A 57671-nucleotide genomic window follows, 5' to 3' on the forward strand; every position below is an offset into this window, starting at 1 on the left:
TCTTATATATATTATCAAGCTCTTCATCTGAAACATTATCTAAATCATCTATTTTAATTTTTATAAATTCAATAGTTTCATCTTTAAAATTTCTTTTTACTCCTTTTTTCATATCTCTATTAACGGTATAAGCAGCAATTGTGCTTGTGGTTACTCCTATAAAACCTATACCAAAAACCATTAGTATAACTGCAACTACTCTTCCCATCTTAGTAGTTAGCAATATATCTCCATAGCCTACTGTAGTGAAGGTAACAAAACTCCACCATATTGCATCTCCAAAAGACATTTCTTCTAACAAAGCTATTATTACAGCTCCAAGTACTATTATTATTGTTGTAATAATTAATAAATAATTAAATTTATTTACTTTTACAGCTTCTCTAATTTTATTTTTAAATTTTATAACAAATATAAATAAAATTATTAATTTTATTATTATAAACTCTGTATTAATATCAATTAATCTTCCTAAATTTAAATTAAAGATAAGTTCTCTAATTAAGATAATAGGAAAAATAGATAATATATCTATGAAATTGCTAAAAATAAACCTTAACTTCTTTTTAGAAGTAAATAATCTTATTAAATAGTCTATAAAAAAAATAATAGTAATAATTAAGTTAATATAATAAAAGCTTTCTACTACTATAATAGGAAGTCTATACATTAAGTCTAAAATTATCATCATTATTCCCATTAAAGCTAATAATCCAATAAATAATTCATATAGAGTTTTATTTTTCATTAAAAAGCTCCTTACTAAGTTATCTACTTATATTTTATAAAGTAACTTTATAAAAAATGCTAAATTATACTCTTCTATGAGATATTTTCCAACCAAAAAAGAAACTCCTTTAAGAGTTTCTAAATTAAATATAATATTATCATTAAGCTTGTCTATTTTATTATTGAAAATTTATATATTGTTTCTTTAATGTATTCTTCACCCTTTTTCAATAATGAATAATTAGCAAAAATATTATTTTCTCCTATTGGTGGGCTTTGAGTTTCTATTGCTAAAGCATCCCTTCTATTTGCTTTTTTATTACATTCTAAAATTTCATCATCAGGATAATTTAGCGAATAAAGTACTACGCTATTTTGATCAGTATAAACATCCATTTGTCTGCCTGACTCCTTATGATAAAGTCTTATTTTAATATCATTTCCTCCATTTAATAACCAACAATGATCATATCCATTTCCAATCTTTAATTGATAATCCTCTTCCTCAATATCTCTTCCTATAGTCTTAGGACTATTAAAATCAAATGGAGTTTTATCTATTTTTATTGTTTTTCCTGTTGGAACCTCTTTTTCATTAAGCTCTACTAAAAAATCACTGTCAATATATAAATAGTGATTTAAAATATTTGCTTTGCAATTTCCACTTAAATTAAAATAACTATGATTTGTTAAATTAACTAATGTATCTTCATCAGATATAGCATAATAAGAAATCTTAAACTCATTTTCTTCATTTATGGTATATCTTACTTTAACTTCTAGATTTCCTGGATACCCTTCTTCACCACATGGACTTAAGTAGGAAAATTCAATATAAGCTTCCTCTTCATTAGCATTAGTTATAACATTTAAAAATTTTTTACTAAATCCATTTTCTCCTCCATGTCCTTGATTATAACCATAATTTTTATTAAGATTTAAGACTTTATCCTTTACCATGACTTTTCCATTTGCAATTCTTCCTGATGTCCTTCCTATAAAAGCTCCATAATAGCTTGGGTTTTCTTTATAGCAATTAATATCTTTGTATTTCATAACAACATTTTCTATAACTCCATTTTTATCAGGAACTAATATATCAGTTATTATTGCACCATAATTTAGAGCATTTATGCCAAAACCTTTGCTATTCCTTAAACTATAGCTGTCAACATCTTTACCATTATATTTTCCTACACAAACTCTTAAAATCTCCATATTTTCACTCCCCAAATTATTAATCTATTAATAATATATAAAACGTTAACATTATATTCATAATATATACTTTTAATTTAAAATAGTCAATTTATTGCTATATTTTGTTAAAGTTTAAATAATTATTTATATAATATACAAAATGGAGCTGTGAAAACAACTCCATTTATTTATGTTTCTAAAATAAAATTATATATCCTTAGTTGATACTAACTTAGCATTTACTATAGTTCTCTCGTCTCCTGTAGCATTTGTACAAGTTGATAATGTAATAATATTTCTATTACCATCATCAACATAATCTAAGTTATAGTATGATTTCTTTCTTACAGTATTTATATATTCATTAAACTCTTCATCAGTATTAAAATTTGTTTTATAAGGATCGAAGGAACCATCATTTACATAAACCGAAAAAATTTCATATTCTAAAATTTTATTTTCTAAATATAGATATATTTTATTATTTTTATTTAAATATTCAGAAGTTAGCAATTTTGATAGTGTTCCAAACATGCTTTTATCCTTCATATTATGTCCATGTATTATTATGTTATCATCCTCTTCAGATACATTTCTAGAATCTACGAATAAGCATCCTCCCTTATTATCCTCTCCTTTAAAGTTCTTATATAAATAATCCTCATTATTTTTAGACTTAACTACTGGATAGTTTACATTAGTTTCAGGGATACTTATCCAAAATAAATAGTCTTCATTTATTTCCTTTAAAGCTAAATATTCTTCATTTTTTATTTGAATTTCTTTATCTTCTTTTACAACTATTTCACCTATATCATTATATACATCTTTATTTTGCTTATATTCATAAAATATTTTATAAAGATTATAAACTGAAAAAATAAATATACTTAAAAAAATTAAAATAAGTATCTTCCTTAAATATTTCATCATCATTAGCACCTCCAAAATTTTCATATCTATTTGTAATAGAAAACATACTAAACTAAAATTAGTAATAGTGTGTTTTTATTCTTGAACTTATTAACTATGAAGAAAATTTAATAACCCACTTTACTTACTTAAAGTTTTTTTTATTTTTCTTAAAGAAATTATTAAACCTAAAGAAAGAGAAATAGATAAAAGGCTAATATATAAAAACATCTTATTATTATCCCCTGTTTTTATTTCACTTATACTTGAAACTTCTTCTTTGATAGTATTAGTATTAGTATTAGTATTTGTATTTGTAAAGTTATATCCATCACTTTCAGATTTAAATCCTTCAATTTTATCTTCTGTTAATGAATATATATATTCATGACCATCAGAAGCATACTTTACCATAGAAGCTAAATCTATCTTATAAGTTGTTGTTCCACTTGGTACAATAATACTATGAATTTCCTTACCATCCCTAAGTACTCTTAAAGTAATATCAGGAACTTTATTAATGTCCTTTACATTAACCCAGGTCTTTTTACCACTTATAACAACTTTTTCTCCACCATCATAAGTGTTTATAATAGTATAATTATTTGATTCATTAGCTTCCCCACTAGAGGTATATCCATTAATACTATCTTCTTTTATTGTATATACATATTCTTTTCCATCAGTAGAGTATTTAGGAAGGTTTTTAAATACATATTTATCTTTTCCATCTTCTTTTATTCCATTATCTATTATACCATATTCATCCACCATTTCTACCCCGTTTTGATAAAGATGTAATTTAATTGATGGTACTTCTGAACCCTTAGGAATATTTCTCCATACCTTATTGAATATTATATCTGCCACTGCATTTATATCAAAGGTATTTTCTATAATAAATCCATCATTTCCAGATGTTATTACTTTAGAATAACCTACAACATTATCTCCTAAAACTTCTTCAACAGTATATACATACTCTTCTCCAGTTGGAGCATACTTAGCTAAGCCTTCAAAAATATGAGAATATTCATTCTCCTTATCTAAAACTATGCTGTCAACTTCTGTTCCGCTTTGTTTTAATATAATTTTAACTTCTGGAACCTTATCAGTATTAGGATCTACATTTCTCCAGTTCTTAGTAACCTTAACTGACCTCTCTCCTGGATTATAGGTATTTGTAATATTGTACTCTAAATCATATAAAGTTTCATATCCATTAACAGCATCTTCAAGTACTCTATATTTATATTTATTTCCTTGCTCTGAATATTTAGGTAGATTATTAAAGCTATATTCAGTATTTCCAACTGTTAATTCTAATACCTTTCCTTCTACTGGAATCCAAATTATTCCATCTGTTGAGCTTTCTAAGAAAACTCTAATAGCTGGAACCTTTCTTAAATCTTCTTCACTAACACTTCTCCAAGTCTTTTTACCACTAATATCTATACTTTCAGGTGTAAATGTATTTGTAATTGTATAATTATTAGCATCATTTCCTTCACCGCTTAATGTATATCCCATAACAGCATCTTCTATTACTGTATATACATATTCTTTTCCTTCAGTAGCATACTTAGGAAGATCTTTAAATACATAGGATTCTATTCTATCTGCCTTTGTTCCACCCTTTAAGGTAACAGCTTTCTCTGTAAGCTCTACACCATTTTGATAAAGATGTAATTTTATTTCTGGCACCTTTGAATTATCAGTAACATTTTCCCATACCTTATTAAATGGTATATCTATAGTAGCATCTCTATCAAAGATGTTTTCCACTATAAATCCCTCTTCTCCAGATATGATTTCTTTTGTATAACCTACAACCCCTTCTGACAGAATTTCTTCAACATCATACTTATATTTTACACCCGTTGGAGCATACTTATCTAGACTTTCAAATATATGAGTGTATTCATTTTCTTTGTTTAAAACTATTCTATCGACTTCAGTTCCATCTTGTTTTAGTATAATATTAACTTCTGGAACCTTATCATTATTAGGATCTACATTTGTCCACTTCTTAGTAACTCTAATTGCAATCTCACCTGGATTATAGGTATTTGTAATATTATATTCATCATCATATGAAATTTCATAACCATTAACCTCTGACTCAACAACACGGTATTTATATTCCTTGCTATTTGATGAATACTTCGGTAAATTATTAAATTCATACTTAGTATTACCAGCTGTTAATTCCATTGATTTACCTTGTACAGCTGTCCAAGCTTCTCCATCTAGTGAACTTTCTAATGAAATTGTAATTGTTGGAACAATACTTAAATTTTCTACACCACTCCAAGTTTTTTCACCAGTTACATTAACTGTTCCAGGAATAAACTTATTTGTAATTGTATATTCATTTAAAGCATTTCCTTCTCCACTAGATTCATATCCACTAATAATATCTTCTTTTATTGTATATACATATTCTTTACCATCTGTAGAATACTTAGGAAGTCCCTTATATTCATACTTTTCTTCTCTAACTTCTTTTAGTCCACCCTTTAAGGTAACAACTTTATCTGTTAGCTCTACACCATTTTGATAAAGATGTAACTTTATTTCTGGTACTTCTGAAGCTTCAGAAACATTTTCCCATACTTTATTAAAAGTTATATCTATAGCAGCATCTTTCTTAAAGATATTTTCTACTATAATGCTCTCATTACCAGATATGATTTCCTTTGTATATCCTTCAACACCATCTGCAAGGATTTCTTCAACCTCATAATTATATTCTACTCCAGTTGGAGCATACTTATCTAAATTTTCAAAGGTATAAGAATATCCATTTTCCTTATCTAAGACTATATTATTAACTTCAGTTCCATTTTGTTTTAATATGATTTTAACTTCTGGAACCTTATTAGTATTAGGATCTACATTTGTCCACTTCTTAGTAACTTTAACTGCAGTTTCTCCTGGAGTATAGGTATTTAAAATATTGTAACTTCCATTATTAGAAGAAGTATATCCAACTAAAGGAGTTTCAACTACACGATATTTATATTCTCTACTATCAGAAGCATACTTTGGTAAGTTTTCAAACTCATATTTAGTATTACCAGCTGTTAATTCTATTACCTTACCTTCAACTGCTGTCCAATTTTCACCATTATCAAGTGAACTTTCTAATTTAATTGTAATTGTTGGTACAATACTTAAATATTTATCTTCTACACCCTTCCAAGTTTTTTCACCCATAACAGTTATAGTTTCATTAGTAAATGTATTTGTAATTGTGTACTCATTAGATAAATTTCCTTCACCACTAGATGTATATCCACTAATAGTATCTTCAACTACTGTATAGCTATATTCCTTACCATCTGTAGAATACCTAGGAAGATCATTAAATTCATAAGCTTCTTGTTCATTTTGCTTTTCTCCACCAACTAATGTAATAGATTGAATTTCTACTCCATTTTGATAAAGACGTAATGTAACTGATGGTACATTTGATCCCTTTGGAACACCTACCCAGTTCTTAACTCCAGAAACTTTAATCTTTGTAATGTCAAAAGTATTAGTTATAGTTATACTACCATCTTCATTATCTACGTATTCGGTATGATAGCCCACAGTTCCTTCATTCATATTCTCTTTAACAGTATATTCATATTTAACACCAGTTTTTGCATACTCAGGCAAATCAGTAAATGTATATCTATAGCCATTTGCTTTGCTTAAAACTTCTGTTCTAAATACTTTATCATTTTGATATAATACTGCTGTAACTTCTGGTAATATGTCATTTTCTACATTTACATTATTCCATACCTTATTTACAGTAAACTCAGTTTCTCCTGGAGTATAGGTGTTAATTATATCAAAATTCTCATTATATTTTGGTTCATAGCCATCTACTTTTGACTCTCTTACACGATATTTATATTCCTTAGAATTAGTATCTGTCTTAGGAAGATTTTCAAAATTATATTCAGTTTCACCACTTTTTAAAGTAATACTTTGAACATCTTCTATTTTACTTTCATCATCCCAGTTATCTGCTGTTGTTCTTTGTAATGTAATTAATATATCTGGAACTTCTTCTTCAATACCATTTCCTGATTCATCAACCCAAGTTTTAACACCATCAATTTCCATGGTTTCTGGATTATATGAATTTGTAATTATAAACTTATCTCCGTTTTTATCTTCTTCAATGGCTGTCTCATATCCTGATATCTTATCTTCCTTTACTGAATAAGTTATTACTCCATTTTCATCAATATAAGGAAGATTAATAAAGGTTCCTTTCCAATCATTAGATTTATTTAAAACTAATGACTTATCAGTTTCAACACTATTTTTATAAAGCCTTACAGTTACACCCTCTGGTAAATCTGGTTTACCTTCTGGTAATCCACTCCATTTCTTTTCAACATTAATATTTCTAGATGCTGGATAATTAATTATTGTATCACCTAAAGTAGCATCTTTAGTAGTGTTTCCATAGGATACTACTACATTCCAAGGACCTGCCCCTATATATCCACTTGGTGATGTTTCAGTTAAAGTATATATACCTGCTGGAATATTACTTAATATTATTTTCCCATTTTCATCAGAGGCTATATTTCTAGTTACAGGTTTATTGGAGCCTGTTGCAATTCCATCAAGAGTAAATAAAACTTCTGACATTGGTTGCTTTTTCTCATTAACCTTAGTGAATTCAAGATTTCCAAATAATCCTCTTACTTTTGGGATTTTAAAATTAGCATGCTTTAATTCTAAACTTTCATCTTCACCTTGTTTTGAGAATAAATAATAGTCTAATATTGTTTCCCCATTGGTAGCTACAGATTTATAATAATTAACACCTTTACTTATATCTGTTGTGTCTAAAGCAACTTTATATTTTAATGTATAAGTGTATTTCTTATTTCCTGCATCTGTAGTACTTTCAACTGGAGAGCTATTTTTCAAATCCCATGTTAAGGTATTATTAGTAGAATCATAGGATTTTGCATTTTCGCTATCAAATCCAGTAATGCCCTTATAAATAATATTTTCTCCCATTGGATCAGTAACCTTCCAAGCCTGTGCACTTAAAGCAATTAATTTATTAATCTTTTCAAATTGCTCAGTTAATTCAGATGCATTATTAGCTAAAAAATTACGTGTTGCAAAAGTTGACATCCAGGTACTTGGATTTAAGCGTATATATTGATTATTACCATAATAAAACTTTGCAGATGTAGTTGAAAATGCAATAGTATATAAATTTGTGCCACTATCTTTAATAGTTTTTGAAATATTAATATCATTAGCAGCTAATCCATTTACAACACCACCTACTGGTCTCCAGTCACTTCTATATGACTCATCTCCTCCACCTCTTGTTCCTATTAACGTTTCAATACTACTTTTATTAGCTCCGCTACCCATATGAAATGTAGGAGACCCATCTGTTAATAAAATAATATTAATATTACGTATTAATTCTCCATTATTACCCACAAGGATGCTTTTACTTTTTCCATCATTCACAATATTGTTTGCCATTATTAATGCACCTTCAATATTTGTTCCTCCATTAGGGTTACTAATTTTATCTATTTTACTTATTGCGTTATTTAAATCATTTAAGGTATTAGCAACGTTAATCCAATTATTTTCTCCATCACTATAAGTCTCATTTTTAACATTACTTGCAAAGGATACTATAGATACTAATCTTTTCGCACTACTACCAACTTCTACCTCAGCAAACTTTGTTAAAAAACTTTTTGCTGCATCTTTCATAGCTTTAAAACGTGTGGTATTTCCTGACTTTTCACTCATACTCCCTGAGTTATCAAGAACTAATACTGTTGCTGCATCTGGATTTATACTAATGTTTTTTATATCCTCTTCTGTAGTTACTTGTAGTGTTATTTCAAACTCATTTTCAACCTCTGTTTCATTAATTATTTTTGAAGTACTTACTTTATCTGTTGCTACTTCATTTTTCTCTCCTTGGTAAATTATTTGTGTATTACTATTATTAGTCGGTGTAGTTTCAGCTTTTACCTCTGATCCATTCCTAGAAAAAGTAATACAACTAGCAAGTAAAGTGACTGCCAGAATACTGCTTAAAAATCTTCTTACCATTTATCCCTTCCTTTATTATTGATTAATATAGATTATTCTATTAATAGCAAAATTTATTTAGAACAATTTAAAATTATTTTCTTTGTGACATTTTAACTATCTTTACACTATTAAAGTTCCTAAATTCTACAATCAAGTTATAAAATTAACACAATAGAAATTTTTGGGTTAAATGATAAAAATCATATTAAGTAATTAAAATACTATAAGCTATTTTATAGATAACAAAAAAAGCCATTAATAATTTCATTATTAACAGCTTTTTTATGCTACACTATACTTCTTTTATTGATATTAGTTTGGCATTTACAATTGTTCTTTCTTCACCTGTAGCATTTGTACATGTAGATAAAGTTAGGATTTCCCTTGTACCATTATCTACATAATCTAAATTATAAAAGGATTTTCTTCTTACATTATTTATATATTCATTAAATTCTTCATCAGCATTGAAATTAGTTTTATAAGGATTAATTTCTTCATTATTTGTATAAACTGAGAAGATTTCGTATTCTAATATTTTATTTTCTAAATATATATATATTTTTTTATTCTCATTTAAGTAATCAGCCTTTAATAAATTAGAGAGTGTACCAAACATACTCTTATCCTTCATATTGTGTCCATGTATTACAACATTGTCATCCTCTACTGACTGATTTCTAGAGTCCATAAAAATGCAGCCTCCATTATTTGCTTCTCCATTAAAGTTCTTATATAGATATTCTTCGTTATTCTTTGCCTTAACTACTGGATAGTCTATATTAGTTCCAGGTATATATATCCAAAGTAAGAAATCTTCATTTCTTGCTTTTAAATCAGTATATTCCTTACTTCCAAGAATAATATTATTACTATTTTCTACACTAACATCTTTATTAGATTTTTCATCTTCTTTTAAAACTATTTTTCTAACATCTTTATATACATCTTTATTTTTCTTATATTCATGAAAAATTATATAGAGATTATATATTGAAAAAGATAATATACAAAATAAAACTAATATAAATATTCTTCTAACAAATTTCCTCATTATTAGTACCTCCAGTAAAGCTATATTTAATTATTATAAAGAGACACACTGTTCCTTTATCAGTAGCAGTGTGTCCTATTATACTACTTATTTATTGTAAGAAGAATATAACTAATCATTTTATTTTTCTAGCATTTTTTCTTTTTCTTGCAGTAATCATTGAAATTAATGAAAGAGAAAGAATAGCTAAACCAGCATATAAAATTATCATATTGTTATCTCCAGTATTAATATCACTTATACCACCAACAGCTTCTTTAACAGTATTAGTATTGGTAAAGTTATATCCATCTCTTACAGATTCAAATCCATCAATCTTATCCTCTGTTAATTCATATTTATATTCATGTCCATCTTCAGCGTATTTTACCATTTCCTTTGCTGATATTTCATAAGTTGTAGTTCCACTTGGAACAACTATATTATGAATTTCCTTACCATCTCTTAGTACTCTTATTGTTATATCTGGCACTTTATCACCATTTTTCACATTAACCCAAGTTTTCTTACCACTAATGATTACTTTTTCGCCACCATCATAAGTATTTGTGATTGTATATTCATTAAATGCATTAGCTTCACCACTAGATGTATATCCATTAGTAGCATCTTCTTTTATTGTATATACATATACTTTACCATCTGTAGAGTATTTAGGAAGATCTTTAAATGTATAAGTTTCTTTTCCATCTTCTTTTACTCCTGAATCTAATATAACAGCTTTATCTGTAACTTCTACTCCATTTTGATAAAGATGTAATGTAACTTCTGGAACTTCTGAATCTTCAGGAATATTTGCCCAAACCTTAGTAAATGTTATATCTGTTACTGCATTTATATCGAAAGTATTTTCAATTATAAAACCATTTTCTCCTGATTTTATTTCTTTACTATAGCCTTCAACTTCATCTGCTAATACTTCTTCTATAGTATAGACATATTCTTTTCCTGTTGGAGCATACTTATCTAGGTTTTCAAATTTATAAGAATATCCATTTTCTTTGTCTAAAACAATATTATTAACTTCTTTTCCATCTTGTTTTAATATAATTTTAACTTCTGGAAGAATATCCTTACTTGGATCCACATTTGTCCACTTCTTAGTAACTGTAATTACTATTTTTCCTGGATCATAGGTATTTGTAATATTGTATTCTTCATCATATGAGGTTACATAACCATTAACAGCAGCTTCAACTACACGATATTGATATTCTCTACTATCTGTTGAATACTTAGGTAAATCTTCAAATACATATTTAGTAGTTTTTGCTTCTAATTCTAATGTTCTTCCTGGAACTGGTATCCAAGCTTCTCCATCTAATGAAGATTCTAATGTAAGAGTAATAGTTGGTACTATGTCTTCATTAGGTACATCTTTCCAAATCTTTCTTCCAGAAACATCGATTCTACCTTCATCAAATGCATTAGTAATAGTTGCATTATTATTAGCATCTACAGTTGCTTCACCACTTGAAATATAGCCATCAGGAACTTCTTCAACTACTTTATAAGTATACTCTTTACCAGCTGTTGAGTACTTAGGAAGATCTTCAAATACATAAGAATCTTTTCCATCAGCTTTTACTCCAGCAGTTAATGTTGCAGTTTTAAATTCTTTATCATCTTGATAAAGATATAATTTAATTTCTGGTACTTCTGAATCTGCATTAATACCTTCCCAAACCTTAGTAAAGTTTACATCTATTGTTGTCTTATCAAAGATATTTTCAACTATATAACTCTTTTCTACTTGAGCTTCATTATCAACCACATTTTTTGATTCTGTAGCATTTCCTTCTAATGATATTTTCACTTCATATCCAACAAGGTTGTCAGGTAAAACTTCTTCAATAGTATAATCATATAATTCTCCAGTTGGTGCATACTTAGGTAAGTTTGCGAATATATAAGCATATCCATTGCTATTAGTTAATTCTATACTATCAAATTCTTTTCCATCTCTCATTAAGTTAATAATAACTACTGGAACTTCACTTGTAGTTGGATCTACATCTGTCCACTTCTTAGTAACCTTAACTGCTGTTTCTCCTGGGTCATAAGTGTTAGTAATATTATTATTTAAATCAACTAAACTCTTATATCCATCAACATCATCTTCAACTACACGATATTTATATTTATTACCTTCTACTGAATACTCTGGTAAATCTTTAAATTCAAAAGCTAACTCTCCAGCTTTTAATTCTACTACTTTATCATTAACATTTGACCAAAGAATTCCATCTGTTGAGCTTTGAAGTCTAATTGTAATAGTTGGAACTGAACTTAAATCTGACTCGCTTACCATATTCCAAGTCTTTGTTCCTGAAATACTTACTTTACCTGGAGTGAATCTATTAGTAATAGTTGCATTATTATTAGCATCTACAGTTGCTTCACCAGTTGATTTATATCCCATTATTGTATTTTCTTTTATTGTATAAACATATTCTTTACCTTCTGTAGAGTACTTAGGTAAACCCTTAAATACATAAGTTAATTGTCTATTATCTTTATTTCCGCCTTTTAACATTACAGGTTCTTCTGTATATTTATTACCATTTTGATAAACATCTAAGTAAATATTAGGTACTACTGAATCATCAGATACATTTTCCCAAATCTTAGTAAATGTTACATCTATTGTTGCATTATTAAAGATATTTTCAATTACATAACCATCATCTTCAGGGTTTATTTCTTTATTATAGCCTACAGTACCTTCAGGTAAAACTTCTTCAACTGTATAAACATATTCTTCACCAGTTTCTGCATACTTAGGTAAATTTTCAAATTTATGAATGTAATCATTATCTTTATCTAAAGTTACTTCTTTATAATCTAATCCATCTTGTTTTAATAGAATCTTAACTTCTGGAAGAATATCTGTTTTTGGATCTACATTTGTCCATATCTTAGTAACCTTAATAGATTTTTCTCCAGGTTTATATGTGTTAGTTATAACATTATTTTTACCATAAGATGTTTCATATCCATTAACAGTTTTTTCAACTACTTTATATTGATATTCTTTACTGTCTGGAGAATATTTTGGTAAGCCTTCAAATACATAGTCTGTAGTTCCTGCTGCTAATTCTAATGTTTTTCCTGGAACTGCTGTCCAATGTTCTCCATCTAATGAAGATTGTAATTCAAGAGTAATAGTTGGTACTATTCTTTCATTAGATACATTCTTCCAAATCTTTATTCCTGAAACATCTACGCTACCTGGATCAAATGTATTAGTAATAGTTGCATTATTATCAGCATCTACAGTTGATTCACCATTTGATATATATCCATCAGGAATTTCTTCAACTACTTTATAAGTATATTTATTACCATCTGTTGAATACTTAGGAAGTTCCTTAAATACATAAGTTAATTCTCTATTTTCACTATTTCCACCCTTTAAGGTTACAGGTTCATCTGTATACTTATTTCCATTTTGATAAAGATATAATTTTATGTCTGGCACTACTGAATCTTCATTAATACCTTCCCAGACCTTAGTAAAGTTTATATCTATTGTTGTATTATCAAATATATTCTCAACTATATATCCATCATTTTCTGGTGTTATATTTTGAGTATAACCTTCAACTCCGTCACCTAGAACCTCTTCAACAGTATAAACATATTCTTTACCTGTTTCTGCATATCTAGCTAACTTAGTGAATGTATGAGTATAATTATTGCTTGAATCTAAAACTACACTTTGAATTGCTACATTATCTTGTTTTAAAATAATACTAACTGTTGGAACTGTATCTACGGCTGGATCTACATTGGTCCACTTTTTAGTAACTTTAACAGCCGTTTCTCCTGGTGTATAAACATTTAAAAGATTGTAGCTTCCATTACTATAAGTAGTATATCCATCTATATGTTCCTCAACTACACGATATTTATACTCTCTACTATCAGATGCATACTTAGGTAAATTGGTAAATTCATAATGAGGCTTATCTGCTGCTGTTAATTGTTTTACTTGTCCTTCAACTCTTACCCAATTAGTTCCATCTAATGAACTTTCTAGGTAAAGTGTAATTGTTGGAACTTTAGTTGTATCAGTTACATTACTCCAAGTTTTATCTCCAATAACATTTATAGTTTCTGGAGTAAATGTATTAGTAATCACATACCCATTACTTGAGTTTCCTTCACCACTTGATTCATAACCTGGTATAGTTTCTTCAACTACTGTGTAATTATATAACTTACCATCTGTTGAATACTTAGGAAGATCTGTAAAAGAATAAGTTTTATTTTCTTTTACTCCTGCCTCTAAAGTAATAACTTTACCTTCTACTTCTTTACCATTTTGTAAAAGTTTAAGTGTAACTTCAGGTACTTGAGCTCCATCTGGAACACCTTCCCATTGTTTTTGTCCTGTAACATTTATCTTTGTTGTATCAAACGTATTTGTTAAAGTAACAACTCCATTTATATTACCTGAATTGCTAGATGAATATCCAACTGTTCCTTCTTTTAATACTTCTTGAACAGTATATTCATATTCAACACCAGTCTTTGCATACTTAGGTAATTCTTCAAATTTATATGAATAACCAGTTGCTTTAGTTAAAACTTTATTAGCATATAAAGTACCATTTTGATAAAGATTAATTGTAACTTCAGGTACATTATCTGTATTTAAATCAATATTTACCCAAGATTTATTAACAGTTACTTCTGTTTTTCCTGGAGTATACTTATTAACAATATCAAAATCCTCATTATATATTGGAGTATAACCATTTACTGGAGCTTCTTTTACACGATATTTATATTCTTCACCAGTAGTTGCTGTCTTTGGAAGATTTTCAAAAGTATAATCAGTTTTTCTATTAGTTAATGTTACACTTTGTACATCTTCTATCTTAGTTTCATCATTCCAGTTATCTGCTAGAGTTCTTTGTAAAGTAATAGTTATATCTGGAACGCTTCCTGTTATACTACTTTCACCATCTTCATCAACCCAAGATTTCACTCCACTTATATCCATAGTTTCTGGACTATACGTATTTGTAATAGTAAAGTTTTCTCCTGAATTTTCTCCTATAATTCCTACTTGATATCCTGGTATATTAATTTCTTCTAAGGTATAAACTATCATACCTTCATTATTTACATATGGTACTTTTTCAAAGGTTCCACTCCAAGAATTACTACTATTTAATATTAGAGTCTTTCCTGTATCTATACCATTTGCTAAAAGTTTAACTGTTACACTTTCAGGATAATCACTACTACCTTCTGGTAAACCAGCCCATTTCTTTTCAACTGAAATATCTCTAGTTTGTGGATAGTTAATAATTGTATCTCCTAATGTTACATCTTTGGTAGTATTCCCATAAGATACAACTACATCCCATGGTCCTGCTGCAATATATCCATTTGGTGTAGTTTCTGTTAATTTATAAACCCCTGCTGGAATATTACTAAAAGATACATGTCCATTATCATCAGATGTTGCAGATATTGTAACTTCTTTATTAGAACCAGTTGATGTTCCAGTAAGAGTAAATGTAACACCTTTCATTGGTTGTTCATCTTCATTAACCTTAGTAAAATTTAAATTTCCAAATAATCCTTGCACTCTTGGAACATTGAAACTAGCATGCTTTAATTCTACAGTTTGATCATCACCTTGCTTAGAGAATAAATAATAGTCTAATATTGTAGTTCCATTTGTGCTAACATCATCATAACTAGCTTTACTATTAGTTGTATCTAAAACAACTTTATATTTCAATGTATATGTGTATTTTTTATTTCCTTGTTCTGTAGTACTTTCTACTGGACTACTATTTTTTAAATCCCACATTAAAGTATTAGTTTCAGTATTAAAGGTACTTACATTATCAGAATTTGCATCAATAACATTCTTAAAAATGATATTGTCTCCCATAGGATCAGTAACCTTCCAAGCTTGAGCACTTAAAGCAATTAACTTATTAATTTTTTCAAATTGCTTAGCTAATTCATCTGCATTATTAGCTGAAAAATTACGAGTTGCAAAACCTGACATCCAAGTACTTGGATTCAGTTTCACACTAGTTCCATCATCTCCCCACCAACCGTCAGTTGGATCTGTAGTATAGAAAGATACTTCAGTTGTTGAAAAAGCAATTGTATATAAGTTTATACCTGCATCCTTAATGTTTTTCGAAATATTAGTTGTATTTGCTGATATATTATTAACTGTACCACCTACAGGCTTCCAGTCTGTTGTATAAGCTACATTTCCTCCACCTTTACTTCCATTTATTGATTTAATACTCGTTGAATTAGAATTACTTGCATGGAATGTAGGACATCCATCTGTCAATAAAATAATATTAATATTACCAATTCCATCCAATGCTTTTGTACTTTTACCATTTGCAACAATATTATTAGCTAATATTAATGCGCCTTCAATATTTGTACCTCCATTTGGTTTTGTAAGATTAGTTATTTTACTTCTAGCGTTACTTAATTCTTCTGTAACATTAATCCAAGTATTTGCTCCATTGCTATAGGTTTCATTTTTTGCATCATCTGCAAACGAAACAATTGAAACTAATCTCTTAATACCTTTTTCCACATTAGCATACTGTTCTAAAAAAGCATTTGCAGCATCCTGCATTTCTTTAAAACGAGAAGTTGAGTCTCCATCTTTTTCATCCATACTTCCTGATCTATCAAGAACCAATACTGTTGCTGCATCTGGTTCAATAGCTATATTCTTTAGATCTTCTGCTGTTGTTACTTCTAGAGTTATTTCAAACTCATTTTCAACATCTGTACCAGAAATTGTTTTCAAAGTAGTTACATTATCTTTCTCTACTTCATTCAACTTCCCATTAAAGAGTATTTGCATATTACTACTATTAGTTGTTGTACTATCGGCTTTTACCGTTGCTTCACTATTGGAAAAAGTAATACAACTAGCTAATATAGTAACACTCAAAATGCTACTAATTAATTTTTTAATCATAATTCCTCATCCCCTTAGTAGATTTATTAAATTAGTCTTCTAACTTAATTATTATGAAAATTAAAAAACTATTTTTGTATTATACTTTATTTATACTCTATTACTACTTAACTTTTATCTTTAGGGAATAAAATTAACACATAGGGAACGAAATGCTTTAATAAAAGTAGCACAAGAAAAGAACAAAAAATAAAAGGCAATTGCCTTCTTTGACAACTGCCTTTATAAATTATTTTTATTTATCAATACCATTGCTTAAAATGAAACTAGAATGAAAAACATTATTATGAGCTTCAAATGTACAATAGCCATTGTATTTTTTGCAAATTGATTCCATAGAACTAATACCTATACCACATTCTTCATTATTCTTCTTTGAAATTATTTTCCCATTTTTTCTTAAAATAATTCCATCAAAACTATTATCAACTATTAAAACAAACTGATAATCATCATTTTCTGAATAAAGAGATATAAATTTATCTCCTTCTACATTTTTACTTGCAGTTATTGCATTTTCTAAGCTATTTCCTAATAGTGTACATAAATCAACATCTTGAATTCTCAAATTATTAAATGAACAGTTAACTTCGAATCGTACACCATATTCATTTGCAATTTCCATATAATGATAAACTATTCCATCTATAGCCGAACTACCAGTATACGGTATAGATGAATTTATTTTATAAGTACTTTTATATTCTTCTAAGTACTTTTTCAATTCATCAAACTCTTCATTTTCAACAAACCAAGTAATTGCAGAAATATGATACTTTAAATCATGTCTTGCTTTTCTTGCTTTTTCTACATTATCAGATAATGCCTTATAGTAATTTTTCTGTAAATGAAGCTGTTCTAAAATTTTTTCCATTTTTAAGCTTTGAGTATAATCATGAATAATACCTTTACAAATAATTAAAGTAGCTATTCCAATAAACACCCTGCTTATAAGATCCATTAAGGTTATATCATATTTGTTTATAGGAGTTAAAAACAAACTAACCAAAAAAAGTGCATTAGATACAATCCAAACCTTTTTCCAAAAATTTTTACTATCCTGCATTGAAAAATATGAAAATATATTACCTATTAGTTCTTTAATTGGAATATAAACTACTCCAAAATTCACCATTAATATTATAGTACTTACGATTATTTTAATATAAATATCTTGTGTGTTAAAAAGCTCTTGAACATAAATTGAAAAAGATATAAGTGTTAGTTCTATTGTTTCAACTACACCAAATACAAATATATGCTCATAATTCATATTTTTAATTATAATACTATTAATTACTGATATTAGTATAGAAAAACTTAATATATTTATATTGTAAAATATTATACCTATTCCTATAGTTAACTGAACTATTAAACATATAATAAAATTTATAATTAATAATATAGCATATAATTCAATAAGCTTTTTCTTTTGTTTTTTATTGATGTACTCTGAAAAAGGTATATAACGAAATATTATACTTGGCATATGAACTATTATAGAAAAAAAGCATAACATAATATTCATTTTATTTTACTGCCATCCACTCTCTCATCTTTTTCCATCTATAATCGCAAAAAGCCTTTTTTATATTACTTCTTTCATTTCTACTTATTGGTATTTCGGTGCCATCAGACATTAAAAGAACATTAGTTGGAATATTTACAATTTCACGAACTGACACTATAGCATAACGAATTGGTTTTATAAAATCTGGTTTAGATAGCATTTCATTCATTTTAGCAAAGCTAGTAGATGATTCTATAATTCCTCTTTTTGTATGTATTATGCTTTTTTTCCCTGAAGATTCTACGAATATGATATCATCTAAAGCAATATATGTTTCCATACGTCCAACCTTTATAGTTATAAATCTTACTGAATAATAAAGATATAAGAAATTGTCCAGTAATAAAAATAACTTTTTCTTATTTATAGGTTTTATCATATAATACAGAGCTTCTACATCATAAGATTCTGCAGCAAAATCATCACTAATTGTTGTAAAAACTATATTTATATTATTTCCACTATTCTTAAGTCTTTTTGCTACTTCAATACCATCAATATTATCCATATAAATATCTAAAAATATAATTGAATATTGTTCAAAATTACTTTTTAACAAATCTTTACCAGACTCAAACTCATCAATTTCTCCATATAAATTATTTTGATCTAAATATTCATAAATAAGTTTAATCAGATTTTCCCTATCTTTTTTTGAGTCATCACATACAGCAAATTTAAATTTGTTATATCCCATTGATTTCTCCTCTCATAAAAACTACTTATCAATAATTCTAAATATATAATTCAAAACTCTAGCACCCTATTTTACGCCATAACAGACTTTTTTTATTGTATTTTACACTATTTTACAACAAATAATCAATATATATTTTATCATAATATCTATTATTTTGCATCAATTTAATTCTTTTTTTAACCGTATAATTAACTTTTATATTATATTGATTATTTTATATACTTATACAATGAAAGAAAGCTATCATAAAAAATGACAGCTTTCTTTCTACTAGTTAAATAACTCAAATCTATATTTCTGTTCTACATCTGGATACTTAGACCTATCTACTTCGCTTAAAAACATCTCTATAGGTCTAGCATAAATGCCCTTATCATCATAGAGAGCTTTATACAAAACTAAACTTTCTTCAAGTATATTATCATGATAATATAAATCACCTATTTTGTAGATGTTTATTAATTTATTTAGTTCTGTATGATATCCTTGTAATAAAAGTTTATTCTTATCAATATCTTCATCTTTAATTCTTTTACTTACAGACAGTACAGCATAATAATTATTTTTAAAATGTTTATAAATTGCAGGGTACTTTATACTTCTCATATTATCACCTATTCTTCTTGAATATTTCTAGTAAAACCTCTTCCATATTGTTTTGGAACTTGCGTCTTCATATTTAACTTAATAGCAGCTTCAAATGTCCAATAAGGATTTCTAAGCATTGCTCTTCCTATAGCTACTAAATCAGCATCTTCATTTCCTATTACTGCATTTGCAAGTTCTGGTTCATCTAACTTACCTACAGTAATTACATCAATATCTAACTTTTCTTTAATTTCTCTAGCTAATGGTATTTGATACCCTGAATGAGTTCCTGGAGTGCCACTTGATCCAATTGGGCCTTCTCCACCAGAGCTTATATGTAATATATCAACTCCAGCTTCCTTATAGGCCTTAGCAATTTCAGTTCCAGTTTCTATCTTATATCCTCCATCTACATACTCAGTAGCAGAAATTCTCATTATTAAAGGCATATCTTTAGGCATTTCCTCTTTAGCAGCTTTTATTATATCTACTCCAAACTTAGTTAAATCTTTACCATATTCATCATTTCTTTTATTTGTTAATGGTGAATGGAATTGATGAATTAAATAACCATGAGCTCCATGAATCTCAATAGCATCAAATCCAGCTTTTAATGCACGTCTAATAGCCATTCTAAATTTTTCTACCATTTCCTTCACTTCTTCAGTACTTAACTCTCTTGGAGTCTTAGAATTAGAATCAAAAGGTATTGCTGAAGGTGCTACTGGAACTTCTGCATCTTCTGCCTTTCTACCAGCATGAGCAATTTGTATAGCTACCTTTGCTCCATACTTATGACATTCATCAACAATTCTCTTTAATGGCTCTATTTGTTCATCACACCATAACCCTAAATCGTAATCACTAATACGACCATCTGGTTCAACATCTGTCATTTCTACGATAATTAACCCTACGCCTCCTATAGCCCTACTTACATAATGAACAAAATGCCAATCTGTAGCTATTCCATCCTTCTTATCTACTGAGTATTGACACATTGGTGGCAAAACTATTCTATTTTTCAATTTAAGTCCTTTATTTTCATAAGGTGTAAATAAATTTTTCATAAAAAATCACCTTTCTTATATTATTATTTAACTTTAGTATAATTATCCTACTTTTATAATTCAAGTAATAAATATTCATTAATAATACTTATTAAATCAAATTATAGTTTTATTTTAATAGAAAAATATTCATTTGACATAAAACTTGTCTTTAAATTATCATATATTTAGTAGTTAATTATTTTGTCAGGTAGATATTTTACATACTGCTTTTTTACCTGACATTATAAGAATTTATATTATTAAAAGCTTATTTAAGTAAAATAGGATTAGTCACTAAAACTAATCCTTAATTTTTCTTGAAACTTAATTCTAAATATTTTTAATTTAAATACATCTCATGTTAATGTTAATCTATTTATTTCCTTGTCCTATTTTAACCAACAAGTCATGGATAAAATTAGATCCCCTGGATATTAAAATAGACGTTAATATTATACCTAAGTAAGGTATTGTACTATTTATTTCAAGCAATTTTAAAATATCTAATCTAATACCAAAGCAAATCACCAAGGATACAATTAATGCTCCTATTCTATCTATAGATATTTTCCCTTGCTGCCATATCATTTTTAAAGTTTCCCATACACTTTCAGCAATTAATGCAATTATTAATATAGTAAACAAATTCTCCATATTATTATCCTTCCTTATTAACGCTGCTTTAGAAGCTACTATATTTATTCTTATATACATCATATTTACGGAAGATAATATTTGTAACTCTTATTTATTAATAATTTTTTATATTAAAATAAAAAACTCTATTTCTAGAGTTTATAAATTGTATTTTTATTTTATAATTATCTTAGTTTATATTTCTTTTTCTTTTTTAGTTGCTCCTTTAAAAAATATTAGAATTAGTGCTATTCCAATTAACCATGCTGTCAGAATAATAATTAACATTATTTTCACCTCTATTTTTTCAATGAAGTTATTATTCCTCATAAAAATATATTTTATTCTTATTCTAACTTTTAAATTAATAGAATAGCACCTAATATTAATTAAATTAGGTGCTATCTACTTATTGTAGATTTTATTATCTTGTTAAAATATATGGGTGGATAATGTATAATTTAACAAGCTATAATTATATTTTATTTTTAAATATACATATAGTCAACTCTTTTTATACAATTTACAATAATTTTACATATTTATTATTAACAAATATTTACCAATAAATGTAGTAAATATAATTAATTTAAAATAATATTATTATATTTAAATGTTAACTGATTCATTAATCTTTTAATTCTTTTGCTGGATTTATTAAATCATTTTCATCCAATTTCCCTTTTTTAAAGCTTTAATTTTTTAATATCATAACTTAATTTTGTTTATTTTAATTTCCTTTGCAACTTTAATACAACCGTTAATTGTTTATATTTACATTCCAATATGGTGCTACTTCTACTATGTCAAGTAAGAGCCACGACCTAAAGGTCTATATATTTACATTCCAATATGGTGCTACTTCTACGGATATGCTTACATTAGAATATATCAGCATTGAATTATTTACATTCCAATATGGTGCTACTTCTACAGAATAGAATTTAGAATTGATTTGTTAAGTTCAAAATTTACATTCCAATATGGTGCTACTTCTACTCAAAGAAAATATTATTAAAACTAGCTGAACATAGATTTACATTCCAATATGGTGCTACTTCTACCTTTTATATCATTCTTGTAATTTTTAGATTTGTTATATTTACATTCCAATATGGTGCTACTTCTACAATATCAGTTGAAGTACCTTTGCTCAATACTAAATAATTTACATTCCAATATGGTGCTACTTCTACTCAAATGCTATTTCTCTTATTCCTCTTTCTTCTCCATTTACATTCCAATATGGTGCTACTTCTACAGATGATTTTTATAACGATATAACACCAGTTGATGAATTTACATTCCAATATGGTGCTACTTCTACGTAAGTGATATAAGTGCTCCAATGTATTTCAGCCAAATTTACATTCCAATATGGTGCTACTTCTACTAATAAGCAATAAATGTTTTGAAGACAATGAAACAAATTTACATTCCAATATGGTGCTACTTCTACGCTTATGAAGAAGGAGAAGTAATAGAGAGTGATTTTAGATTTACATTCCAATATGGTGCTACTTCTACCGTTGAAAAAGCAATAATAAAAGCAATAGATGATAATTTACATTCCAATATGGTGCTACTTCTACCAGAATATGCACATGCTCCTGGATATAGTTTAAGTATTTACATTCCAATATGGTGCTACTTCTACCTATATAATCTCTTGTTTCTCCATCAAAAATTGATATTTACATTCCAATATGGTGCTACTTCTACCTATATAATCTCTTGTTTCTCCATCAAAAATTGATATTTACATTCCAATATGGTGCTACTTCTACGTAAAATACATAAGAAGTATGATAAATATAGAACAATATTTACATTCCAATATGGTGCTACTTCTACGTTCTTTATCTCATTAATTAAATTTAATTGTTTTTAATTTACATTCCAATATGGTGCTACTTCTACCTTAAAAGAAGATAATGTTGAAGTAGATTTTGAAACATTTACATTCCAATATGGTGCTACTTCTACATAGGAATATTGAAAAAATATTTGATAGCGTTTATATTTACATTCCAATATGGTGCTACTTCTACCTTGCGTGGTAGGTGCAATTTGGAGATATAGTTCAAATTTACATTCCAATATGGTGCTACTTCTACGTAAAATACATAAGAAGTATGATAAATATAGAACAATATTTACATTCCAATATGGTGCTACTTCTACCCTTGGACAATTGAAGAAACTGAATATCTAATAGAAATTTACATTCCAATATGGTGCTACTTCTACACATTATTAAATAATACATTAGAAGAAGAAAGAGAATTTACATTCCAATATGGTGCTACTTCTACATATGAAGGACAAGATAATTTGATTTGGAGGGTATAATTTACATTCCAATATGGTGCTACTTCTACCAAGGAAGTTTAAAGATAATATTAAGCAGTTAATATATTTACATTCCAATATGGTGCTACTTCTACGAAGGTGAAGATAAATTTTATTCCAAAAATAATCAATTTACATTCCAATATGGTGCTACTTCTACTTAAAAGATAAGGTTAAAAAATACAATGTTATGAGCAATTTACATTCCAATATGGTGCTACTTCTACGCTTTTTTTCCTTTACCAAATCCACCTTCTATATCGATTTACATTCCAATATGGTGCTACTTCTACATATGTTGATTCTAAAACATATTCTCTGTCAAACTCATTTACATTCCAATATGGTGCTACTTCTACGAATTACATTGAAGTAAATAATAAATATTATATTATATTTACATTCCAATATGGTGCTACTTCTACTTGATTTACGGCATTTAATGGTGTTATTATTACAATATTTACATTCCAATATGGTGCTACTTCTACCCAGTTGATGATGGGGATATGCCATTTTAATTAGAAATTTACATTCCAATATGGTGCTACTTCTACTAATGAGCTTAATAGCTTAGGTTATAAATCAGCAACATTTACATTCCAATATGGTGCTACTTCTACTCTTCTTATTTTGTCTTTATTAAATATTGTTTCTAAATTTACATTCCAATATGGTGCTACTTCTACAAAGCCTTTAAGGATATTTAGAACATAATATTTTATATTTACATTCCAATATGGTGCTACTTCTACATATGAGCAGGTAAAATCAAGAGTATTTTTATTACTATTTACATTCCAATATGGTGCTACTTCTACAATGCGTTTAAGTATCTATAATGATTATTTTTTCCAATTTACATTCCAATATGGTGCTACTTCTACCATCTTTTAAGTTTTGTAATGTAGCAAAAACACCTTTATTTACATTCCAATATGGTGCTACTTCTACGCAAAAGATAAAAAGTTTAAGTTATCTACACCATAATTTACATTCCAATATGGTGCTACTTCTACGGCAAACAGGTGAATACACACATGAATCTACTGAAATTTACATTCCAATATGGTGCTACTTCTACTTCCTAGTCTTTTTATACTTCCTTCTTATCCATACATATTTACATTCCAATATGGTGCTACTTCTACCAAGAAGTGTAACCATCATTTTCCCAGAAGGAGTACATTTACATTCCAATATGGTGCTACTTCTACGTTCAACACTATCTATTTGTTACAGGGGCAGAAGTATTTACATTCCAATATGGTGCTACTTCTACTTGAAGAAGATATAAATTCTAAATTAGAATCTACAATTTACATTCCAATATGGTGCTACTTCTACTATTACAGATACAGTAGCTGATTTTGCACCACAAGCATTTACATTCCAATATGGTGCTACTTCTACTTAGGGATATTAAGTTGTAGCTTTCTATTATTCACATTTACATTCCAATATGGTGCTACTTCTACATAGTATTAACTGCATTAATAGAACAAAAGAAATAATTTACATTCCAATATGGTGCTACTTCTACCCACCATCACCAGTTGCCCAAGCGTTTCTATCAAGATTTACATTCCAATATGGTGCTACTTCTACTCACATCAGAAAATTCTATAACTCTCATTCTAGGGATTTACATTCCAATATGGTGCTACTTCTACAATATATAAATTCATTAGCATAATATATGGTCTAGTATTTACATTCCAATATGGTGCTACTTCTACAACGTTATTAGGGATATTGGTATTGTGTCCATTAATATTTACATTCCAATATGGTGCTACTTCTACGGATATGAAAAAAGCAAGTTTTATAATTGGTCTTATATTTACATTCCAATATGGTGCTACTTCTACAATTGCATCTACTGTGCAAGTGAATACTCCTGCTTCATTTACATTCCAATATGGTGCTACTTCTACTAATACTCCATATTTCTTTATAATAATTCACAATAATTTACATTCCAATATGGTGCTACTTCTACTATAGTATTAACTGCATTAATAGAACAAAAGAAATAATTTACATTCCAATATGGTGCTACTTCTACTGAACGAATCATTGAGAAAAGATGTAGATGATAAAAATTTACATTCCAATATGGTGCTACTTCTACATACATTTACTTGTAAATTTTAAACTACAATTAAAAATTTACATTCCAATATGGTGCTACTTCTACGTTAAGAGCGTGCAAAGAACTTAATAGAAATAGTTAATTTACATTCCAATATGGTGCTACTTCTACACATTTACGTTTAAACGTAGTATAATTAATACATAATTTACATTCCAATATGGTGCTACTTCTACCATATGCCCTTTATTTTTGTAAGAAATTTGACAATAATTTACATTCCAATATGGTGCTACTTCTACTATGGTGAGAGTTGCTATTGATTATACAGTAGGAAAATTTACATTCCAATATGGTGCTACTTCTACTTTTTCGTTGCTGCTTAAATATTCAGTATTAGTTCTATTTACATTCCAATATGGTGCTACTTCTACTGAAATAATATTGTTTATTAAAGTAATTTCATCATCATTTACATTCCAATATGGTGCTACTTCTACTAATTGGGATTTAGATGTTAGATTTGAAGTGATAGATTTACATTCCAATATGGTGCTACTTCTACCACCGATAATAAAAAAACAATTTCCATCTGTTGTATTATTTACATTCCAATATGGTGCTACTTCTACCTATCTCCTTGAGATTATAGGATTAACTTAATTAATATTTACATTCCAATATGGTGCTACTTCTACTAGAAGGATATTAATGCTAAAGAAGATATGTAGATGATTTACATTCCAATATGGTGCTACTTCTACCATTTTTTTAAAATACTTACGTTCTTCATAAATAATATTTACATTCCAATATGGTGCTACTTCTACCTAATAAGAAAATATTAACAGGAACATTTATTATACTATTTACATTCCAATATGGTGCTACTTCTACTTTTCAATAGTAGGTATACTGATGAGTATATTAGCATATTTACATTCCAATATGGTGCTACTTCTACAAGTTGTCATCAGATAAGACACAAATTGTTAAATAAATTTACATTCCAATATGGTGCTACTTCTACTTACAACTGAACGTATGTTTGATATTATTATATTATTTACATTCCAATATGGTGCTACTTCTACAAGTTTGTATAATAATGTGTAGAAAATATAAGTATTATTTACATTCCAATATGGTGCTACTTCTACCAGAGCAACATATTAAAAAAAAAGACAAGCTATTAATTTACATTCCAATATGGTGCTACTTCTACACAAGAAAAATATCACGTACCTTATCAAATTATAAAATTTACATTCCAATATGGTGCTACTTCTACTCCTAATAACGTTCCCGCTTTAGTTCTAACTAAAGAATTTACATTCCAATATGGTGCTACTTCTACTTATCAAGGAATATTTTCTGTAATGTTTTACCGTCATTTACATTCCAATATGGTGCTACTTCTACAGTGATGAGTAAAATCATCCAAAATCCCTTTAATTGCATTTACATTCCAATATGGTGCTACTTCTACTTTTTTCTTAACTTTGTAAGAAATCTTTTCAAATTGATTTACATTCCAATATGGTGCTACTTCTACCTTATGAAACTTTATCTTAAATCTTTAAAGACAGAATTTACATTCCAATATGGTGCTACTTCTACTATTTCTGACATAAAGAAAAGAAAAGCATTAAAAATATTTACATTCCAATATGGTGCTACTTCTACTCCACACCCAGCTTGTTGTATAGTTTCTATTCCATAATTTACATTCCAATATGGTGCTACTTCTACTTGCATAATTAATTAATTTTAATAAATTGTATATATTTACATTCCAATATGGTGCTACTTCTACATAAATCAAGTGAACATAATTATTAATATGAAAATAATTTACATTCCAATATGGTGCTACTTCTACGTAGAAAAGAATTAAAAATGATAACTCGCCGTATGCAATTTACATTCCAATATGGTGCTACTTCTACCTCTTTAGCGTCTGATTCTGAATTTTTTCCATCTTCATTTACATTCCAATATGGTGCTACTTCTACAAAACATAAAGAAAAAGAATATACTTGCGAGTGTTGATTTACATTCCAATATGGTGCTACTTCTACCATACAGTACATCATATAATTCCAGTTAAAGATAATATTTACATTCCAATATGGTGCTACTTCTACTCCAAGTGTAGACCATATAATTCCTATTGCAAAAGGATTTACATTCCAATATGGTGCTACTTCTACGCTAAAGAAAGAGATGAAGATGTGCTTTTGAAAGTGTATTTACATTCCAATATGGTGCTACTTCTACATAAAATTATAAAATTATTACCTTACAGGGTAGTAAATTTACATTCCAATATGGTGCTACTTCTACGCAAGTGAAAATAGTTTGCTTGTAAGAGAAGTAGCAAATTTACATTCCAATATGGTGCTACTTCTACCTATACAAGATAAACTTGAACAAGCTATAGACTTGTAATTTACATTCCAATATGGTGCTACTTCTACATCATTCGGTGATAGTATGAGGGATTTATATAAGGATTTACATTCCAATATGGTGCTACTTCTACGGGCGATATAAATAAATTGCCATATCCAATAACAATTTACATTCCAATATGGTGCTACTTCTACTTCCATAATGATAACTTCCTACTACAAAGTCTTGCATTTACATTCCAATATGGTGCTACTTCTACGTTAAAGATAGTGTTATTAAAAACTTAATATCTTTATTTACATTCCAATATGGTGCTACTTCTACTCCTTAGATTTAATTATGAAAGTGAGGAATGAAGAATTTACATTCCAATATGGTGCTACTTCTACCAACTCTCATTCTAGGGTGTGTGTATTTATTAATCAAATTTACATTCCAATATGGTGCTACTTCTACACGTTAATAAAAAAAGACTGTCATTTCTAATGTTAAACTATAGTTTCTGTCTCCCTCTTTAAATTATAATAATTATTAAAATTTTTATGTTATATATTATCTTAAATATCTTCTTAATTATTTATTATATCTATAATTGTCTATCTCATTATATTTTAACATTATGTTAGGTCGACAGTTAAATAAAATTACTAGTTTTATCTTCTTGCTTTCCCCACATATCTTTAGTTAACCATTTTTCATTTCTACTTTTAAATAAAATTATAGAATCTATATCCCTTCTTATTATAGCATTTAATTCATATTTTAGCTTAATTATTTGTGATTCTGATAATTCTCCTTCAAATACCGAATTCTGAATATGTGATAAATATTTTTTACAAATTTTAAATGTTCTATTTAAAACTCTTTGTCCATCATAATCTGTTTTTATATCATAAACTAATATTACATACATTTAAGTCCCTCCTACCACCATATCTTAAACGGTTCATATTCTTTTTCTTCTAACAAATGCTTTATTAATTTATAACATTCAAGTCTCATTAAATATTCATATGACACATTTTTATTTAAGTCTTTATGCTTTATAGTAGTTTGTAGTTTTTGATCTAATTCTTCTACTATTCTTTTTGATGCTTCTTTTGTAAGATGTAGATAATTTAATTCTTTTGTAAAACTTTTTTCATTAATTTGATTTTTATTTAATAAAGAAAAAATAAGTCTATCTGCAAGTATAGGTTTAAATATTTCTGCTATATCTAAACTTAAAGAAAATCTTCTTACTCCTGGCTCATGAAGATAGCTAACTGTAGGATTTAATTGTGTATGATATATAGCTCCTAATATTTTTGTGTACACCAATGTGTTAACAAAAGATATCAACGTATTTATCATATTATCAGGTGGATTTTTAACTCTTTTTGTAAAATCTATTTTTTGATTTATTATTATATTCCAAGCTTCATAATATATTTTTCTAATATTCCCCTCATATCCCATTAACTCATTAATACTATTACATTTATCTATATCTTTTCTTAATGCTTCTATTTTATCCATGTACACTTGTACATTCTTACCTCTTCCATTATAGTATCTTAAATTTCTATATATATTATAGCTTGCTCCATCTATAATTTTTTTTGCTATAGTAAGTCTCTTTTCTTTATCTGTATAGTGAAGTACTTGATTAACTAATAAATTACCAGATACTAATTTTTCTCTTGGTTGAAAGCTACCTGTATAAAAGCTGTAATAATTAAAAAAGTGTACCACTACATTATACTGAGATAAATAATTTATTAAATTCGTATTAAAGTCCATTTCTGACATTACATATATTTCATCAACTGTTTCTATGGGAATATATCTACGTATTCCCTCTTCATCTATAAATGCTATTGAATTATCTTTTCTTTTTAAAATTCCATTGTTATAAATATAATAACTTCTCTTCATACATTTTAACCACCTTTCTATATAAAACACAAATCATGATATGCACAAGCTTTACATATTCTTTTTTTATCTAGATATGGTGGATTTTTAAGCGAAGTTATTTTTTGTAAATCAAGTAAAATGTCTTCTATAACAATATTATCTTCATCTGTTAGTTCTACATCTATACTTTGTTTAAGTAATGGATAATCTATCTTTGCTTTTATATTTTCCACACCTTTTTTCTTTAAAAAATATAAATAGTATTTCACTTGTAATATGCTTGCATCTTCTATCTTATTGCTTTTTTTAACTTCATGTAATATACCCTTTGATTTAATAAAATCAATGTTTATTATGTTATCTATATTTATATGTTTTTTCTCTCTTCTATATGTTTCTTCATCTATAGTTTTACCTATCTCAACATTTTCATTTCCTTGCTCCATTTGTATTTCATTATAAAAATACCATAACTTTCTTTTACAAACTTCATAATAATAAATCATTACGCCTGTAATTTCTTTATTCAATTTTTACCCTCCCATAACATTTTTTATCACCATATATTTGAATTTCTTTTAACATCATGATAATTAATTCTCTTATAACCAGCTTCATCATATTCACATTCTATAACCTTTATAAAATCATTTTTATATTTACTTAAACAAACTCTCCTATAGTTAATAGCTTTACTATTCACTCTCGCTCTCTCATAATTTCTAATATCATTAGGATGTACTGACAATGTATATTTTCTCAACTCATCTTTTAATTTAATTCTTTGATAAATACTAAGATTTTCATATTTTAACTTATGCTCAATTTCTTCTATCTCTTCTAAATACTTTTCATAAACAGGACTTGGAATTATTTCTTCTGATAATATATTTCTCAAGTCTATTTTCTCTATTTCAAACTTATAAGGAGGTACTGATTTGATATACTCATATATCTCTCTGTATTTTATAATATAATCACTACCTTTAAGATTTTCAGTTGTAAGATATGTTTCTATTAATTTTAATTTTTCCTTTTCTGATATTTGTCCATCATATGAAATTATTGCTTTTTTTGATAAATCGTATAAACTTTTATCAATAAAACCTTTATCTCCATTTGTTAAATTTGCAGTATCTATTTCTGTGTAAATATAACAGTTATAATTACTACTATCTTTTTCACCTTTTCTATTACATCTACCTAACCTTTGGAATAATGAGTTTAACTCCTGTATTTCTGTAAATAAATAATCAAAATCTATATCTAAACTTGCTTCAACTATGGATGTTGATATCCATATTCCATTTTTTTTATCTATATTTTTATTTTCATCATATGTTCTGCCGAATTCTATAATTTCTCTTTCTTTTTCTAATCTATCTTTTCTTATAAATTTACTGTGTAATATATTAATTTCTTCTTTTGGAACTAAATCTTGTAATTCATTATAAAGCTTCTGTGCTTCTTTTATTGTATTAGTTACTACTAATACCTTATTATTTTTATCTAAATTTTTATTTTCAATATACTTGTCATAGATATCACTACTATTTATTCGCTCATTTATTACTTTTAAATTGTGTCTTTTAATATTGTTAGTAAATCCTTCTTCATTTTCTTTGAAGTTTATATTTTTCTTTAATAAATCCTTTATAAAAGGAGGTAAAGTTGCTGTTAGTATAGCAATCTTCCCACCTAATTCTATAATTTGTTCTAATCCACATATTAAATATGCTAATAAATCTGGCCCATAGGCTTGAATTTCGTCTATAACCACCTTTGAATATGATAATGTAGTAGCTTTTAACTCATATCCTTGATATTTATATACAAAATCAAATATTTGGTCCATTGTAGATATATTTAATGGTATTGACCACTGTTTACCTACCTTATGATAATTTATTAAATCAATCTCTTCTTTTTCAACATTGTCATTAATAATATTTCTCAAATAATACTCTAGAGAACTTGAATGAAGTATTGCTATTCTTTCCTCTACTCTTTTATTATTTAATATGTCATTTCTAACTCTATCATAAATTGCATTTATGGCTGTCCTTATAGGTAATACAAAAAAACCTTTATTGTTACCTATCCATAGTAAACCAGCTTCAGTTTTACCCATACCTGTTTGAGCTACTGCTATTATATTTTCATCTCTATTTTCTATACAAAATTTTTGAAGTTCATTCCAAGCAACTTCATTATTATCGCTTTTCCACTTTTTAGAAAGTTCATAAAGTGAACTTTCTAAAAAGTTATTTGGATACTCAACCTCATGACCTGAACTTGCGCTATAATCACATTTATGTAAGTATCCCTTTATCTTTATACTTTCAATATTTTCTACTATACTTGCAATCTTAGGCTTAATGGATTTCTTTACTTTATAAGTTTTATAATTTGATAATAAACTTTGTATAAGTTGTTCTTTTTCGCTCATTTCATCAAAATTATTGCAGTAATTATGATGATTTAACACGCTATGAGATACTTTAAGATAATCTTCTAGACTATTGAAATTATTAATATTAATAAAATATAGTGATAGTATATTATGAACAACTTCCTTGTCTTGTTTATATTTTTTACTTTTTCCAGTAACTCTATTTTGAAATTCATCATTTATTTTACCTATATCATGATATATACATGCTTTTTCTACTAATTCATATATATTATTATCATTTATATAACCTAACTGCTTTAACTTATATAAATTTTCAAGCAAATCTAAAGTATGTTGTTTTATTGTTTTATCTGGCTTTGCCATCTTTAAATTTATTAATTCTAATATCTCCTTATCTAATATATTTAATTTATCTTCCATAATACCTCTCCTAAATTTAAAGCAGCAGGAAGTATTCCCTACTGCTTAACTTTATATGAAGTTAACAATATATTCTTTATTATCTTCACTATCTATAAATACATTATCACTTGTTTCTTCAATTATATATTGTGATGCATAAATAGCCTTTTTCTTCTCAAAAATTCTTTTTCCATCTTGAATTTTATAATTTTTATTTAAATAGTATTTAGTTCCACTAATACTTTCTCCTGCATCTGCTTTATTAAAATATATATGACCTTTTATTACATCATCATAGTTTAAATATGCAGAGTAGTTGCTTATAATATCACAATCATCATCTTCTATTAAATTTACAATCTTTGCTTCTAATATATCTACAAAATCTTCACTTCTTCCAATGGACTTTAAATTATAAATATTTTCTTCTATATCTTTTAATGTTTTATCATCACTTCTTACATGAATAACTAATTCTATATTATTTAAAATCTCATAAAACTTTAATGATGAAGTTACTGATCTAAATTTTGACATTGGTCTTGTATAATTTTCAACTTCATATTTTTTTACTTTTTCTTTAAATTCTTTTTCCTTATCTTTTAAATCTTTTTCTTCTTTATATAAATCTAAATATTCTTTTGATTTTTTATCAAGTTTCTTCCTTATATCTGAAAGCTTAATTTTTTCTTTTTTTATTTCTTCTAATTTATCTTTATACTCTGTCTTCTTATATTCTGATAATTTATCATATAAATCTTTTAAATCTCTATATTCCTTTAATAGTTCTTCATTATATACTTGTATAGTTATTCCATTTCTAAAACTATTTCCTTGTGTTTTTTTTGCCTTAGCTACTTTATCAAAGGAACTAGATAAAATACTTTCATTTTTCATCTTAACTAAAATTGCTCTATCATCCATTATTGAATTTAAAAAGCAATAGTCAGTATATGGTTCCTTATGCTTAGCTTCGAACTTACCCTGTACACTAATATCCATAGGATGATATTCCCTATAGTTGCAAGCATTATGAATAGATCCAATTATTGTTGATATTGGTGGTAGTGGATAAGTCATTTTATTATCTATTGTTTCTTCTCTTTTATAATTAGCACTACTTTGAGTAAGTACTATTCTTAACGCTTTCATGATACTTACCTACTTTCTAATTTAAATTATACTTCAAAATAAGTATCTACTTCATTTTTAATATTCTCAAAGAATTTACTTATAGATATAGTATTTAGCCTACTTTTTATCTCACTCTCATTTTCTAATGCATTTCCTTCAAGTAGTCCGACATAATAACCTTTTTTAATTTTCTCTTCTAAATCATCTGATATTATTAATTTATCCTCTTTAACATTTACTACATTCTCAAAATAATGAGTCTTTCTATCTGATAACCCTCCTACTATAAATATAGGTTCTGCATTATCTAAATTTCCTTTTACAGTTAAGCTTAAATTCTCTACTGCATTAAGTATTAAATTTACTCTGTTGGCTTTTTCTTTATTATCAGCTTCTTTATACCCTTCTTCTTGTGCGAAATTTTCATCTTTTCCTATCATCTCTAAATCAATAGTTAAACTATATATTTTTAAAGATTTATCATACTCATATTGATAAGGCATAAGACCTACTTCTCCAGCTTTTTCTTGTAGATTTATATTTTTTCTTTTTGCTTCCATACTAGCTAAATATAAATTATTATGAAATCTAGTTTCATTTACAAAGCTTTCACATGATATTGCATCTGTTAGATAAAAAGAGCTTTTTCTAATATTAGTAGTTCCTTTTGTACTCATATATCCACCTTCAAGAGCTCTACAGTTAGATGCATTTAAATCTTTATTAGCTAATTTTTGAGTTGCACCATCAACTTCTGTTTCTAAATCATCATACATACCACTTTGAACCATAATTGCATTTTTCAAGCTTTCTCTACTTCTTATAGTATATACTTTTCTATTCTTAAATACCTTTTGTACACTTGCTATATTCCCTAATCCTTCTGAATAGTTTGATGTCATATTAGCTACCACTGTTAAAGTTAATGCTTTTTTACCTTTCATAATTCCCACCTCTTAATTAGTTATTTTCTATCTTTTTTGATAATGCATTTATAAACGTATACACTAAATCTTTATTTTCTTCAAAATCATCAAACAAATCATATACAAAATTAAACTCTACACCTGAATAATTTGATAATTGAAGCAATATCTGACATACTCTATCATAATCTTTAAATATAATTGAACTTGTTAATTTTTGTTTATAACTATCTAATTTATTTTTATCTAAAACCTCTGATACTTGCTTAGCATTTTTATAAACTCCTTTTAACGTATCCTTCATGGTTTTCTCCCCCCTTATTAACATATTAATTTTTATAAATTGAGTTATTAAATACTCTTTGTTACTTTCTTTTAAATATAGCTCTATTAAATTGTCTAATAATATATTGTTTAAAATATTGTCAGTTACTTCTTTTTGAATATTTATATAATTAACCTTATAAAAAGTACATAATGATTTATAATCTATATTTTCTTCATTAAATTTTTTTAATATATCTATACTATCTTTTCTTATATATAAAGTTTCAAAATACTCTTTATTATTATCTTTAAATATTACTTCAACATCTCTATTTATAAAATCTGAACTTTCTATAATCCCTTTAAAAAGCAACTGTCTTGCATCTTTTCTTTTATTTTCTTCATCTAAATCTTTTTCAATCTTATCTCTAAATATTTTATTTGAAATTTTCAATCTTTTTATAGAGCAATTATCATTTATAAAAAATACTTCTTTATTTCCATTAAAAGCAAATGGAATAAAATCAAACTCCATTTCATCTTGAGTTACATATGAACTTTTATCAAAATTAAACCCTAAAGCCATACTTTTTCTATTTTCATCTGCACATGCATAACCATTTAATCTACAGTAATCTTTTTTATCTTGAAGTAATTTAACTGAATCCTTCATGTTTACTTTTGCATAACTCTTATATCCACCATCTTTTTTCCCAAAAGTTTCTCTTATTAATTCATATCTATTTTCATTAATAATCTCTAGTATTTCCTTTTTATTTGTTTTATCAAATCTTATTTTATTAAAAATTTTTTTCATTATTGTGTTAGCTGATAACTTTTCGTTTATCTTCTTTACTTGATCTTCACTTATTTCTTCACTAGAAAGTATATTTTCTATAACCTTATGATGTAGTTCCTCCCCATACTTATACTCTACAAACTTTAAGTACCTTTCCTCAGTAATATCAGATGTATTATAATAAATATATTCATCCTCTATCTTATAATCTAAATTATAATAATCTAAATACTGCATTAACCCAACTATAGCCGCTGAAAATCTCCAATCTGATGCTTCTAACATAGTATCATAGTTATTATTTTGTAAAGTTGTTTTCATAAGCTCCTCCTTTCTTATAGTAAATCTTGCGTTACTAAATCTATCATTCCAAATCCCATAGATTTACGGCTTCCTATTCCAGAATCATAAAAATATTGCAACACTTTTTTATTAGCCTGTATTTCAAAAATTCCAGTTGTTATATCTATATATCTTCTATAATGTTTAACAACAACTTTTTTACACTGTATAGGGTTTACTCTTACCTCTTCAGCTTCTTCTTTACTAAAACCTACTCTTAATAATTGATTAGATATAACTACTCCTAACTTTTCTCTAAAGGCTTCATCATAATAAACATAGTAAGTATCCTTATTTGTTTCTTTATTATGATCCCTTACACATATTCCACTACCTAATGTTGTTTTAAATATTGCTCTAGTATTTGTTATTTCTTTTCTATTTTTATTAATTATACTTTTTAAAGTCATAAAATTATTGTTCGGTAATGGAAAAACTTTATTTTTTTGATTTATGAACGCACTATATAAAATAAATCCTGTTTTTTCATTATTATCTGCTGTAAAAAGTATCTCTATCTGATTTTCCCCTAATATTATTTCCTCTCTACCAAATGTTGATTTAGGTAATATTACTGAAAAACAATAGTTTTTTTGTTCTGTATCTTTAAAAAAATTATCATAATATTTTCCTTCATTACATTTTAGTATTGCATTTTTTATATAACTTAATATAACTCTTCTATATTCTGTCGGAAATACTTGCTTTTTTAATTCTAGTATTAAAGAAAATTTCACCCATTTATCCTCCTTATAATTTCCTTATATTTATTTTTTAAAAAATATATGTAGGTGTCAAAAAATCGACGCATAGCAATTAAAAAAAATAAAGTGATAAAACAAACTCCATTTTAACTGCCCCTTAATGTTCTGTTTATATGCATATTATAACATAAAACCCTTTATTTCTAAAGGGTTCCGGCTAATTTATACTATAGAATTTTAAGTTTTTTATCTTTATTTTAGTAATAATTTTTTTCAGTAACTGGCTTAAATTTAGATTTATTTCTTATTTCATATCCTTTAAGCAACCATTTTAATTCTTCCTTGTTTACTTTTAAAGCTTCTTCTTGAGTAGTAGGCCATTTAAATCTATTACTTTCTAACCTATGATAATATAACCAGAATCCTTCATCGAAATGTAATATCTTAAGCTTATTCATTTGCTTATTACAAAATACAAATAAAGCTTTTTCAAATGGATCTAATTTAAATTGATGCTCTACAAGCATAATTAGTCCATCTATGCTTTTTCTTAAATCCGTTACGCCGCAGGCTAGATAAACTGTCTTAACTTCATTTATATTTAACATGATTTTGAAAGCTCCTTAATTATATTTGATAATAAAATTGTGTTTTGCTTATATTATTTTCTTCACAAAAATTGCTTATCGTTCCTTCATATGAAGAAAATAAGCTTATAAATTCATTCCATTTTTCATTACTAAGCTTTCTGATGATAAAATAAAACCTCCCGAAAAATTATTACTATAATTTTATCAAGGAGGTTATTCTTTAACTAGATATCAAATTTTGACGCTTACTTTCTTGTAACATTATCTCTAACTATTTGATGATACTTAAGTGCTTCTTTTGCTTGATTAATTACTTTTTGTAATTCTTCCTCATTTGAAGATTTTTTTACTACTTTTATTTTTTCTTCCCAAGCAAAGTAATTTATTGGCTCTTTAGCAATTGCCTCATTAAGATATTTAATTTTAGTTGCGTCATCTTTAGCAATTAAAGCTTTAAATCTACTATCTTCAGATGCTTCATAACGTGCATATCTACTCGGATCCTTACTTAAAATATTATGTAATCTGATATATGGTAATGTTGTATAGTAATTACCTGATTTTTCCCATCCATAAACATCATATCCAAGAGAATAAGTATGATTTGCATCTAAAAACACATATGCACAGTGGCCTGGTTGTCCAACTGGGAATGCTGGAATACCATATGATTGAGATAAAATACTACTAAATTTAGACATAGCTCCACATACTCCACCATATTTTATAACCTTATCAATAGTAGGCTTTGGTCCATAAAAGTTTGGTCCTTGAACACTTGCTTTAGTGTCAGGATTAACAGTTTGATATTTTAAAAGTGTATGTCCTTGAGTAATCTTATTTCTATTTATCATATTTGGTTTATTTTTAGAAATATAATCTCTTAACCATACCATTTCCTCATCTGTTATCTTTGCATTTACAACATTTCTCATTTCTTGTACAGTTAATTTAAAGAAATCATCCATTAGAATTGATTGAGTTTTATCACTAGCATAATTTTCATATCTTGTTACAGGATCTATTGCAATGCCTCTTAACCATGTATTTACTCCACTTGCAAATTCTAAAGAAGTAGCTATTGCAATTTTTAAATTAATTCCTTCCCTTGATTTTTCATGCTTATTCCATATTTTATACCAAACTTCAAGTGCCTTTAATTCATTTGCTTTATTATATTGATTTCTATATTGATAAGATGCCATGCTATTTTGCGTAACAGCTGATGCATATCCACCAGTTAAATATAGCTTCATAGCTTCAGGAGTATCATAAATCCACTTAACAAAATCATGATGATTTTGATCTATTTGTATAAATTTTATTAATTCATTAAGTCCAATTCTATTTTTAAAGTTCTCAATATAAGTTGCTGTCATATCATTTTTATTGATATCTTCTTTAGCTTTATTTTCAGCCAATGTAACATTTTCAATAGCCGGTTTCACATTACTATCAACTGCATATGTAACTAATGGTTTAACCCCTCCAATAAGTATTGTAGATAAAGTAATTGTAGCAATAATTTTTTTGTTATTCACTCTAAAAACCTTCTTTCTAAAATAATTATTTTTTTACATATAAAAAATGGAGTTGCATTTTTTATATTAAAACTGTCTTATTAAATTAATAATTATTTTAAAATAGTTACAACTCCATTCCTTATACCTTTATACACACTAGCTTATATATTTAATTCTTCTGTTATTGTGCATCTACAGCCTTAGAAACAAGTTTATTTCCTTTTACTTCATAAGTATATGTTTTGTTCTTAAGATTCTTCTTTAATTCAACATCATTACTAGTATTGAATCTTGACTCTTCTTGTAGAATAAACTCTACTGTATATCCTTCTTGTAAAGTAACTTGTTCTGAAGAAGCATTATTAGAAGCACTTCCATTAAATTCTTTAACTTTCACATCTTTTCCTGTTTTATCTTTTACTTTTATTGTTGCATAGTTTCCTGTAAAACCATAGTGAGGTTTTCCACTATTAATTTTTATTGTTCCTAGATTTTTTCCATCTGTATGATATACAAATTTAGCAAAGTTCCAATTACCAATACCTAACAAATTAAATTCTTGTACTAATCCAGTAGCCTTATCTAATAATTCAACATATTTATCTTTATAGCTACCTTCTGTTAATTTATTAATTGTGTTTTTAAGTGAATTTATGCTTTCTAAAGTAACATTATCATTTAATTGTGTATATTTATCATCTTTAAATAATTTAAAAACTTTATTTTTCTCAGTATCCTTTGTAAGTCTTTCTACAATAACTGGATAACTATTAAATGTTTTTCTTACTTCTGATAATACTTTTTCATATTCACTTTCATTATAATTTTTTGCTACTACTCTTATTTTTTCTTCCCAAGCTAAATAATTTAAAGGTTCTCTTGCAATTGATTCATCAAGATATTGAATTGCTTTTGCAGCATTCTTCTCAATTAATGCTTTATATCTGTAATATTCTGACTCATAATAATTTTCTGAATTTTTACTGAATATATTATTAACTAATATGTAAGGTAATGTTGTATTATAATTACCACATGATTTCCATCCAGAAACATCATATCCTAGCTTATATTCATGATCACTACCTAAATATTGATATGCACAGTGACCTGGTTGTCCAACTGGGAAAGCTGGTATACCATATGATTGAGCTAAAATACTACTAAGTTTAGACATAGCTCCACATACACCACCATACTTTATAACTTCTTTAATTGTAGGGTTTGGACCATAGAAATTAGGACCATGTACACTTGCTCCAGTTTCATAGTTTTTATCTATATATTTTATAAGTTGGTAACCATTAACAATACCATTTCTATTAATCATATTTGATTTATTTTCTTTCATGTATTCTCTTAACCATACAATATCTTCATTTGTTACTTTAACATTAACAACATTTCTAATTTCTTGTACTGTTAAGCTAACAAAGTCTGACATTAATATTCCTTCAGCTTCTGCCTTAGAGAAATTTTCATATCTACCTAAAGCATCTAAAGCTTCTCCTCTTAACCATGTCTTAACTGGATTTGCAAATTCTAAAGAAGTAGCTATTGCAATTTTTAAATTAACTCCATCACGAGAATTTTCATATTTATTCCATATTTGATACCAAACATCAAGTGCTTTTAATTCATTTGCTTTATTATATGGATTATTATATTGATAAGATCCCATATCACCTTGGCTACCTGCTGATGCATAACCACCACTTAAGTATAACTTCATTGCTTCTGGTGTATTATAAATCCAATCAACAAACTTTTTATGATTAGTATCTTTAGCTGCAAACTCTTCTAACCCTTCTTCCCCAAGTCTAAGCTTAAAGTTTTCTACATAAGTTTGCTTCATATTATTTTCTATAACAAACTCATTTTCTATAAAGCCATTTGCAATTACTAAAACACTTTCTCCCTGTCTAATATTTATATTAGAATCTAGCACATTTTTATCATTATAAGCTTTCACTCTAGAATTTTGTTCTCTTCCTGTTAATCTTATTTTATAACCAATTTCAAAATTAACTTGATCTGTTTTTGATTCTAATACTTTGTTACCAATAATATCTTTAGTGTAAACAACCTCATCTTTAGCATTTAACACTTCTATCTTTTGATAACTATCATTGAAATATGAATGTGGTTTCACTGCATTTGTTGTTAAAGTCACTTTCTTAGAATTATAATCTACTTTTAAAGTTGCATATTGAGTTTCTCCTAATCCTAAGAATTTAAAGGTTCTATTTATATCATTTATTCTAACTAGCTTGTTGTTTTTTACCATATAAATATATGGATTAGAATTATTTTGCTTTAATTCATCATCATGATTTGTTGAAAATCTATCTGGCTCTTGCTTTACTATCTCTAATGTATATCCTTCTTTTAAAGTAATATCTTCAGTACTATCAGCATTCCAAACATTACCCTTTATTGTTTTTTTATAAACCTCTTTACCTGATGTGTCCTTAGCTATTATTGTTAAATAATCATCTGAAACATAGGAATGTGGCGTTCCAGCATTTATTTTTAATTTTGCAGAATTACTTCCATCTGCATGATAAGATAATTGAGCAAAAGTCCAGTTAGATAGGCCTAAAAAGTTAAATTGTTGTAGTTGATTTTCAGCCTTTTGTACCATTGATTTTTTATTTGCTTTTCCATTATATTCTGGTAAAGCTTCTACTTCTTTTTCTACTTCATCAATTTTAGCTTGAGTAAGATTATCAACTAATGTTGTATAATTACTGTTATTAAATATTTTTTCTAAAATACTATGAGGCGTTGTAATAGCTTTATCTTTAATTAATAAGATACTTTGTCCTTGTTCAATTCTTATATTAGAATCTTGAACATTTTTATCATTAAAAACTTTAACTCTATTATTTTGTTCTGCTCCTGTAAGCTTTATTGTATATCCAACTTTAAAGTCAATAGATTCAGATTGTCCATCTTGAACTTCATTACCAATAAAGTCTTTTTCAAAAACAACTTTACCTTCAGAATCTAACACTTCAATTTTTTGATAACTACCACTAAAATAAGAATGTGGTTTTACTTTATTTGTTGTTAGAGTTATTTTTTTAGAATAATAATTAATATTTAAGTTTGCATAATTAGCTTCTCCTAAGCCATAGAATTTTAATGTTCTATTTATATCATTTATTCTAACAAGCCTATTATTTTTCACTATATATGTATATGGATTAGAATTGTCTTGTTTTAATTCATCATTATGATTTGTTGAAAATCTACTAGGTTCTTGTTTTACTATTTCTAATTTATATCCTTCTTTTAAAGGAACATTTTCACTACTATTATCATACCACTTATTACCAACTATCCCTTTGTTATACACTACTTTATCAGATGTATCTTTAACTGTTACTGTTAAATAATCATTTGAAATATATGTATGTGGTGTTCCAGCATTTACTTTTAATTGTGCATAGTTACTTCCATCTGCATGATAATATAATTGAGCAAATGTCCACTCCCCTATACCTAAAAAATTAAATTGTTGTAGTAAATTTTGAGCCTTTTCTACTAATGCTTTATTTTCTTCTTTTACATTAGCATCTTTAATAGTTTCAACCTTTTTCTTCACTTCATCAATTTTGCTTTGAGTAACACCTTCTGCTAATTTACTTTTATCATTCTCCTTAAATAGCTGGTAAGCAAAATTTTCATTAGTTACATTTTGTTCTGCAACAACTTGATTAGGATTATCAACAGCATAAGCTATAACATTTCCAGAATTCCCCACTAGTACTGAAGATAAAGTAATAATTGCAATAATTTTTTTGTAATTCATCCCTAAAACCTTCTTTCTAAGAAAATTATTTTCTTGTATTTATTTTTCTTGTATTTATTTTACATCATTTTTATTGAGTATACAATATAAACTTTAATTTAATTTTAAATTATATTCAATTTGAAATTAAAACAAACTTATGTTCGTTTTAATTTTATAATATTTCCTTTCTTTTTGTAATATTTAAAATATATTTTTTAACAAATATTTTTTATTTTAAATTTCATAATATTATATACTTGACTTACTGGCAGTTATTATCAATATTATTCAAAAAGAAAAACACTAGGCGTTAACCTAGTGTTTATCATGTGCGAGACAAGCCGTAAGCGGAGTTCTGTATTAAGCAATCATCTATCTAGGCTTATTGTTACCAATAAGCTCAAGCGGTACACCCGGAAACGGAGCGGGCAACCCCTAAATGTTTCCCTATTCGACCTTGCTCCAGGTGGGGTTTACATAGCCATCATGTCACCATGATGCTGGTGAGCTCTTACCTCGCCTTTCCACCCTTACCTAGTACATCTAATAAATTAGAATATATTAGGCGGTATCTCTCTGTTGCACTTTCCTTCAAGTCGCCTTGACTGGACGTTATCCAGCACCCTGCCCTATGGAGCTCCGACTTTCCTCTCCTAGATCTAAGTCTAGCAGCGATTGCATGTCTTACTCGCAAAACTTATATTATCATAACTTTATAAATAATACAAATGAATTTTTTAACATTTTAAACAAATTGAAGGATTAACACTAACATAAGTAAAATAATCCAAGTATAAAATCCTATACCAGAAAGTAAAAGGGTAACTATTAATAGTATAAAAATTACTAACCTTGCACCTGGGTTAATACAATTCTTAAAAAATATTGGTCCTCCTGAACTTATATTCTTACCTATCCCACCCAATATATCTTTAATTCCTTCTTGGAATACTTTTGTCCATGATCCTTTCTTTTTTTTATAATAAGATTTACTCATAGTACATCTCCTAAATTATTATCTTATTATAATTCTATGAATAATAAACCTAAATAGTTATTAATATACTTTAATTAAATATCTTAAATTATATAGTAGCTTTACTTTTACATTTTTATTAAAAATACCTCTAAAGTAACTTAATAGATACTTTAGAGGTATTAAATATAATATTAACTTTTTAACTTTAAATAAAATATAAGTAACTCTTGTAAGACATCTATATGTTTTTATACAAATGTGTAAGGATCATTGCTATGCTGAGAAATAATTATTTCTACATCACTTAATTTATTTTGTAGTTTTTTTATTACTTCTAAAAAGACTATCCATTCTGATGAGAAATGTCCTGTATCTATAATAGAAACTCCCATTTCCTTATAATCACTTGCGTAGTGATAAGTAGTATCTCCAGTTATAATGCAATCAGCACCTTTTCTATATGCTATATCAATAAAGTCACTTCCACTACCATTAATAACCGCAATATTTTTAACTTCTTGAGAGGCTTTTACTACTTTTAATCCTTCTATATTAAGCTTTTCTTTAACTAATTCTACTAAATCATTTAAATTTATTGCTTTATCTAATCTAATAATTCTTCCAAGACCTTCATTTTTATTTCTTGCATTTTTATTATTTTCAATAAGCTCTTTTGAATCAAAGCCTAAAATATTAACTATTGTTTCATTTAAGCCTCCACTAGCTGAATCTAAATTAGTATGACTAGAATATAAGCTTATATCATTTTTAATAAGTTTGATAATTTTTTTACCTACTAAAGTATCAGTTGTTATATTGCTTGGTTTTCTAAATATCAATGGATGATGTGTTATAATTAAATCTACATTATGTGTAATTGCTTCTTCTATTACTTCTAATGTACAGTCTAAAGATAATAAAATTCTTTTTACTTCCTTTTCCTTATCTCCAACCATTAAACCAACATTATCAAAGTCCTCTTTTAAATTGATAGGAGCAAACTCCTCAATTATTTCAATAAAATCTTTAACCCTATTCATAATTTTCTTCCTTATAAATAATTAATCATATTTGAGATTATATTTATCTTATCTTCCACTGCAGCTCTTCTATCCCTAGCACTTACAGTACTTTCTGTAATAAAGCTAAGTATTTTTTTATAATTATCTAATTTTGAATTTAAGTAATCCTTCATTAATGGATGCTTTTGCATTAATAACTTTGGACTTACTTCATGATATATTGAATCTAATGCCATTGATTCTCCATCTTTTTTTCTAACTTTAAATAACTCATAATATATTCCATCTTCTTCACATAGATTTTCACATATTATTTCATAATCATTATTATAAAGATATTCTCTTAAAACTTCTGGATTTTGAGCAGGTACTAATATTAAATAATTAAATGATGCTACTTTTTCAATATTTTCTTCAAGTATATCTCTAATTAAATTTCCCCCCATACCAGCTATGACTACTGCTTCTACTTCATCTTTTTTAAGAGGATTTAATCCATCTCCAAGTCTAAATTCTAATTCGTCTCCTGCTCCTTCTAAAATAGCATTAAGTCTAGCCTTATCTAAAGGATCTTTATTTATATCTATAGCTATAGCCTTATGACATAAACCATTTTGTGTTGCATATAAAGGAATATACCCATGATCAGTTCCTACATCTGCTAAAACTGATACTTTATCAATATTATTAATTATAAAATTTAATCTTTTGCTTAATTCCATTTATTTCTTCTCCTTGCTAAATTAAAATTAGCACCAGTAGGTGCTAATCTAAATAATCCTTTAATTTTTTACTTCTTGAAGGATGTCTTAATTTTCTAAGTGCTTTTGCTTCAATTTGTCTTATTCTTTCTCTAGTTACATTAAACTCTTTACCAACTTCTTCTAGAGTTCTTGCTCTACCATCATCTAAGCCAAATCTTAATCTTAATACTTTTTCTTCTCTTGGAGTTAAAGTATCTAAAACATTTATTAATTGCTCTTTAAGCATTGTAAATGCAGCTGCTTCTGCTGGTGCTAAAGCATCATCATCTGGTATGAAATCTCCTAAATGTGAATCTTCTTCTTCACCTATAGGTGTTTCTAATGATACTGGCTCTTGAGCAATTTTTTGAATTTCTCTAACCTTATCTACTGGTAAATCCATTACCTTTGATATTTCTTCTGGGAATGGATCTCTACCTAATTCTTGTAATAATTGTCTTTGAACTCTTATTAACTTATTTATAGTTTCTACCATATGAACTGGTATTCTAATAGTTCTTGCTTGATCTGCAATTGCTCTTGTAATCGCCTGTCTTATCCACCATGTAGCATAAGTTGAGAACTTAAAGCCTTTTCTATAATCAAACTTTTCTACAGCTTTAATTAAACCTAAGTTTCCTTCTTGAATAAGGTCTAAGAATAACATTCCTCTACCAACATATCTTTTTGCAATACTTACAACTAATCTTAAATTGGCTTCTGCTAATTTCTTTTTGGCTCTTTGATCTCCTTGTTCAATTCTATTTGCTAAATCTATCTCTTCTTCTGATGATAATAGAGGAACTTTTCCGATTTCTTTTAAGTACATTCTAACTGGGTCATCAATAGCAATACCTTCTGGAATAGTTAAATCTAATTCTTCTTCTACTTCTTCTTCAGAGTTTGGTTCACCTATAACTTCTATTCCCATAGACTCTAACACTTCATAAATCTTTTCGATTTGTTCTGGACCTAAATCAATATTTTCAAGTTCATCCATTATTTCTTTATATGTTAAAGTTCCACTTTTCTTTCCTTTATCAAGCAAGTTCTTAACTATATTCATTTTATTACTTCTATCTTCATTTTCTTTTTTAACTTGCTTAGCTTTTGTTTTTTCATCCAACATATTTTGACCTCCTTCCGTTATTGCCACCTGTACCTACACCTCTCTTTAGCTTCTCATCAAATTCTTTAACTCAATAGCAATTTGTATTGATTCTTCAATTTTCCCCTGCGACTCTAAAAGCTTTTGTCTTTGTTTTAATTCTTTCAATCTTTCGTTTAATTTATAACTATCTATCTGTTTTATTAAATCCTGAATTAATTTCTTATTATCTTTTCCTATAAGGACTTGCTGATCATTAATTTTCACAACTTCCTCAATAGTTTTTATATTTGTACATTTTGATTCTAAATAAGTTTCTATATTATTTATATTTCCCTTTTTAGCATCTTTAATGATAGAAAAAATCTCTTTATGTTCTGGAAGAATTAACTCATCTTGGCTTATTAAATTAACTATATAATCAAGATATTCTTCATTGAAACATAACTTCAATAAGGATCTTTCAGCCTTCATAAAAGCAGGCTCCTTATATAATTTCGTTCCATTTTCTTCCTTGTTATTCATAAATTCTTGATTTTGAATATTTTTTGTCATTTCTCTTGATAATAAATCATACAAAGCTTGTTCTCTTATACCTGTATTTTCAGATATTTTTTTAATATAAATATCTTTTTCTACTGGATTGACTTTTGCTAAAATCTCTGTAACCTTTTTCCCATATTTCACCAAATCGTTGCTATCTTTGAAATTTATGTTTTCCCCAGCTTTTTTTATTCTGTACTCTACTAATCCTTCTGCTTCAGTTATTAGTTTAATAAATGCATCTTTTCCATTACTTCTTACATACTCATCAGGATCTTTGCCTTGTGGAATACTTAATACTCTCACATCAAATCCTGCATCTTTTAGTATTTCTAGTCCTCTAAGAGTGGCTGTTTGCCCAGCTATATCTGCATCATAAGATATTATGACCTTATCTGCATATCTCTTCAATAACCTTGCTTGATTTACTGTTAATGCAGTTCCTAATGAAGCTACTACATTAGTAATTCCATATTGATGCAAGGTAATTAAATCCATATATCCTTCTACCATAATGAAGTATCTTTCCTTCATATTACTTTTAATTGCAAAGTTTAAACCATATAAATTAGTTCCTTTTTGGAAGACTAAAGTTTCTGGAGAATTTAAATATTTAGGCTTAGAATCATCTAAAACCCTTCCTCCAAAACCTATTACCTTTCCTCTGTAATTAAAAACTGGAAACATTACCCTATTTCTAAATCTATCATATTTATTCCCAGTCTTTTGCGAAGTTAAAACTAATCCTGCTTCTAATAAGATATTTTCACTAAAGCCTTGTTTTCTTAGATGGAATAATAAACTATTCCAACTATCCTTTGCATATCCGAGTCCAAATCTTTTTATAGTTTCTTGCCTTATTCCTCTATTTAAAAAATACTCCATGGCTGTTTTATCAGATCTTAAATTTGAGTAAAAAAACCTACCTGCTTCTACATTTACTTTATAAAGCAATTCCTTCTTTTTTGCAGTTGGATTTACTCTTTTTTCATCTTCTAATAATATGTTAGCCCTATCTGCTAAATATTTTACGGCATCTATAAAGTTCATATTTTTACTTTTCATAACAAAAGTAATTATATTTCCTGATTCACCACACCCAAAGCATTTATAAATTTGCTTTTCTTGTGAAACAGAAAAAGAAGGAGATTTTTCATTATGAAATGGACATAGTCCTGAAAAGCTTCTTCCAGTTTTTTTCAGCCTAACTGATTCAGATATAACATCAACGATGTCATTTTCTTCTTTAATTTTCTCTAGAATCTCTTCAGATATCTGCAAGGAGATCCACCTCCTTACTTATAATTTTCGTCAACTTATATTTAATTCGACATTTTTTATAAAAATCCTTCTTAAAATTATTATTTTTTATTTTTTTTATTATATCTTCTTTGTTTATATTCTTTATCAATGTAAAAATTCCTTCATTCTTAAAATTTTATTTTATCCTGAACATTAATATATTACTAATTTTGGAACAAATATAGAATTAAAGGTATTTAAACAATAATCATCGCTCATTCCTGATATATAGTCCGCAACAGCTCTTTTTATTCCTTCTTTTTCTGCTATTTCCTTATATATTCCTGGTAGTTCATCTATATGAGTATAATAATGCTCTATTAAATTTTCTAATACAAATTTCGCCTTATTTCTTTCTACCTTTAAAATATCCCCTAGATAAACATTTTTAAACATAAATCTTCTTAGTTCTGTCATAGCTTCCCAAACTTCTTTGCTAAAAACTATATCAAATTCATTATTTTTTATAGATTCACTAGTGTTTATTACTACATCTGTAACTAAAGTCTTTATCCTTTTTGAATGTGTTTCTCCTAACACCTTTATTACTTCTTTAGGTAATATATCTTCACTTAAAAGTCCTGCTCTTATAGAATCATCTATATCATGATTTAAATATGCAATTTTATCACTTACCTTAAGAACCCTTCCTTCTAAAGTTTTAGCTTTATTATTATTGTTAGTACTTAAACCACTATGATGAAGTATACCATCAATAACTTCGGCAGATAAATTTAATCCTTTTCCGTTTTTCTCTAATTTTTCTACCACTCTCACACTTTGCTCATTATGTCTAAAGCCTTCATCTAAAAACGAATTTAGTACTTCTTCTCCATTATGTGCAAAAGCTGCATGACCTAGGTCATGTCCTACTGCAATTGCTTCTATTAATTGTTCATTTAAACCTATACCTACACCTATTGTCCTTGCTATTTGAGATACTTCTAATGTATGAGTTAATCTTGTTCTATAATGATCACCAAAGGTTTTTATATAAACTTGAGTCTTATGCTTTAATCGTCTAAAGGATTTACTATGAATTATCCTGTCTCTATCAATCATGTAACAAGTTCTCATAGGATCACTTTCTTCTTTTCTTTTTCTTCCTAAGGTTTCACTACTGAATTGTGCTTGTGGAATTAATGTCAACCTTTCAATACCTTCCATTTTTTCTCTTACATTCATCTATCTCACCTCTATATAACATATTCTATATTTTTCTCTATTTTCCTCTATTTAAACATATTTATAAGTAATATATTTAATACCTAGAATATTTTCTTTTTTTAAGTAATATCTTATTAATAAGTAATTATAAAGGAGAGAATAATGGAAGGCTTATTGCTAAATATAAATGATGAACTACTTCCAATGGATGAACTAAAGAACAATATATTAATTTACTATAACTTAGAAAATTCTTCAGTTATTAATGTTAAATTTAAAAATACTGAAAAACAAAGAGCTGTTTATAAAATAGAATATAATAATAAAATCTATTGTTTAAAGAAGGTATACTATAACGAAGAAAATCTTTTATATGTTTATTCAACAATGGAGTGGTGCTATAGAAATGGAATAAATGTTCCGAAACTACTACCAACTATTACTGGTAGTAGATATGTAAAGTATAAGGGTATGCTATTCATTTTAACTCCTTGGATTGATGGAGAAAAATGTGATTTTGATAATATAAATCACGTCTTACTATCTTCTAAAACTCTAGGTAAATTACATAAGTCTTCCAAAAATTTTCTACCTATAGATGGAAGTGCTAAAAGAGAAGGATTTGAGAATTATTGTGAATCTATATCTAAACATTTTAATCAATTATTATTAAGTATCAATAATGCTCATAAATATAATGATAGATTTTCAAAGCTTTTCTTAGATAATATTGATGAAAACTTAGAACTTGCCAAGTTATCCTTTGAAGTTTCTTCCTCAATTGATTTAGATAATTTATCACATTCACTTTGCCATGGAGATTATGTTAATAAAAACATTTTAATTAATAATACTAATATTTCTTTAATTGATTTTGATAAATGTAAAATGGACTTTTCTGCTAGAGATATCTCTTATTTTTTAAGAAGATTATTAAAAAGAGAAAATACTAATTGGCAAGTTCATCTAACAATAGATGTATTAGATTCATATATTACTGAAAATGAATTAACTGATTCTGATTTAAAATTTATCATAGCATACATTGCTTTCCCACAAAAATTTTGGAAGTTATCTAGAGATTACTATAAAAACATTCGTAAATGTAATAAAAATTCATTTGTTTCTTTAATGGAAAAAGGGCTTCATAAGAGCAAGAATCAATTAGATTTCACCTATGAACTAATAAATACATTTAGACGTTATTATAATGTTAAAATATGAAAAGAGATAAATATTAAAATAAGGCTACTTAATTTGGTAGCCTTATTTTTTATCTTTTTATTTATTATCTTTTATTTTTTACTTGTGCTTGTGCAGCTGCTAATCTAGCAATTGGAACTCTGAATGGTGAACATGAAACATAGTCTAATCCTATGTTATGGCAGAATTCAACTGATGATGGATCTCCACCGTGTTCTCCACAAATTCCTAGTTTAAGATCACTCTTAACAGATCTTCCTTTTTCTGCTGCTATTTTAACTAATTGACCAACACCCTTTTGATCTAACTTAGCAAATGGATCTTGTTCATATATTTTATTTTCATAGTAGCTTCCTAAGAACTTAGCAGCATCATCTCTTGAGAATCCAAATGTCATTTGTGTTAAGTCATTTGTACCAAATGAGAAGAAATCTGCTTCCTTAGCAATTTCATCAGCTGTTAATGCAGCTCTTGGGATTTCAATCATAGTACCTATCTTGTAGTCTAATTTAGTTCCCTTTTCTTCCATTACAGCTTCTGCAGTTTTAACTACTACATCTTTAACATATTTTAATTCCTTTACTTCTCCAACAAGTGGAATCATTATTTCTGGAACTATATCATATCCTTTAGTAGCTTTAACTTCTATTGCAGCTTCAATTACTGCTCTAGTTTGCATTTCAGCTATTTCTGGATAAGAAACTGCTAATCTACATCCTCTATGACCCATCATTGGATTGAATTCATGTAATTCATTAACTGTTGCTTTTAATTCTTCAAAAGTTATTCCAAGCTCCTTAGCTAATGCATCAATATCTTCATCATTATGAGGTAAGAATTCATGTAGTGGTGGATCTAAGAATCTTATAGTTGCAGGCATTCCTTCTAAAGCTTCATAAATTCCAATAAAGTCTTCTCTTTGCATTGGAAGTAATTTTTCAAGAGCTTTTCTTCTTTGCTCTTCATTCTTAGCAACTATCATTTCTCTAACTGCCATAATTCTGTCTTCAGCGAAGAACATATGCTCAGTTCTACATAATCCAATACCTTCTGCACCAAATTCAACTGCTTGAACAGTATCTCTTGGAGAGTCAGCATTAGTTCTAACTTTTAATTTTCTTATTTCATCAGCCCATGCCATAAATGTAGCAAAATGTCCTGATATTTCTGGTGTTACTGTCTTAACAGCTTCTCCATATACATTACCAGTTGATCCATCTATAGAAATATAATCATCAGCAGTATATACTTTACCATTTACTTCTAATGTTTTATCTTCTTCATTAACTTTTATAGCTCCACATCCAGCAACACAGCAAGTTCCCATTCCTCTAGCAACAACAGCTGCGTGAGATGTCATTCCACCTCTTACAGTTAAGATACCTTCAGCAGCTATCATACCTTCAATATCTTCTGGTGAAGTTTCAAGTCTAACTAAAACTACTTTTTCACCCTTTTCATTTCTTTCCTTAGCTTCTTCTGCAGTAAATGCAATCTTACCACAAGCAGCTCCTGGAGATGCTGGAAGTCCTTTTGCAATTGCTTCAGCTTTCTTTAAATCATCACTATGGAAAGCTGGGTGAAGTAATGAGTCTAATTGGTTTGGTTCAACTTTTAAAATTGCTTCTTCTTTAGTTAACATTCCTTCTTCAACTAAATCAACAGCTATTTTTAATGCTGCTTGAGCAGTTCTCTTACCATTTCTTGTTTGTAAGAAGTATAATTTACCTTCCTCAATAGTTATTTCCATATCTTGCATATCTTTATAGTGGTTTTCTAATGTATTAACTATATCAGTAAATTGTTTGTATATTGCTGGATTTTGTTCTTCTAATTTAGATATTGGTAGTGGTGTTCTTATACCAGCAACAACGTCTTCACCTTGAGCATTCATTAAATACTCACCATATATTATATTTTCTCCAGTAGCAGGGTCTCTTGAGAATACAACTCCTGTTCCTGAAGTTTCTCCTTTATTACCAAATACCATTTCTTGAACGTTTACTGCTGTACCCCATTCTCCTGGAATATCATTTAATCTTCTATATACTATAGCTCTTGGATTATTCCATGATCTAAATACAGCTGTTATAGCTTCAATTAATTGAGTTTTAGGATCTTGTGGGAATTCTTCCCCTTTTTCTTTTTTATAAAGTTCTTTATATCTTTCAACTAAAACTTTTAAATCATCAGCTGTTAAATCAGTATCGAATTCAACACCTTTTTCTTCTTTCATTTCATCAATTAGATTTTCAAATAATCTTTTTTCAATGTTCATAACAACGTCAGAGAACATTTGAATAAATCTTCTATATGAATCGTATGCAAATCTTGGATTGTTTGTTAAATCAGCCATTGCAACAACAGATTGATCGTTTAATCCAAGGTTTAAAACTGTATCCATCATACCTGGCATTGATACTCTAGCACCTGATCTTACAGATACTAATAAAGGTTTAGTTAAACTTCCAAATTCTTTACCTGTTAGATTTTCTAAATCAGATATTTTTTGATGAATTTCTTCAATAATTTCTGGTGCAATTACTTTTCCATCTTCGTAATATTTATTACAAGCTTCTGTAGTAACTGTGAATCCTTGTGGTACAGGAATTCCTAGTAGAATCATTTCTGATAAATTTGCTCCTTTACCTCCTAGAAGGTTTTTCATTGATCCATTTCCTTCGTTAAAAAGGTAAACGTACTTCTTTTTCTCCATCTCAATACTCCTCCGTTCAATAGAATTGATATTATATACTAACAGTATTTTTATACTGTTGATACCAAATAAAAATTAGTTTCCCTCTCCTAATTTAACAAAAAGTTTAGTTATATTAGTTTTTGAAATTTTACCAATAATCTTAAACTTTACTTTTTCCTTTGATGAAGTTTTTATTTTTTCAACTATTGGAATACTATCTATTTCATGTTCAATAATTTTTTTTGCCAAATCATAAGCACTGTCATCTGCAAAACCACAAATTATATTTGGCATTCTAGTCATTATTACTCCAACTGGAACCTTATTTATATCAGTTCCTCCAATAGCATTTTTTAAAAAGTCTTTTCTAGAAACAGCACCTACTAAGGCACCATCACTTTCGATAAATAAAGTGCCTACGTCATTCAAAAACAAGAATACGATTGCATCATATACTGTAGTTTCCTCACTTACTGTTACCGGCTTTGACATTATCTCACCCGCTAAAACCTTAGATATGTTTTCTAAAATCCTAGTATTTTGACCTTTTCCTAAATATACATATCCAACCTTAGGCTTAGCATCTAGTATTCCTATCATAGTTAAAATAGCTAAATCTGCTCTTAAAGCAGCTCTAGTTACCCCAAGCTTTTCAGCTAATGCTTCGCTTGTTACAGGCTGTCCTTCTTTAACTATCCTTACTATTTCTTCTTGCCTTTCTGATAACTTCAAATTTATCCCTCTTTCTAGGTTTACCGGAAATATTCAGATAATTTAGATTAGTGCGATATTTACATACTAATTATATCATTTTATAACAGTTTGACTATGCTCAATTTTCTGAATAATCGTTCATATTAGCTGAATATTTCCATTTTTCTAATTTTATTCTCAATTTAATACTGTTTATCTTTATTTTACTCTATTTTTCTCATCTTCGTCAAATTTGACAGTATAAGTAAAAGAATTACTATCTTTATTTTCATCTTCTTTAGATTTATCAGGTTTTACAACATAATCATCAGAAGAAAATTTATCTTTTTTAACTTCATCAACCTTGTTCTTTACCTTTTCTGCTACACCAGTAGCTGCATCTTTAATATCATCTACAGCTTTACTTATATACTTGTTAACTACTTCAACTGTACCATCTGCTTTAGTAATTTCAATTGTTATTTGTGTTACAACTCCTGCTATTACTATAAATGCTAAAATTGGTGGGAAAATAATCGCAATTACACCTGCTGCTATACCAGCATTAACAGGTACATCAACTATTTCTTTTTCATCTTTACTTATTCTAATTCTAGTTACATTTCCTTTATTTATTAAGTCTTTAAGCCATTTCTTAAATTCTTCTATACTTTCAGCCTTTATTTTACTATTTTCTTTTGCATCAGCTTCTTTTATGTTTTCAATGTATATAATTGCTTCTAATACATCTCCATTAGCTATTTCAAGTGCATTTTTAGCTTCTGCATAAGTAACTCCAGTCCTCTCTCTTACTTGATCTACCTTTTCTAAAGTTATTTCCATATTAATCACTCCTTTATATAATTTAACATTTCTAAGCTTTTTGGTTTTTTAGAATAATTTGAAGATATTATGAAAGTTGTTATCTTTCTTATATCTTTTTTAACGTCATCATTTATATTTAACTTATATATCTTATCCATAGGTGTCTTAAGTAAAAACTTTATTGAATTATATGCTGGTTTAGAAATATAAATACCATGCTCTCTAGAGCATTCTTCACAAACACCACCGTAATTAGAAAGAGATATATAATTAGATACCGAAATTTTCTTTCTGCATTTTACGCACGAATCTAAGTTTAACCCATATCCTGTTTCTTTTAATAGTTTAAGCTCAAAGGATCTTATTAGCATTTCATAATCAAGTGCATCTGTATTTAACAAATACAGACATGTTAAAAAACTCTTGAATAAATTATGATTTACTTCTCCTTCTTCAACACATATATCTATTAATTCACAAATATAAGATGAATACGTAAGCTTATCTAAATTATCTAATAACCCTTGAAAAGAATTTATTATCTTACCCTCTTGTAAATTATATAAATTCTTTCCTTTAAATAATACATATTCCCCATAACATAAAGGTAAAGTAATAGATAAAAATTTACTTTTACTTTTTCTAGCCCCTTTTGCTATAGATGTTATCTTTCCAAATTTATCTGTGTATAGCCACACTAACTTATCATTTTCTTTAAATTCCATAGTCTTTATAACTACAGCATCCACCTTATGTAGTGACAGAAAAATCATCCCCTTAATTTTTTACCTTTTTATATCCTAGTTCCTTTAATAGGTTTTGATTATCTCTCCACTCTTTTCTAACCTTTACCCATATCTTTAAATTAACTTTTGCATGTAAGAATCTTTCTATTTCGTATCTTGCTGTTTCACCTATCTTCTTTAAGCACTGACCATTTTTCCCTATTATTATTCCTTTATGGGAATCTTTTTCACAAAGCATATCTACTTCAATATGCCAAGTGCCACTAGGACTTTGTTTCATTTGAATTATATCTACTGCTATACCATGTGGTATTTCTTCTCTTAATGTTCTTAAAGCTTTTTCCCTTATAATTTCTGATACTACAAATCTTTCTTGAACATCAGTTATCATATCATCAGGATAATATTTAGGACCTTCTGGCATAGCTTCTACCATCAAACTAACTAATTTATCTACATTTTTGCCCTTTAAAGCTGATATAGGAATTATCTCTTTGAATTCCATTTCCTTAGAATACATTTGAAGAGTTTTAGCAACTCTATCTTGAGTAAATTCATCTATCTTATTAACTACTAAAAATACTGGTGCTTTTTGATTTTTTAAAGTTTCGATAATAAACTTATCTCCTCTTCCTATCTCTTCGTCAGGGTTTATTAAAAATAATACAAGATCAACTTCCTTTATTGAATCCTTAGCTGAATTAACCATATATTCCCCTAATTTATGCTTTGGCTTATGTATGCCAGGAGTATCAACAAATACAATTTGATATTCATCACCAGTTAATATTGTTTGAATATTATTTCTAGTTGTTTGAGGCTTATTTGATACTATAGATAGCTTTTCTCCCATTATTTCATTTAATAAAGTTGACTTACCAACATTTGGTCTACCAACTATTGTTACGAATCCTGATTTAAACATTTTTCCTCCTAGTTTAACCCAGTATAAGAAATATCTAACTGGGGTATTTAATATAACTCTTTGTTATAATTTATCTTTAATAAATTATAACATTCTCACAGATTTTTATCATCATTTTAATTAAATTTTAAAAATAGTAAATATAAATAGTGTTAATAAGGTACCAAAAAAAGCTCCTACGACAACTTCAAATACTGAATGAATATTAGAATCCACTCTGCTTTGCGCTGTTATTACTGCCATTAAATAGCTAAGCATTATACATATAGGTTCTTCTGTAATTAATGATATGGCAGTTGCTATTGAAAAGGATAGAGCACTATGCCCACTAGGCATACCACCTCTCAATGGTGTACCTTCTCCAAAAATTGATTTCACTATTAAAGTTACTATTACAACAACTACTAATGCAATTAACACCATATAAGGTTCTGATTCTTTCATCTTATGAATAACATCATATGAAATTAATGAAATCTTATCCCAAAATATAATATAGCCTACAACTAGTGCATTCATTGCAGTAATT

35 protein-coding genes, 1 other RNA gene and 1 CRISPR repeat array (2 of these 37 running past the window's edge) are annotated in these 57671 nt (G+C 27.4%); of the genes, 1 reads left to right on the forward strand and 35 read right to left on the reverse strand.

Annotated features, from left to right (window positions below):
• The 29 genes from ACQRD5_RS00580 to ACQRD5_RS00720 all read right to left on the reverse strand — a co-directional run.
• Nucleotides 1-748: the 5' portion of a potassium channel family protein gene (locus tag ACQRD5_RS00580; RefSeq protein WP_321128998.1), read on the reverse strand. It extends 41 nt beyond the left edge of the window; 748 of the gene's 789 nt are visible here — the first part of the coding sequence; it begins with the start codon at nucleotides 746-748; its stop codon lies off the left edge, out of view.
• A 152-nt stretch (nucleotides 749-900) separates the two neighbouring features.
• The gene (locus tag ACQRD5_RS00585) at nucleotides 901-1947 is read right to left on the reverse strand and encodes an aldose epimerase family protein (protein ID WP_291628454.1); all 1047 of its coding nucleotides are present in this window, start codon (nucleotides 1945-1947) and stop codon (nucleotides 901-903) included.
• A 189-nt stretch (nucleotides 1948-2136) separates the two neighbouring features.
• A complete protein-coding gene (gene srtB, locus ACQRD5_RS00590; RefSeq protein ID WP_427746401.1) occupies nucleotides 2137-2865 on the reverse strand; it encodes a class B sortase in 729 nt (242 codons plus the stop codon).
• A gap of 117 nt (nucleotides 2866-2982) precedes the next feature.
• Nucleotides 2983-8952, reverse strand: coding sequence for a Cna B-type domain-containing protein (locus ACQRD5_RS00595; RefSeq protein WP_321128996.1), 5970 nt, complete (start codon nucleotides 8950-8952; stop codon nucleotides 2983-2985).
• 274 nt (nucleotides 8953-9226) lie between these two features.
• Complete coding sequence (gene srtB, locus ACQRD5_RS00600; RefSeq protein WP_291628463.1) at nucleotides 9227-9988, reverse strand: class B sortase; 762 nt, start codon at nucleotides 9986-9988, stop codon at nucleotides 9227-9229.
• Between the two features lie 115 nt (nucleotides 9989-10103).
• Nucleotides 10104-16976: a Cna B-type domain-containing protein gene (locus tag ACQRD5_RS00605; RefSeq protein ID WP_427746402.1), complete on the reverse strand. Its 6873-nt coding sequence runs from the start codon at nucleotides 16974-16976 to the stop codon at nucleotides 10104-10106.
• A 235-nt stretch (nucleotides 16977-17211) separates the two neighbouring features.
• Entirely contained in the window at nucleotides 17212-18507 is a 1296-nt protein-coding gene (locus ACQRD5_RS00610) for a sensor histidine kinase (RefSeq protein ID WP_320901849.1), read from the reverse strand.
• A gap of 1 nt (nucleotide 18508) precedes the next feature.
• Nucleotides 18509-19246, reverse strand: a complete 738-nt coding sequence (locus tag ACQRD5_RS00615) for a LytR/AlgR family response regulator transcription factor (RefSeq protein WP_427746403.1) — start codon at nucleotides 19244-19246, stop codon at nucleotides 18509-18511.
• A gap of 273 nt (nucleotides 19247-19519) precedes the next feature.
• A complete protein-coding gene (locus ACQRD5_RS00620) occupies nucleotides 19520-19855 on the reverse strand; it encodes a DUF1653 domain-containing protein (RefSeq protein ID WP_320628242.1) in 336 nt (111 codons plus the stop codon).
• Between the two features lie 8 nt (nucleotides 19856-19863).
• The gene (locus tag ACQRD5_RS00625; protein WP_427746404.1) at nucleotides 19864-20907 is read right to left on the reverse strand and encodes an NADH:flavin oxidoreductase/NADH oxidase; all 1044 of its coding nucleotides are present in this window, start codon (nucleotides 20905-20907) and stop codon (nucleotides 19864-19866) included.
• A gap of 354 nt (nucleotides 20908-21261) precedes the next feature.
• On the reverse strand, nucleotides 21262-21606 hold the full coding sequence (locus ACQRD5_RS00630) for a hypothetical protein (protein ID WP_374044472.1): 345 nt from the start codon (nucleotides 21604-21606) through the stop codon (nucleotides 21262-21264).
• Nucleotides 21607-22297: 691 nt separating this feature from the next.
• A CRISPR array of direct repeats spans nucleotides 22298-28843; the repeat unit is 30 nt; unit sequence ATTTACATTCCAATATGGTGCTACTTCTAC.
• 178 nt (nucleotides 28844-29021) lie between these two features.
• Complete coding sequence (gene cas2 / locus ACQRD5_RS00635) at nucleotides 29022-29300, reverse strand: CRISPR-associated endonuclease Cas2 (protein WP_308780338.1); 279 nt, start codon at nucleotides 29298-29300, stop codon at nucleotides 29022-29024.
• Between the two features lie 11 nt (nucleotides 29301-29311).
• Nucleotides 29312-30304, reverse strand: a complete 993-nt coding sequence (gene cas1b, locus ACQRD5_RS00640; RefSeq protein WP_321129502.1) for a type I-B CRISPR-associated endonuclease Cas1b — start codon at nucleotides 30302-30304, stop codon at nucleotides 29312-29314.
• A gap of 17 nt (nucleotides 30305-30321) precedes the next feature.
• Complete coding sequence (locus tag ACQRD5_RS00645; protein WP_294364501.1) at nucleotides 30322-30816, reverse strand: CRISPR-associated protein Cas4; 495 nt, start codon at nucleotides 30814-30816, stop codon at nucleotides 30322-30324.
• A 26-nt stretch (nucleotides 30817-30842) separates the two neighbouring features.
• Nucleotides 30843-33122 (reverse strand): CRISPR-associated helicase Cas3', encoded by a 2280-nt coding sequence (cas3, locus tag ACQRD5_RS00650; protein WP_308780340.1) that lies wholly within the window; start codon nucleotides 33120-33122, stop codon nucleotides 30843-30845.
• Between the two features lie 51 nt (nucleotides 33123-33173).
• A complete protein-coding gene (cas5, locus tag ACQRD5_RS00655; protein WP_427746405.1) occupies nucleotides 33174-34256 on the reverse strand; it encodes a CRISPR-associated protein Cas5 in 1083 nt (360 codons plus the stop codon).
• Nucleotides 34257-34282: 26 nt separating this feature from the next.
• A complete protein-coding gene (gene cas7i, locus ACQRD5_RS00660; protein WP_294364493.1) occupies nucleotides 34283-35182 on the reverse strand; it encodes a type I-B CRISPR-associated protein Cas7/Cst2/DevR in 900 nt (299 codons plus the stop codon).
• A gap of 16 nt (nucleotides 35183-35198) precedes the next feature.
• A complete protein-coding gene (gene cas8a1, locus ACQRD5_RS00665) occupies nucleotides 35199-36551 on the reverse strand; it encodes a type I CRISPR-associated protein Cas8a1/Csx8 (RefSeq protein WP_308780341.1) in 1353 nt (450 codons plus the stop codon).
• A 14-nt stretch (nucleotides 36552-36565) separates the two neighbouring features.
• Nucleotides 36566-37309 carry a CRISPR-associated endoribonuclease Cas6 gene (gene cas6 / locus ACQRD5_RS00670; protein ID WP_294364488.1) on the reverse strand — a complete coding sequence of 248 codons (744 nt, stop codon included), beginning with the start codon at nucleotides 37307-37309 and terminating at the stop codon, nucleotides 36566-36568.
• 224 nt (nucleotides 37310-37533) lie between these two features.
• The gene (tnpB, locus tag ACQRD5_RS00675) at nucleotides 37534-37884 is read right to left on the reverse strand and encodes an IS66 family insertion sequence element accessory protein TnpB (RefSeq protein ID WP_294354942.1); all 351 of its coding nucleotides are present in this window, start codon (nucleotides 37882-37884) and stop codon (nucleotides 37534-37536) included.
• Nucleotides 37885-38111: 227 nt separating this feature from the next.
• Nucleotides 38112-39407 (reverse strand): hypothetical protein, encoded by a 1296-nt coding sequence (locus ACQRD5_RS00680; protein ID WP_427746406.1) that lies wholly within the window; start codon nucleotides 39405-39407, stop codon nucleotides 38112-38114.
• 163 nt (nucleotides 39408-39570) lie between these two features.
• Nucleotides 39571-43206: a putative mucin/carbohydrate-binding domain-containing protein gene (locus ACQRD5_RS00685; RefSeq protein ID WP_427746407.1), complete on the reverse strand. Its 3636-nt coding sequence runs from the start codon at nucleotides 43204-43206 to the stop codon at nucleotides 39571-39573.
• Between the two features lie 310 nt (nucleotides 43207-43516).
• Nucleotides 43517-43879: RNase P RNA component class A (gene rnpB / locus ACQRD5_RS00690), an RNA gene on the reverse strand.
• A gap of 54 nt (nucleotides 43880-43933) precedes the next feature.
• Nucleotides 43934-44185, reverse strand: coding sequence for a hypothetical protein (locus ACQRD5_RS00695; protein ID WP_291626907.1), 252 nt, complete (start codon nucleotides 44183-44185; stop codon nucleotides 43934-43936).
• Nucleotides 44186-44415: 230 nt separating this feature from the next.
• Nucleotides 44416-45207, reverse strand: coding sequence for a Nif3-like dinuclear metal center hexameric protein (locus ACQRD5_RS00700; protein WP_291626905.1), 792 nt, complete (start codon nucleotides 45205-45207; stop codon nucleotides 44416-44418).
• A gap of 11 nt (nucleotides 45208-45218) precedes the next feature.
• Entirely contained in the window at nucleotides 45219-45911 is a 693-nt protein-coding gene (locus ACQRD5_RS00705) for a tRNA (adenine(22)-N(1))-methyltransferase (protein ID WP_291626903.1), read from the reverse strand.
• Nucleotides 45912-45954: 43 nt separating this feature from the next.
• On the reverse strand, nucleotides 45955-47061 hold the full coding sequence (rpoD, locus tag ACQRD5_RS00710; RefSeq protein ID WP_291626900.1) for an RNA polymerase sigma factor RpoD: 1107 nt from the start codon (nucleotides 47059-47061) through the stop codon (nucleotides 45955-45957).
• A gap of 45 nt (nucleotides 47062-47106) precedes the next feature.
• Nucleotides 47107-48864 carry a DNA primase gene (dnaG, locus tag ACQRD5_RS00715; protein ID WP_427746408.1) on the reverse strand — a complete coding sequence of 586 codons (1758 nt, stop codon included), beginning with the start codon at nucleotides 48862-48864 and terminating at the stop codon, nucleotides 47107-47109.
• Between the two features lie 174 nt (nucleotides 48865-49038).
• Complete coding sequence (locus ACQRD5_RS00720) at nucleotides 49039-50070, reverse strand: deoxyguanosinetriphosphate triphosphohydrolase (protein ID WP_291626896.1); 1032 nt, start codon at nucleotides 50068-50070, stop codon at nucleotides 49039-49041.
• Between the two features lie 144 nt (nucleotides 50071-50214).
• Between ACQRD5_RS00720 and ACQRD5_RS00725 the strand changes: the two genes are divergently transcribed.
• Nucleotides 50215-51276, forward strand: a complete 1062-nt coding sequence (locus ACQRD5_RS00725; protein ID WP_291626894.1) for a CotS family spore coat protein — start codon at nucleotides 50215-50217, stop codon at nucleotides 51274-51276.
• Nucleotides 51277-51340: 64 nt separating this feature from the next.
• On the opposite strand, the gene ppdK is transcribed toward ACQRD5_RS00725, so the two are convergent.
• The 6 genes from ppdK to ACQRD5_RS00755 all read right to left on the reverse strand — a co-directional run.
• Nucleotides 51341-53971: a pyruvate, phosphate dikinase gene (gene ppdK / locus ACQRD5_RS00730; protein WP_291626892.1), complete on the reverse strand. Its 2631-nt coding sequence runs from the start codon at nucleotides 53969-53971 to the stop codon at nucleotides 51341-51343.
• A 75-nt stretch (nucleotides 53972-54046) separates the two neighbouring features.
• On the reverse strand, nucleotides 54047-54685 hold the full coding sequence (locus tag ACQRD5_RS00735) for a helix-turn-helix transcriptional regulator (RefSeq protein ID WP_427746409.1): 639 nt from the start codon (nucleotides 54683-54685) through the stop codon (nucleotides 54047-54049).
• Nucleotides 54686-54865: 180 nt separating this feature from the next.
• Entirely contained in the window at nucleotides 54866-55489 is a 624-nt protein-coding gene (locus ACQRD5_RS00740; RefSeq protein ID WP_294168918.1) for a DUF4342 domain-containing protein, read from the reverse strand.
• Between the two features lie 5 nt (nucleotides 55490-55494).
• Nucleotides 55495-56244 carry a DNA repair protein RecO gene (gene recO, locus ACQRD5_RS00745; RefSeq protein ID WP_291626889.1) on the reverse strand — a complete coding sequence of 250 codons (750 nt, stop codon included), beginning with the start codon at nucleotides 56242-56244 and terminating at the stop codon, nucleotides 55495-55497.
• A gap of 4 nt (nucleotides 56245-56248) precedes the next feature.
• Nucleotides 56249-57142 (reverse strand): GTPase Era, encoded by an 894-nt coding sequence (gene era, locus ACQRD5_RS00750; protein ID WP_294168920.1) that lies wholly within the window; start codon nucleotides 57140-57142, stop codon nucleotides 56249-56251.
• A gap of 120 nt (nucleotides 57143-57262) precedes the next feature.
• A protein-coding gene (locus ACQRD5_RS00755; RefSeq protein WP_291626887.1) for a diacylglycerol kinase crosses the window boundary here: on the reverse strand, nucleotides 57263-57671 show its 3' portion. 293 nt of this gene lie beyond the right edge of the window; the window shows 409 of its 702 coding nt (coding positions 294-702); the start codon falls outside the window, past its right edge; it ends in the stop codon at nucleotides 57263-57265.

The sequence above is a fragment of the Clostridium sp. SGI.024 genome, from assembly GCF_050315195.1.
In the GTDB taxonomy this organism is placed as follows: Bacteria; Bacillota; Clostridia; order Clostridiales; family Clostridiaceae; genus Clostridium.

Bases quoted from the DNA above. Each gene is read 5' to 3' on its own strand.
- ACQRD5_RS00620 (WP_320628242.1), bottom strand. From the start codon at position 19,855: ATGAGAAGTATAAAGTACCCTGCAATTTATAAACATTTTAAAAATAAT.
- ppdK (WP_291626892.1), bottom strand. From the start codon at position 53,971: ATGGAGAAAAAGAAGTACGTTTACCTTTTTAACGAAGGAAATGGATCA.
- ACQRD5_RS00610 (WP_320901849.1), bottom strand. From the start codon at position 18,507: ATGAATATTATGTTATGCTTTTTTTCTATAATAGTTCATATGCCAAGT.
- ACQRD5_RS00625 (WP_427746404.1), bottom strand. From the start codon at position 20,907: ATGAAAAATTTATTTACACCTTATGAAAATAAAGGACTTAAATTGAAA.
- cas8a1 (WP_308780341.1), bottom strand. From the start codon at position 36,551: ATGAAAACAACTTTACAAAATAATAACTATGATACTATGTTAGAAGCA.
- ACQRD5_RS00695 (WP_291626907.1), bottom strand. From the start codon at position 44,185: ATGAGTAAATCTTATTATAAAAAAAAGAAAGGATCATGGACAAAAGTA.
- rpoD (WP_291626900.1), bottom strand. From the start codon at position 47,061: ATGTTGGATGAAAAAACAAAAGCTAAGCAAGTTAAAAAAGAAAATGAA.
- cas1b (WP_321129502.1), bottom strand. From the start codon at position 30,304: ATGAAGAGAAGTTATTATATTTATAACAATGGAATTTTAAAAAGAAAA.
- ACQRD5_RS00700 (WP_291626905.1), bottom strand. From the start codon at position 45,207: ATGAATAGGGTTAAAGATTTTATTGAAATAATTGAGGAGTTTGCTCCT.
- ACQRD5_RS00740 (WP_294168918.1), bottom strand. From the start codon at position 55,489: ATGGAAATAACTTTAGAAAAGGTAGATCAAGTAAGAGAGAGGACTGGA.
- cas7i (WP_294364493.1), bottom strand. From the start codon at position 35,182: ATGAAAGGTAAAAAAGCATTAACTTTAACAGTGGTAGCTAATATGACA.
- cas5 (WP_427746405.1), bottom strand. From the start codon at position 34,256: ATGAAAGCGTTAAGAATAGTACTTACTCAAAGTAGTGCTAATTATAAA.
- recO (WP_291626889.1), bottom strand. From the start codon at position 56,244: ATGATTTTTCTGTCACTACATAAGGTGGATGCTGTAGTTATAAAGACT.
- ACQRD5_RS00595 (WP_321128996.1), bottom strand. From the start codon at position 8,952: ATGGTAAGAAGATTTTTAAGCAGTATTCTGGCAGTCACTTTACTTGCT.
- ACQRD5_RS00630 (WP_374044472.1), bottom strand. From the start codon at position 21,606: ATGATGTATATAAGAATAAATATAGTAGCTTCTAAAGCAGCGTTAATA.
- ACQRD5_RS00725 (WP_291626894.1), top strand. From the start codon at position 50,215: ATGGAAGGCTTATTGCTAAATATAAATGATGAACTACTTCCAATGGAT.
- ACQRD5_RS00605 (WP_427746402.1), bottom strand. From the start codon at position 16,976: ATGATTAAAAAATTAATTAGTAGCATTTTGAGTGTTACTATATTAGCT.
- tnpB (WP_294354942.1), bottom strand. From the start codon at position 37,884: ATGTTAAATATAAATGAAGTTAAGACAGTTTATCTAGCCTGCGGCGTA.
- cas2 (WP_308780338.1), bottom strand. From the start codon at position 29,300: ATGTATGTAATATTAGTTTATGATATAAAAACAGATTATGATGGACAA.
- ACQRD5_RS00705 (WP_291626903.1), bottom strand. From the start codon at position 45,911: ATGGAATTAAGCAAAAGATTAAATTTTATAATTAATAATATTGATAAA.
- ACQRD5_RS00615 (WP_427746403.1), bottom strand. From the start codon at position 19,246: ATGGGATATAACAAATTTAAATTTGCTGTATGTGATGACTCAAAAAAA.
- ACQRD5_RS00585 (WP_291628454.1), bottom strand. From the start codon at position 1,947: ATGGAGATTTTAAGAGTTTGTGTAGGAAAATATAATGGTAAAGATGTT.
- ACQRD5_RS00720 (WP_291626896.1), bottom strand. From the start codon at position 50,070: ATGAATGTAAGAGAAAAAATGGAAGGTATTGAAAGGTTGACATTAATT.
- srtB (WP_291628463.1), bottom strand. From the start codon at position 9,988: ATGAGGAAATTTGTTAGAAGAATATTTATATTAGTTTTATTTTGTATA.
- era (WP_294168920.1), bottom strand. From the start codon at position 57,142: ATGTTTAAATCAGGATTCGTAACAATAGTTGGTAGACCAAATGTTGGT.
- ACQRD5_RS00685 (WP_427746407.1), bottom strand. From the start codon at position 43,206: ATGAATTACAAAAAAATTATTGCAATTATTACTTTATCTTCAGTACTA.
- srtB (WP_427746401.1), bottom strand. From the start codon at position 2,865: ATGATGATGAAATATTTAAGGAAGATACTTATTTTAATTTTTTTAAGT.
- cas3 (WP_308780340.1), bottom strand. From the start codon at position 33,122: ATGGAAGATAAATTAAATATATTAGATAAGGAGATATTAGAATTAATA.